General features: G+C 57.9%; 50 protein-coding genes and 2 pseudogenes (2 of these 52 running past the window's edge). 19 read left to right on the top strand and 33 right to left on the bottom strand.

Going from position 1 to position 57,671, the window contains the following annotated elements; all coding sequences use genetic code 11:
• The 9 genes from mltG to Q6A51_RS08165 form a co-directional block, all read right to left on the bottom strand.
• Window positions 1-36, bottom strand: the beginning of a protein-coding gene (mltG, locus tag Q6A51_RS08205; RefSeq protein WP_201019247.1) for an endolytic transglycosylase MltG. 1,092 nt of this gene lie to the left of the window's left edge; only the first 36 of its 1,128 coding nucleotides appear in the window; it begins with the start codon at window positions 34-36; the stop codon falls past the left edge of the window.
• Between the two features lie 3 nt (window positions 37-39).
• Window positions 40-855: an aminodeoxychorismate lyase gene (gene pabC, locus Q6A51_RS08200; RefSeq protein WP_304574514.1), complete on the bottom strand. Its 816-nt coding sequence runs from the start codon at window positions 853-855 to the stop codon at window positions 40-42.
• Window positions 855-2,099 (bottom strand): beta-ketoacyl-ACP synthase II, encoded by a 1,245-nt coding sequence (gene fabF, locus Q6A51_RS08195; protein ID WP_201019249.1) that lies wholly within the window; start codon window positions 2,097-2,099, stop codon window positions 855-857. The genes pabC and fabF overlap by 1 nt, the downstream gene beginning before the upstream one ends.
• A gap of 109 nt (window positions 2,100-2,208) precedes the next feature.
• On the bottom strand, window positions 2,209-2,445 hold the full coding sequence (gene acpP / locus Q6A51_RS08190; RefSeq protein WP_200999738.1) for an acyl carrier protein: 237 nt from the start codon (window positions 2,443-2,445) through the stop codon (window positions 2,209-2,211).
• Window positions 2,446-2,636: 191 nt separating this feature from the next.
• Entirely contained in the window at window positions 2,637-3,380 is a 744-nt protein-coding gene (fabG, locus tag Q6A51_RS08185; RefSeq protein ID WP_200999739.1) for a 3-oxoacyl-ACP reductase FabG, read from the bottom strand.
• 15 nt (window positions 3,381-3,395) lie between these two features.
• Window positions 3,396-4,334 (bottom strand): ACP S-malonyltransferase, encoded by a 939-nt coding sequence (fabD, locus tag Q6A51_RS08180; RefSeq protein ID WP_200999740.1) that lies wholly within the window; start codon window positions 4,332-4,334, stop codon window positions 3,396-3,398.
• A 117-nt stretch (window positions 4,335-4,451) separates the two neighbouring features.
• The gene (plsX, locus tag Q6A51_RS08175; RefSeq protein ID WP_304574513.1) at window positions 4,452-5,474 is read right to left on the bottom strand and encodes a phosphate acyltransferase PlsX; all 1,023 of its coding nucleotides are present in this window, start codon (window positions 5,472-5,474) and stop codon (window positions 4,452-4,454) included.
• 4 nt (window positions 5,475-5,478) lie between these two features.
• A complete protein-coding gene (rpmF, locus tag Q6A51_RS08170; protein WP_003179396.1) occupies window positions 5,479-5,661 on the bottom strand; it encodes a 50S ribosomal protein L32 in 183 nt (60 codons plus the stop codon).
• A gap of 12 nt (window positions 5,662-5,673) precedes the next feature.
• Window positions 5,674-6,201, bottom strand: coding sequence for a YceD family protein (locus Q6A51_RS08165; protein WP_095067405.1), 528 nt, complete (start codon window positions 6,199-6,201; stop codon window positions 5,674-5,676).
• Window positions 6,202-6,307: 106 nt separating this feature from the next.
• On the opposite strand from Q6A51_RS08165, the gene Q6A51_RS08160 reads away from it, so the two are divergent.
• Window positions 6,308-6,886: a Maf family protein gene (locus Q6A51_RS08160; protein ID WP_201019251.1), complete on the top strand. Its 579-nt coding sequence runs from the start codon at window positions 6,308-6,310 to the stop codon at window positions 6,884-6,886.
• A gap of 51 nt (window positions 6,887-6,937) precedes the next feature.
• Here Q6A51_RS08160 and sppA read toward each other — a convergent pair whose 3' ends face one another.
• From sppA to rluC, 3 genes are read right to left on the bottom strand one after another with little or no spacing between them, the layout of a single operon-like run.
• Entirely contained in the window at window positions 6,938-7,942 is a 1,005-nt protein-coding gene (sppA, locus tag Q6A51_RS08155) for a signal peptide peptidase SppA (protein WP_201019252.1), read from the bottom strand.
• 25 nt (window positions 7,943-7,967) lie between these two features.
• Window positions 7,968-8,630, bottom strand: coding sequence for an HAD-IA family hydrolase (locus tag Q6A51_RS08150; RefSeq protein ID WP_201019253.1), 663 nt, complete (start codon window positions 8,628-8,630; stop codon window positions 7,968-7,970).
• Window positions 8,620-9,576 carry a 23S rRNA pseudouridine(955/2504/2580) synthase RluC gene (gene rluC / locus Q6A51_RS08145; protein WP_200999746.1) on the bottom strand — a complete coding sequence of 319 codons (957 nt, stop codon included), beginning with the start codon at window positions 9,574-9,576 and terminating at the stop codon, window positions 8,620-8,622. The genes Q6A51_RS08150 and rluC overlap by 11 nt, the downstream gene beginning before the upstream one ends.
• A gap of 724 nt (window positions 9,577-10,300) precedes the next feature.
• Between rluC and rne the strand changes: the two genes are divergently transcribed.
• Complete coding sequence (gene rne / locus Q6A51_RS08140) at window positions 10,301-13,393, top strand: ribonuclease E (RefSeq protein WP_304574512.1); 3,093 nt, start codon at window positions 10,301-10,303, stop codon at window positions 13,391-13,393.
• A 96-nt stretch (window positions 13,394-13,489) separates the two neighbouring features.
• Here the strand turns inward: rne and murB are convergent, their stop codons facing one another.
• The 10 genes from murB to Q6A51_RS08090 form a co-directional block, all read right to left on the bottom strand.
• Window positions 13,490-14,509: a UDP-N-acetylmuramate dehydrogenase gene (gene murB, locus Q6A51_RS08135; protein ID WP_304574511.1), complete on the bottom strand. Its 1,020-nt coding sequence runs from the start codon at window positions 14,507-14,509 to the stop codon at window positions 13,490-13,492.
• 34 nt (window positions 14,510-14,543) lie between these two features.
• Complete coding sequence (gene kdsB / locus Q6A51_RS08130; protein ID WP_304574510.1) at window positions 14,544-15,308, bottom strand: 3-deoxy-manno-octulosonate cytidylyltransferase; 765 nt, start codon at window positions 15,306-15,308, stop codon at window positions 14,544-14,546.
• Window positions 15,305-15,490, bottom strand: coding sequence for a Trm112 family protein (locus tag Q6A51_RS08125; RefSeq protein WP_095067411.1), 186 nt, complete (start codon window positions 15,488-15,490; stop codon window positions 15,305-15,307). The genes kdsB and Q6A51_RS08125 overlap by 4 nt, the downstream gene beginning before the upstream one ends.
• 17 nt (window positions 15,491-15,507) lie before the next feature.
• Window positions 15,508-16,503, bottom strand: coding sequence for a tetraacyldisaccharide 4'-kinase (lpxK, locus tag Q6A51_RS08120; protein WP_201019257.1), 996 nt, complete (start codon window positions 16,501-16,503; stop codon window positions 15,508-15,510).
• Window positions 16,503-16,934 (bottom strand): ExbD/TolR family protein, encoded by a 432-nt coding sequence (locus tag Q6A51_RS08115; protein WP_025261022.1) that lies wholly within the window; start codon window positions 16,932-16,934, stop codon window positions 16,503-16,505. Before Q6A51_RS08115 ends, lpxK begins: the two co-directional genes overlap by 1 nt.
• Window positions 16,931-17,605 carry a MotA/TolQ/ExbB proton channel family protein gene (locus tag Q6A51_RS08110; protein WP_200999751.1) on the bottom strand — a complete coding sequence of 225 codons (675 nt, stop codon included), beginning with the start codon at window positions 17,603-17,605 and terminating at the stop codon, window positions 16,931-16,933. The genes Q6A51_RS08115 and Q6A51_RS08110 overlap by 4 nt, the downstream gene beginning before the upstream one ends.
• Window positions 17,606-17,686: 81 nt before the next feature.
• Window positions 17,687-19,903, bottom strand: coding sequence for a DNA internalization-related competence protein ComEC/Rec2 (locus tag Q6A51_RS08105; protein ID WP_304574509.1), 2,217 nt, complete (start codon window positions 19,901-19,903; stop codon window positions 17,687-17,689).
• 178 nt (window positions 19,904-20,081) lie between these two features.
• Window positions 20,082-20,870 (bottom strand): ABC transporter permease, encoded by a 789-nt coding sequence (locus Q6A51_RS08100; protein WP_117167378.1) that lies wholly within the window; start codon window positions 20,868-20,870, stop codon window positions 20,082-20,084.
• Window positions 20,867-21,799 (bottom strand): ABC transporter ATP-binding protein, encoded by a 933-nt coding sequence (locus tag Q6A51_RS08095; RefSeq protein ID WP_304574508.1) that lies wholly within the window; start codon window positions 21,797-21,799, stop codon window positions 20,867-20,869. Before Q6A51_RS08095 ends, Q6A51_RS08100 begins: the two co-directional genes overlap by 4 nt.
• A 153-nt stretch (window positions 21,800-21,952) precedes the next feature.
• Window positions 21,953-22,576, bottom strand: coding sequence for a glutathione S-transferase family protein (locus Q6A51_RS08090; protein WP_201019262.1), 624 nt, complete (start codon window positions 22,574-22,576; stop codon window positions 21,953-21,955).
• A 159-nt stretch (window positions 22,577-22,735) separates the two neighbouring features.
• On the opposite strand from Q6A51_RS08090, the gene Q6A51_RS08085 reads away from it, so the two are divergent.
• On the top strand, window positions 22,736-25,183 hold the full coding sequence (locus Q6A51_RS08085; protein WP_304574507.1) for an acyl-CoA dehydrogenase: 2,448 nt from the start codon (window positions 22,736-22,738) through the stop codon (window positions 25,181-25,183).
• 75 nt (window positions 25,184-25,258) lie between these two features.
• Window positions 25,259-25,669: a PA2817 family protein gene (locus Q6A51_RS08080; protein WP_025261029.1), complete on the top strand. Its 411-nt coding sequence runs from the start codon at window positions 25,259-25,261 to the stop codon at window positions 25,667-25,669.
• A 59-nt stretch (window positions 25,670-25,728) separates the two neighbouring features.
• Here the strand turns inward: Q6A51_RS08080 and Q6A51_RS08075 are convergent, their stop codons facing one another.
• The 3 genes from Q6A51_RS08075 to recQ all read right to left on the bottom strand — a co-directional run bounded on the left by Q6A51_RS08075 (window position 25,729) and on the right by recQ (window position 30,639).
• Window positions 25,729-27,897, bottom strand: coding sequence for a FimV/HubP family polar landmark protein (locus Q6A51_RS08075; protein ID WP_304574530.1), 2,169 nt, complete (start codon window positions 27,895-27,897; stop codon window positions 25,729-25,731).
• An 84-nt stretch (window positions 27,898-27,981) separates the two neighbouring features.
• Window positions 27,982-28,416, bottom strand: coding sequence for a MarR family transcriptional regulator (locus Q6A51_RS08070; protein ID WP_200999756.1), 435 nt, complete (start codon window positions 28,414-28,416; stop codon window positions 27,982-27,984).
• A 93-nt stretch (window positions 28,417-28,509) separates the two neighbouring features.
• Entirely contained in the window at window positions 28,510-30,639 is a 2,130-nt protein-coding gene (gene recQ / locus Q6A51_RS08065) for a DNA helicase RecQ (protein WP_201019264.1), read from the bottom strand.
• Between the two features lie 177 nt (window positions 30,640-30,816).
• On the opposite strand from recQ, the gene Q6A51_RS08060 reads away from it, so the two are divergent.
• A complete protein-coding gene (locus Q6A51_RS08060; protein ID WP_200999758.1) occupies window positions 30,817-31,404 on the top strand; it encodes a UPF0149 family protein in 588 nt (195 codons plus the stop codon).
• Window positions 31,405-31,414: 10 nt separating this feature from the next.
• Window positions 31,415-31,816 (top strand): YbaN family protein, encoded by a 402-nt coding sequence (locus Q6A51_RS08055; RefSeq protein WP_304574506.1) that lies wholly within the window; start codon window positions 31,415-31,417, stop codon window positions 31,814-31,816.
• 3 nt (window positions 31,817-31,819) lie between these two features.
• Here the strand turns inward: Q6A51_RS08055 and Q6A51_RS27475 are convergent.
• Window positions 31,820-32,467 (bottom strand): annotated as a pseudogene (locus Q6A51_RS27475) (type I secretion C-terminal target domain-containing protein); the annotation flags it as partial.
• 1,524 nt (window positions 32,468-33,991) lie between these two features.
• Window positions 33,992-34,405, bottom strand: a pseudogene (locus Q6A51_RS27470) (retention module-containing protein); the annotation flags it as partial.
• 420 nt (window positions 34,406-34,825) lie between these two features.
• Between Q6A51_RS27470 and Q6A51_RS08045 the strand changes: the two are divergent.
• The 3 genes from Q6A51_RS08045 to Q6A51_RS08035 all read left to right on the top strand — a co-directional run bounded on the left by Q6A51_RS08045 (window position 34,826) and on the right by Q6A51_RS08035 (window position 39,847).
• Complete coding sequence (locus tag Q6A51_RS08045) at window positions 34,826-36,181, top strand: TolC family outer membrane protein (protein WP_304574504.1); 1,356 nt, start codon at window positions 34,826-34,828, stop codon at window positions 36,179-36,181.
• 166 nt (window positions 36,182-36,347) lie between these two features.
• A complete protein-coding gene (locus Q6A51_RS08040) occupies window positions 36,348-38,495 on the top strand; it encodes a type I secretion system permease/ATPase (protein WP_304574529.1) in 2,148 nt (715 codons plus the stop codon).
• Between the two features lie 11 nt (window positions 38,496-38,506).
• The gene (locus Q6A51_RS08035; RefSeq protein ID WP_405046130.1) at window positions 38,507-39,847 is read left to right on the top strand and encodes an HlyD family type I secretion periplasmic adaptor subunit; all 1,341 of its coding nucleotides are present in this window, start codon (window positions 38,507-38,509) and stop codon (window positions 39,845-39,847) included.
• Window positions 39,848-40,478: 631 nt separating this feature from the next.
• On the opposite strand, the gene Q6A51_RS08025 is transcribed toward Q6A51_RS08035, so the two are convergent.
• Window positions 40,479-40,694, bottom strand: coding sequence for a hypothetical protein (locus tag Q6A51_RS08025; RefSeq protein WP_304574503.1), 216 nt, complete (start codon window positions 40,692-40,694; stop codon window positions 40,479-40,481).
• A 196-nt stretch (window positions 40,695-40,890) separates the two neighbouring features.
• On the opposite strand from Q6A51_RS08025, the gene Q6A51_RS08020 reads away from it, so the two are divergent.
• The 3 genes from Q6A51_RS08020 to Q6A51_RS08010 all read left to right on the top strand — a co-directional run bounded on the left by Q6A51_RS08020 (window position 40,891) and on the right by Q6A51_RS08010 (window position 44,058).
• Window positions 40,891-41,220 carry a helix-turn-helix domain-containing protein gene (locus tag Q6A51_RS08020; protein ID WP_322791243.1) on the top strand — a complete coding sequence of 110 codons (330 nt, stop codon included), beginning with the start codon at window positions 40,891-40,893 and terminating at the stop codon, window positions 41,218-41,220.
• 366 nt (window positions 41,221-41,586) lie between these two features.
• Complete coding sequence (locus Q6A51_RS08015; RefSeq protein WP_304574502.1) at window positions 41,587-43,572, top strand: AAA family ATPase; 1,986 nt, start codon at window positions 41,587-41,589, stop codon at window positions 43,570-43,572.
• A 273-nt stretch (window positions 43,573-43,845) separates the two neighbouring features.
• Window positions 43,846-44,058 carry a DUF4564 domain-containing protein gene (locus Q6A51_RS08010; protein ID WP_405046129.1) on the top strand — a complete coding sequence of 71 codons (213 nt, stop codon included), beginning with the start codon at window positions 43,846-43,848 and terminating at the stop codon, window positions 44,056-44,058.
• A 596-nt stretch (window positions 44,059-44,654) separates the two neighbouring features.
• Here the strand turns inward: Q6A51_RS08010 and Q6A51_RS08005 are convergent.
• The 4 genes from Q6A51_RS08005 to Q6A51_RS07990 form a co-directional block, all read right to left on the bottom strand.
• Window positions 44,655-45,083 carry a hypothetical protein gene (locus tag Q6A51_RS08005; RefSeq protein ID WP_304574501.1) on the bottom strand — a complete coding sequence of 143 codons (429 nt, stop codon included), beginning with the start codon at window positions 45,081-45,083 and terminating at the stop codon, window positions 44,655-44,657.
• Window positions 45,084-45,158: 75 nt separating this feature from the next.
• Entirely contained in the window at window positions 45,159-45,440 is a 282-nt protein-coding gene (locus Q6A51_RS08000) for a hypothetical protein (RefSeq protein WP_304574500.1), read from the bottom strand.
• Window positions 45,441-45,582: 142 nt separating this feature from the next.
• A complete protein-coding gene (pap, locus tag Q6A51_RS07995) occupies window positions 45,583-47,079 on the bottom strand; it encodes a polyphosphate:AMP phosphotransferase (RefSeq protein ID WP_304574499.1) in 1,497 nt (498 codons plus the stop codon).
• Between the two features lie 275 nt (window positions 47,080-47,354).
• Window positions 47,355-47,936, bottom strand: coding sequence for a YciE/YciF ferroxidase family protein (locus Q6A51_RS07990; protein ID WP_200999770.1), 582 nt, complete (start codon window positions 47,934-47,936; stop codon window positions 47,355-47,357).
• 247 nt (window positions 47,937-48,183) lie between these two features.
• Here Q6A51_RS07990 and Q6A51_RS07985 point away from each other — a divergent pair, with 247 nt between their 5' ends.
• From Q6A51_RS07985 to Q6A51_RS07970, 4 genes are all read left to right on the top strand, one after another.
• On the top strand, window positions 48,184-49,407 hold the full coding sequence (locus Q6A51_RS07985; RefSeq protein WP_201019273.1) for a zinc-dependent alcohol dehydrogenase: 1,224 nt from the start codon (window positions 48,184-48,186) through the stop codon (window positions 49,405-49,407).
• A gap of 19 nt (window positions 49,408-49,426) precedes the next feature.
• On the top strand, window positions 49,427-49,651 hold the full coding sequence (locus tag Q6A51_RS07980) for a PLDc_N domain-containing protein (protein ID WP_201019274.1): 225 nt from the start codon (window positions 49,427-49,429) through the stop codon (window positions 49,649-49,651).
• A 255-nt stretch (window positions 49,652-49,906) separates the two neighbouring features.
• Window positions 49,907-51,559, top strand: coding sequence for a J domain-containing protein (locus Q6A51_RS07975; protein ID WP_304574498.1), 1,653 nt, complete (start codon window positions 49,907-49,909; stop codon window positions 51,557-51,559).
• Window positions 51,556-52,494, top strand: coding sequence for a DUF3829 domain-containing protein (locus Q6A51_RS07970; protein ID WP_201019275.1), 939 nt, complete (start codon window positions 51,556-51,558; stop codon window positions 52,492-52,494). The genes Q6A51_RS07975 and Q6A51_RS07970 overlap by 4 nt, the downstream gene beginning before the upstream one ends.
• 10 nt (window positions 52,495-52,504) lie before the next feature.
• Here Q6A51_RS07970 and Q6A51_RS07965 read toward each other — a convergent pair whose 3' ends face one another.
• Window positions 52,505-53,236 carry an aspartate/glutamate racemase family protein gene (locus Q6A51_RS07965; protein WP_201019276.1) on the bottom strand — a complete coding sequence of 244 codons (732 nt, stop codon included), beginning with the start codon at window positions 53,234-53,236 and terminating at the stop codon, window positions 52,505-52,507.
• Between the two features lie 373 nt (window positions 53,237-53,609).
• On the opposite strand from Q6A51_RS07965, the gene Q6A51_RS07960 reads away from it, so the two are divergent.
• The 3 genes from Q6A51_RS07960 to Q6A51_RS07950 all read left to right on the top strand — a co-directional run.
• The gene (locus Q6A51_RS07960; protein ID WP_221529310.1) at window positions 53,610-55,061 is read left to right on the top strand and encodes an NCS1 family nucleobase:cation symporter-1; all 1,452 of its coding nucleotides are present in this window, start codon (window positions 53,610-53,612) and stop codon (window positions 55,059-55,061) included.
• Between the two features lie 107 nt (window positions 55,062-55,168).
• Complete coding sequence (gene mnmC / locus Q6A51_RS07955) at window positions 55,169-57,151, top strand: bifunctional tRNA (5-methylaminomethyl-2-thiouridine)(34)-methyltransferase MnmD/FAD-dependent 5-carboxymethylaminomethyl-2-thiouridine(34) oxidoreductase MnmC (RefSeq protein WP_304574497.1); 1,983 nt, start codon at window positions 55,169-55,171, stop codon at window positions 57,149-57,151.
• A gap of 230 nt (window positions 57,152-57,381) precedes the next feature.
• Window positions 57,382-57,671, top strand: the 5' end (the start) of a protein-coding gene (locus Q6A51_RS07950; protein ID WP_201019279.1) for an ABC transporter ATP-binding protein. Its footprint extends 379 nt past the window's final position; 290 of the gene's 669 nt are visible here — the first part of the coding sequence; its start codon is at window positions 57,382-57,384; the stop codon falls past the right edge of the window.

The following is a 57,671-nucleotide window of genomic DNA, read 5'->3' as shown; positions in this document are numbered from 1 at the left end:
AGCGATTTCCAGCAATACCAGTATTTTTCGGATCACGAATCAGTTATCCAGAAGTGCTCGAGCAATGTCTTGCAGTTTACGGGTGAGCGGACCAACCGGCCAGTTCAGCCTTGAAAAGCCACGCACCGGCCACACCCCATAAACGCTATTGCACAGAAACAGCTCATCCGCCTGTTCAAGGTCGGACAAGTGCAGGTCACGGATATCGACAGCAATACCCTGATTTCGTGCCTGATCCAGCAACTCGGCACGCATCACGCCCGCCACGCCACAGCGACTCAGGTCAGCGGTCAGCAAGCCACCCTCGCGAACCAGAAACAGATTGCTGTAGACCCCCTCGATCACGCGACCGGAGGTATCGCACATCAGGCCTTCGGCATGCTCGCTGTCTTGCCACTCGGAGCGGGCCAGCACTTGCTCCAGACGGTTCAGGTGCTTGATGCCAGCCAGCAACGGCTGCTCGGCCAGTCGGGTCTTGCAAGGAAAAAGACGTACACCCTGCTCGGCATGGGCTGGCGGATAAGCAGGCGCCGGAGCACCCTGAAGGATGCGGCGCGAACGGGTATCAGCGGCTGGAGCATAACCGCGCTGGCTATCGCCACGGGTCAGAATCAGCTTCATGACCCCGTCGCCCAGTTGCGCAGCGAAGCGGGTCATTTCAGTACGAAGCAGCGCCTGATCGGCCGGAATGGCCAAACGCTCACAGGACGTTCCAAGGCGCTGTATATGACGCTCGAAGAGCAACGGCTGCCCCTTCCTGACGGCGATGGTTTCAAATACACCATCGCCATAGGCAAGACCTCTGTCCTTGAGGGACAGAGAGTCTTCGGGACAGCCATCAACCCAGGCGAGCATCACTCGCTGAACCGACGGAACACCAGCGAGCCGTTGGTACCGCCAAATCCGAAGGAGTTGGAGACTGCAACATCGATCGGCATGCGACGCGCCTCATGAGGCACGAAGTCCAGATCACAACCTTCGTCCGGCTCATCCAGGTTGATGGTTGGAGGAGCGACCTGATCGGCAATCGCCAGCACACTGAAAATCGCCTCTACCGCGCCGGCGGCACCCAGCAGGTGACCGGTCATGGACTTGGTGGAGCTGACTGCCAGCTTGTAGGCATGATCGCCGAATACCGACTTGATCGCCGAGGCTTCAGCCAGGTCGCCAGCAGGTGTCGAAGTACCGTGAGCATTGATGTACTGGACCTGATCGGTATTGAGCTTCGCATCGCGCAGCGCATTGACGATACAACGTGCAGCACCGGCACCGTCATCGGGTGGCGAAGTCATGTGATAGGCATCACCGCTCATGCCGAAACCAACCAGCTCGGCATAGATGGTCGCGCCACGCGCCTTGGCGTGCTCAAGCTCTTCGAGCACCAGTGCGCCCGCACCATCGGAGAGGACGAAACCGTCGCGCCCCTTGTCCCACGGACGGCTGGCACGCGCCGGGTCGTCGTTGCGGGTAGACAATGCACGCGCCGCACCGAAACCGCCCATGCCCAGACCGCAGGCAGCCATTTCGGCGCCGCCGGCGATCATGACGTCAGCTTCGTCGTAAGCGATATTGCGCGCCGCCATGCCGATACAGTGCGTAGCCGTGGTACAGGCTGTGGCAATGGCGTAGTTAGGACCCTGTGCCCCCAAATGGATGGACAGGAATCCGGAAATCATATTGATGATCGAGCCCGGTACAAAAAACGGAGAAATCCGCCCCGGCCCCTGCTCATGCAGCAGACGACTGCTGTTTTCGATGTTGGTCAGACCACCGATACCCGACCCCATGGCAACGCCAATGCGTTCGCGGTTGGCATCCGTGACCTCAAGACCCGCATTGCGCACAGCCTGAAAGCTGGCGGCCAGGCCGTATTGAATAAAGAGATCGAGCCGACGCGCTTCCTTCGGCGCCAGGTATTCTTCGACATTGAAGCCTTTGACCGAACCACCGAAGCGGGTGGTGAAGGCCGAAAGGTCCGTGTGCTCGATAAGGCCAATGCCACTGCGGCCCGCCAGAATACCTTGCCAACTGCTGGGTACATCGTTACCCAATGGCGAAAGCATGCCCATCCCGGTGACCACGACGCGTCTACGCGACACAGGACTCTCCTTCTCTATTATTGACAAGACATCGCTTTTTCAAAGAAAAAACCGCACGCCGGTAAGAGCAGTGCGGTTTTCACATCACAGCAACAACGATTACAAAGTCTTAGCCCTGGTGGCTGTTGACGTAATCGATAGCAGCTTGAACGGTGGTGATCTTTTCCGCTTCTTCGTCAGGGATTTCGGTCTCGAATTCCTCTTCCAGAGCCATTACCAGCTCAACGGTGTCCAGGGAGTCAGCACCCAGGTCTTCAACAAAGGAAGCGTTGTTAACGACTTCTTCTTCCTTGACGCCAAGTTGCTCGGCAACGATTTTCTTGACGCGCTCTTCGATGGTGCTCATACCTAGTTTTAACTCCTAGTGGAAATGTTCAGGCATCTGGCCAGAGGGTAAGTGTATAGAAGAGGTTTTGCTGATTTCAAGCTTAACGCTCCTCCACCGAACCTCACCCGCCCTTTGCCTATTTGTAGATTGCAGTTTTACAACGGATTTTAGACAGCTCGTATGACACTTTTTGAAACGAACATCCACTTTTAGCTCATGTACATCCCGCCGTTAACCGGGATTGTAGCTCCGGTAACGTAACCTGCGCCTTCGGACGCAAGAAAAGCGACAACATGCGCAATCTCTTCGGCCTGACCCAGACGTCCCAACGGGATCTGGGTGATCAGGGATTGACGCTGAGCTTCAGGCAGCTCGCGCGTCATGTCTGTATCGATGAAACCTGGTGCCACTGAGTTGACGGTAACGGCACGCGAACCGACTTCACGAGCCAGCGCACGACTGAAACCTTCAAGCCCCGCCTTGGCGGATGCATAGTTTACTTGACCTGCGTTGCCCATGGCACCGACAACAGAGCCAATGCTGATGATACGACCCCAACGAGCCTTGGTCATGCCACGCAGAACGCCCTTGGACAGGCGGAACAGACTGTTCAGGTTGGTATTGACGACATCATGCCACTCGTCATCTTTCATGCGCATCATCAGGTTATCGCGGGTGATACCGGCATTATTGACCAGAATCAGCGGCGCACCGACACGCTCCTGAATCGTTGCCAGCACCGAATCCACGGACTCGGCATTGCAAACGTCCAGCGCCAGGCCGAAGCCTTCGATGCCGTTTTCCTTGAATGTCGCAGAGATGCGCTCGGCACCCGACTCAGAGGTCGCAGTACCCACGACGACTGCGCCATTGCGCCCCAATTCCAGGGCAATGGCTTGACCAATACCACGACTGGCGCCAGTCACCAGTGCAACTTTACCTTGCAGGCTCATGCAAGCTTCTCCTAATCAGGCCAGTGCCGCGCGTGCGGCGGCAAAGGCGTCCGGGGTATCCAGGTTGTAGGTAATCACGCCTTCGGCGCAACGCTTGTTCAGACCAGCCAACACCTTGCCCGGCCCACATTCCACCAACTGGGTCGCACCATGGCTCGCCAGGCTCTGGATGGATTCCACCCAGCGTACCGGCTTGTACAACTGCTCCAGCAGATCACGCTTGAGCGTGACCAGATCATTCACGGCAGCGGCACTGACATTCTGCACCAGAGGGATGACAGGTGCCTGCCACTCGATGGCTTCGATGGACTCGGCAAAACGCTCGGCTGCCGGACGCATCAGCTCACAATGGGACGGCACACTGACCGGCAATGGCAATGCACGTTTTGCGCCACGGGCCTTGCACAGCTCCATCGCACGCTTCACCGCCTCGGCGGCACCCGCAATAACCACCTGGCCCGGCGAGTTGAAGTTCACGGCGCTGACCACTTCACCCTGCGCGGCTTCGGCGCAGGCTGCGATGACATCGGCATCGTCCAGCCCCAGGATTGCAGCCATACCGCCCTGACCGGCCGGAACAGCTTCCTGCATCAACTGGCCACGGCGCTCGACCAGCTTGACCGCATCGGCAAGGCTGAGGCTCTGGGCAGCGACCAGCGCACTGTATTCGCCCAGGCTATGACCGGCGACGAACGCAGGAACGGCACCGCCCTCGGCCAGCCATACATGCCAAAGGGCAACGGAGGCTGTCAGGATTGCAGGCTGGGTCTTGTCGGTCTGGTTAAGCGACTCGACCGGACCTTGCTGGGTCAACGCCCAGAGGTCATAGCCCAGAGCATCGGATGCCTGCTCAAAAGTATCGAGGATCAACGGATGCTGTGCGCCCTGCTCGGCGAGCATGCCGAGCGATTGCGATCCTTGCCCCGGGAAGACGAATGCGAGGGATGCAGACATGTAACAGGCCCCTGAATTGTTGTCGTCGAAAATAGGCGTCCGGATATACCGAACGCAGGAATTCAAATTTGCATGACTGCACGTTTGGATGACTGGCCAGTCGATTGCGTCACATTTTCAGGAGTCACTGCTTTGCAGTAACACTTCCAGCCGCCCGCGCAGGCGTTGCGGCAGGTTTTCCCGAACCTCGATCAGCGCCCGCTGAATCGCACTCTCGAACCCCTGGGCACTGGCCGAACCATGACTTTTGACCACAATCCCCTGCAAGCCCAACAGACTCGCACCGTTATGCCTTGCAGGCGCAAGTTCAGCCTGCAGACGCTTCAACAGAGGCATTGCCAGAACCCCGACCGCCTTCGCCATCAGGTTGCGCCTGAACAGCTCATCCATTCGTGCAGCAATCATGGTCGCCAGCCCTTCGCTGGACTTGAGCAGCACATTGCCGACAAAGCCGTCACAGACCACTACATCCGCCTCGCCGCGGTACAAACCATCGCCCTCGACGAAACCGATGTAGTTGAGCCCTTTGGCCGCCTGCAACAACGCGGCCGCCTGCTTCACCTGCTGATTACCCTTGATGTCCTCGGTGCCGACATTGAGCAAGGCAACCCTCGGGCTCACAACCCCAAGCGCCTCGGCCGTGACCGCCCCCATGACCGCAAACTGGTAAAGAGCCTCGGCAGAGCAATCGACGTTGGCCCCCAGGTCCAGCAACTGGCAATAGCCGTTGCGGGTAGGAATGGCGGCAATCATCGCCGGCCTGTCGATACCCGGCAGGGTCTTGAGCACAAAGCGCGACAACGCCATCAACGCACCGGTATTGCCCGCACTGACACAGGCCTGAGCCTGACCATCAGCCACAAGCCCCAAGGCAACACGCATCGAAGAATCAGGCTTGCCGCGCAACGCCTGGGACGGACGCTCGTCCATGGTGACCACTTCGCTTGCATGGACAATATGCAGGCGCGAGCGATCCACACCAGAATGGCGGGTAATCAGTTCTTCAAGTAAGGGAGCTTGGCCGACAAGGGCCAGGTGAAGCGAGGGCGTAGCAGTCAGGCACGCGAGGCTTGCCTGAACAATGTTGCGGGGACCGAAGTCCCCGCCCATTGCGTCGATCGCAATGATCGGAGCGGACAAGAAATTACTCGTCAGCGCCCTTGTCGATCACTTTACGGCCACGGTATACGCCTTCTGGCGATACGTGGTGACGCAGGTGAACTTCACCAGTGGTCTTTTCTACGGACAGAGTGCTTGCCTCAAGAGCGTCGTGCGAACGACGCATGTCACGGGCAGAGCGGGATTTTTTGTTCTGCTGAACAGCCATAATGATTAACTCCTAAACGTTTGGGTCACGCTTTAACTGCGCCAATACACTGAACGGGTTGGACCGCGTTACCTCGTCCACGCTCGGTTCGGGCTCATCGAGACCCGCCGGTTGCTGGCATTCTTCCGGATGATGAGCAGGCACAATCGGCAAGGCGAGCAAAAGCTCCTCCTCGATCAATGCCAGCAGATCCAATGGATCTTCGCCCAGTTCCAGCACGTCATAACCTTTCGGTAACGACTGGGTATTCGCACCCTCCTTCACCACCGCGTAACTGCACTCGCTGTGGATCGGCAGGGTGACCAGCTCAAGACAACGCTGGCAAACCATCTTGACCGAGACGTCGATGGAACTGTGGATAACCACAGACCGGCGCTCGTCACGCTCGAAAACGAATTTAGCCTGCACCGTACCGACATTGTCGGAAAGCGGGTCGCAGAGTCTCTCCAAATCGGCCAGCAGCACTTCACCTTGAAGGGTAGTGCCACGATCAGCCAATTTGCGCGGGTCAACGTGAGGTGGAATCGGGTCATTCAACATAGGCGCAGCATTCTAGGGATGCCCCCTTGGCATGTCAAAGGAAATTCAGGCCTGTTCGCAACTACGACCTCTCATTAGAATCGGCGCTCAGCCCACGGAGAACCGTATGCCATCCCTGCTTCTCGCCTCCAGCTCACCTTATCGTCGCGAACTGCTTGCCCGTTTGCGCCTGCCATTTGCCTGCAAATCGCCCGATATCGACGAAAGCCGCCATGCCGACGAGAGCGCAATCGACCTTGTGCAGCGCCTTGCACGGGAAAAAGCCCAGGCACTTGCCCACGAATATCCGGACCACCTGATCATCGGCTCCGATCAGGTTGCCGTGCTTGGCGGACAGATTCTCGGCAAACCCCACACCTTCGAGCGCGCCCTGGAACAACTGTCAGCGGCCAGCGGCACAACCGTCACCTTCCTTACCGGCCTGGCGCTGCTAAACAGCAAGACCGGCCACTGCCAGGTCGACTACGTGCCATTCAGCGTCCACATGCGCAACCTGGACAAAGCCAGCATCGAGCGCTATCTGCATGCAGAGCAGCCTTTTGACTGCGCCGGCAGCTTCAAGGCCGAAGGACTTGGCGTAAGCCTGTTCCGCAGCACCGAAGGCAGCGACGCCACAAGCCTGATCGGCCTGCCACTGATTCGTCTGGTGGACATGCTTATAAATGAAGGGATCACTATTCCCTGAGCCAGAAACAAACAACCCGACCAATGGTCGGGTTGTTTGCTCAATCAAAGATCAGCGCAACACTGGCCCGCTAAAACCGGCCCACATCGCAATCCGCTCCGCGATACTGGCGCCCAGCTTTTTGGAGAACCGGTCAAAAGGCGACTCCTGAATGGTGTAATCGACGATCTCTTTCTCGCCGATCACTTCACGAGCCACATAACTCGCACTGCCCAGACCATCGACCAGACCCAGCGAAACAGCCTGCTCACCGGTCCAGACCAGCCCCGAGAACAGCTCGGGATGCTCTTTATCCTTCAAGCGATCACCGCGCCCCTGCTTGACGCTGGCAATGAACTGGCGATGCGTCGTGTCCAGCACGCTTTGCCAGAACTGCGTCTCGTCAGCCTTCTGCGGCTGGAACGGGTCAAGGAAAGCCTTGTGCTCGCCCGAGGTATAGGTCCGGCGATCCACACCCAGCTTCTCCATGATCCCGACAAAACCGAAACCGGCAGCCGTCACACCAATGGAGCCCACCAGACTGGCCTTGTCGGCGTAAATCTGGTCAGCAGCGCTGGCAATGTAATAGGCACCCGAAGCGCCAAGATCGGTGATGACCGCGTACACCTTGATATTCGGCTTCTCGGCACGCAGGCGACGGATTTCATCGTAGACATAGCCCGACTGGACAGGGCTGCCGCCAGGACTATTGATACGCAGGATCACACCCTTGGTCTTGGCATCCTCGAAAGCGGTGCGCAGGCTGCCGACAATATTGTCGGCACTGGCCGACTCCTTGTCCGCAATCATGCCCTGCACTTCGATCAACGCGGTGTGGCTTGCCCCGCGTGAAGCGCTCTTTTCCATATCCATGAGCGGCGTGAACAGCAGCAACATGGTGAACAGATAGGCGAAGGTCAGAAACTTGAAAAAGATGCCCCAGCGGCGCGCACGACGCTGCTCCTGAACACCGGCCAGCAGGGTTTTCTCCAACAGCTTCCAGCTTTTTGCATCTTCCTTGCCAGCAACGGTGTCATCCGTTTTTTGCGAGGCAGGCGCTTTCCATTCGTCAGACATATTTCACTCACTCCAACCGCGAAGACTAAACGCCACGCTCACCCAACCAGGTGCGCAATTCAGGAAAACTCTCAATGGACAGACGCGGCTGATACTCACGCAACGAATCCAGGGATTGCGCACCGTAGCCGACCGCAACCGAATCCATGCCAGCGTTACGCGCCATCAGCAGATCGAAGGATGAATCACCCACCATCAGCGAACGCTCGGGCGCAACACCACAATGGGCCATGATTTCATGCAACATCAACGGGTCCGGCTTGCTGGCGGTTTCGTCGGCAGCCCGGGTGATATCGAAATAGTCCTGCCAGTCATTGGACTTCAGAACACGGTCAAGACCACGACGCGCCTTGCCCGTGGCGACAGCGATGCGATAACCCTCATCGCGAAACGCCTGAATGGCTTCGCGCACACCTGCAAACAGAGGCGATGGCACCTTGTCCATTTCCATATAGCTGTCGGCATAGCGCTGCCGGAATTCAAGCAGGTCACTGGGCGTAATGTGTGGGTACAGCGTGCGAATCGCCTCTGGCAACCCGAGGCCGATAATGCCCTTGATCGCCAGATCGTCGCGGGCTTCCATCCCGCCTTTCAATGCCGCCGTACGCATGGCTTCGACGATACGACCGACCGAGTCGGCCAACGTACCGTCCCAATCGAAAATCAACAGATCATAGTCACGACGCACTCAAACGCTCCACAGTCTTGGCCCACATCTCATCGACCGGGGCCTGCAACTTCAACTCGCCCCCGTCAGGCAATGGCACGGTCAGCATATAGGCATGCAGGAACAGGCGCTTGCCACCCAACTCTCGAATCTCGCGACTGAAATCTTCATCGCCGTACTTGGTATCGCCGGCAATCGAGTGCCCGGCATGCAATGTGTGGACACGAATCTGATGGGTACGACCCGTTACAGGCTTGGCCTCGACCATGGTCGCGAAATCACCGAAGCGACGCAGGACCTTGAAAATCGTCAGGGCCTCCTTGCCTTCGTCATTGACCTCGACCATACGCTCGCCGGAGCGCAGGTTGCTCTTGAGCAGCGGCGCATTGACCTGCTTCTGAGCCGTCGCCCAGTGCCCGCGAACCAGCGCCATGTAGCGTTTGTCCACACCGTCGCCGCGCAAGGCAGCATGCAGGTGGCGCAACATGCTGCGCTTCTTGGCGATCATCAACAGACCGGAGGTATCCCGGTCCAGCCGGTGTACAAGCTCCAGCTCCTTGGCATCAGGTCGCAACTGGCGAAAGGCTTCGATGACACCGAAACTCAGACCGCTGCCGCCATGCACGGCGATTCCTGCCGGCTTGTTGAGCACGATCAAGGCCTTGTCCTCGTAGACAATGGCCGCCTCAAGGCGCTGCAACAAACCCTGTGCGACCGGCACAGGCTCATCGCGCTCAGGCACACGCACAGGTGGAACGCGCACGATGTCGCCCGCCTGCAACTTGTACTCGGGCTTGATCCGCCCCTTGTTCACACGCACTTCGCCTTTGCGCAAGATGCGGTAAATCAAGGTCTTGGGCACACCCTTGAGATAAGTGATCAGAAAGTTATCGATGCGTTGACCGGCAAGTTCCGGGGCAACCTCTACCAGCTGAACGCCGGGGGTTGGGGGGGCAATATTCGTCATGCGACAAATCATAACAATTTTTTATGGATTTGAAGCACTTAATGATTGCTGCTATAGTCGCGAACGCCGCCAAAAGCGGCCGGACAGCGGACAAACGGTTGACAACCGGCCCTGACCAGCGCAATTCACGAGGACGGGAGGCCGTCCTACGAGGTGTTCGGTGACAACGGAGCACGCTGGAAACGTAACGAGCGCAGGTGACATGAGGCCTGAAACACGCCGGATCGCAGAGTAACCACTCGCCTTCAGCGCGCACAATTCACGGCCAGTTCACAAAGTGCAGTCGCTTCCAGACGCTACGAGCGAATGTTTCGGGAACAACGCCTCAAGCAATGATGCGCGAACTTCCCATGGAAGCTCGCGGTAAATGCCAACCCGCTGCGGATTCTGCGCGCGGCAGCACCCGAATTATCAGGGATACGTGTAGGGTGGAGATGCACAACCATCGGACTGTGTAGCACAAGGCTTGTTCTAGACGCTTCATCTCGTCCGCTACCGATGGTCGATTCCTCCTCCTGACAAAGCTTTTGCTGTAAAGGGTGCCTTTTGTCACCACAGCAAACAGGAAACGTCGTCGCGACGCCTCGATCCTTCTGATCGAGAACATCGCTAGACAATGGAGTGTCCATACACTCTTGACGTGCCCTGACACCGACCGTGAGAAGTCGTGTGTGCCGAACGCCGTTTCCGGCAGCCCGGAAACCGACGGTACTACATGAAAAGAATGCTGATTAACGCAACTCAACCCGAAGAGTTGCGTGTTGCTCTGGTAGACGGCCAGCGCCTCTACGATCTGGACATCGAGTCCGGTGCTCGCGAGCAGAAGAAGGCCAACATCTACAAAGGCCGGATCACCCGCATCGAGCCAAGCCTGGAGGCTGCCTTTGTCGATTTCGGCTCTGAGCGCCATGGCTTCCTGCCCCTCAAGGAAATCTCCCGCGAATACTTCAAGAAGTCTCCTGAAGGCCGCGTGAACATCAAGGACGTCCTGAGCGAAGGCCAGGAAGTCATCGTTCAGGTCGAGAAAGAAGAACGTGGCAACAAGGGCGCAGCCCTGACCACCTTCATCAGCCTGGCTGGCCGCTATCTGGTCCTGATGCCCAACAACCCGCGCGCCGGTGGCATTTCGCGCCGCATCGAAGGCGAAGAGCGCAACGAACTGCGCGAAGCCCTGAACGGCCTGATCGCTCCTGCCGACATGGGCCTGATCGTTCGCACCGCCGGCCTTGGCCGCAGCAGCGAAGAAATGCAGTGGGACCTCGATTACCTGCTGCAACTCTGGACCGCCATCAAGGAAGCATCCCTGGATCGTGCCGCGCCATTCCTGATCTACCAGGAAAGCAACGTCATCATCCGCGCCATCCGCGATTACCTGCGCCAGGACATCGGTGAAGTCCTGATCGACAGCATCGAAGCCCAGGAAGAAGCCCTGACCTTCATTCGTCAGGTGATGCCGCAGTACGCCAGCAAGATCAAGCTGTACGAAGACAGCGTTCCGCTGTTCAACCGCTTCCAGATCGAAAGCCAGATCGAAACCGCCTTCCAGCGCGTCGTCGAACTGCCTTCCGGCGGCTCCATCGTCATCGATCCGACCGAAGCCCTGGTATCCATCGACATCAACTCGGCGCGCGCCACCAAAGGCAGCGACATCGAAGAAACCGCACTGCAGACCAACCTTGAAGCCGCCGAAGAAATCGCCCGTCAGTTGCGCCTGCGCGACATCGGCGGCCTGATCGTCATCGACTTCATCGACATGACCCCTGCCAAGAACCAGCGCGCCGTGGAAGAGAAAGTCCGCGAAAGCCTGGAAGCCGACCGCGCCCGCGTTCAGGTCGGTCGTATCTCGCGCTTCGGCCTGCTGGAAATGTCCCGCCAACGCCTGCGCCCTTCCCTGGGTGAAAGCAGCGGCATCGTCTGCCCGCGTTGCAACGGCACCGGCATCATCCGTGACGTCGAGTCCCTGTCGCTGGCCATCCTGCGCCTGATCGAAGAAGAAGCCCTGAAAGACCGTACTGCCGAAGTACGCGCTCAGGTGCCGATCCCGGTCGCCGCGTTCCTGCTGAACGAAAAACGCAACTCGATCACCAAGATCGAACTGCGCACCCGCGCCCGCATCATCATCCTGCCGAACGATCATCTGGAAACGCCGCACTTCGAAGTTCAGCGTTTGCGCGATGACAGCCCGGAAGCCCACAACAATCAGTCCAGCTACGAAATCGCTGCTGCCGCTGCCGAAGTGGAAGAAGTTGCGCCGCAAGCCGCAGCCACCCGCACCCTGGTTCGCCAGGAAGCCGCAGTCAAGACTGCACCGCCGCGTACCAACGCACCGGTTCCAGCCCAGGCCGCTGCTCCGGTTGCAGCTCCTGCTGCTCACGAGCCAAGCCTGTTCAAGGGTCTGGTGAAATCCCTGGTGAGCCTGTTCGCCACCAAGGAAGAGCCGGTTGCACCGGTGGTCGTGGAAAAACCAGCCAGCGAACGCCCTGCCCGCAACGAAGAGCGCCGCAACGGTCGTCAACAGAGCCGTGGCCGCAACAACCGTCGCGACGAAGAGCGCAAGCCGCGTGAAGAACGTGCGCCACGTGAAGAGCGTGCCGAACGCGCTCCACGCGAAGAACGTGCCCCTCGTGAAGAACGTGCTCCACGCGAACCTCGCGAAGTCCGTGACGATGCTGCGCCACGCGAAGAGCGTCCGGCTCGCGCACCACGTGAGCGCAAGCCACGCGAAGAGCGTCCTGTGCGCGAACTGCGCGAACCTCTGGATGCAGCGCCAGCCGCAGCCCGTGAAGAACGCCCTGAGCGCGCTCCACGCGAAGAACGCCAGCCACGCCCTCCTCGTGAAGAGCGTCAGCCACGTGCAGAGCAGGCCGCCGCCGCGACCAGCGAAGAAGAACTGCTGAACAATGAAGAGCTGACCAGCGAAGACAACCAGGAAGGCAGCGAAGGCGAACGCCCTCGTCGTCGCTCCCGTGGCCAGCGTCGTCGCAGCAACCGTCGCGAGCGTCAGCGTGACGCCAACGGCAATGTGATCGAAGGCTCCGAAGAGAACGAAGGCAGTGAAGACCAGGAAGCAGGTCAGGCTGTTACCGCAGCTGTCGCTGAAGCCGTAATCAGTGCCCCGGCCGAGGCGCAAGCCAACCGCCAGGCAGAAATTGCCAACGCATCGGCCGAAATACCTGCCGAAGCAGCGGCGCCTGTCGTCGAAGCTCCCGTTGCCGAAGCCCAGCCAGTCGAAGCACCGGCTGTAGAAGCCCCGGTTGTAGAGACACCAGCCATCGAAGCGCCAGTTGCCGAAACCGCTCCAGAAGCGCAAGCCGCACCTGAAGTCGAAGTGCAGCCAGCAGTAGTCGAAGCGCCAGTACGTGCAGCTCAGGCAGAACTGTTTGAAGCACCACAGGCTGAAAACGCGCCAAAGGCTGAAAACATCGTACCGTTCAAGCCAACGCCAGAGCCAACTCCGGAAGTTGCGGTCGAAGCTCCGGTTCAGGCTGACGTGCCGGCTACCGAATCCGCCGAGCTGCCAGTGCCTGCACCAGTCGCCGAGCCTGTACTCGTTCAGGAGGAGCCCGCTCCTTATGCAGCGCCACAAGCCGTCGAGCCTGAGCCGGCACCGCAAGCAGAGCCAGTTGTAGTGGCCGAAGCACCTGCGCCGGTCAGCACCAATGGTCGCGCCCCGAACGATCCACGCGAAGTTCGTCGCCGCAAGCGCGAAGAAGAAGAGCGTCGTCGCCAGGAAGCCGAGCAGGCTGCTGCCGCTGAAACTGAAGTAGTTGCTGCACCGCAAGCCCAGGAAGAGACCGAGCCTAAACCACTCGCCTGATCCCCGGCCCATGAAAAAGCCCTACCTGTGTGAGCAGGTAGGGCTTTTTTGTGTCTGGCGTTTCAGCTCGGCATCAGCCAGCCTGAAGGCGCAGCCTCAATACAGATTGGGCTCCATCTCCAGTTCCACGCCAAAACGTTCGGCAATGTCTGCCTGGATTCGACGGGCAAGGCTCAGCAGTTGCAGGCCTGTGGCCTGACCGTGATTGACCAGCACCAGCGACTGAAGCGCATGCACGCCTGCATCCCCCTCACGAAAGCCCTTCCAGCCAGCCTGCTCGATCAACCATCCGGCTGCCAGTTTCACGCGACCATCGGCCTGGGGATAACCCACTACGCCCGGATAGTTGCGCTTGATGGTTTCGCTCTGTTCAGCCGTCACCAATGGATTCTTGAAGAAGCTCCCGGCATTACCCAGCACGGCAGGGTCTGGCAGTTTCTCGCTGCGGATCGCGCAGATGACGCGACTGACATCAAAGGGGCTCGGCTCCTTGATCCCCATCTCATCAAGACGCTGGCGAACCGGGCCATACTCCAGGTGAAGAGAAGGCGTACGACGCAAGGTAAAACGCACACGCAGGATCAACCAGCGACCAGGTTGCTGCTTGAATACGCTGTCGCGGTAAGCGAACCGGCAATCTTCCAGGGAAAACTCACGCAACTCGCCGGTCTGGCGATCGAGCGCCGTCAGGCTGTGGAAAACATCCTTGATCTCGACGCCATAAGCACCGATGTTCTGCATCGGGGCAGCACCCACCGTTCCGGGGATCAGGCTCAGGTTTTCCAGCCCGGCAAAACCCAGCTCCAGGCAGGACTGCACGAACGGATGCCAGGGCTCGCCCGCCTCGGCTTCGACAATACCCTGAGCGCAATCCTCCTTGATGACACGAATCCCGCGACTGGCCATGCGCAGCACCAGTGCCCGGACGTCATCGGTCAGTAACAGATTGCTGCCACCACCGATCACCAGCAAGGGCACAGCATGTTCGGCGCTATACGCCAGAGCCTGACGCACTTCCTGATCATCACGAGCCTCAGCGAACAGTTGCGCCTGCACATCCACGCCAAAGGTATTGAAGGGTTTGAGTGAAACCCCGGACTGCACCTGCAAGGTCATGCGCTTACCTTCAGTTGAACAAGACAAACCGACATCAAATCTCCAGCAAGCGCCTTACACGCTCAAGGTCTTCAGGCGTATCGACACCGGCAGGCGGTGCCTCCAGAGCATCGGCCACATGAATGCGCACGCCATTCCAGAGCGCTCGCAATTGCTCCAGGCTTTCGGTGTTCTCCAGCCAGCAAGGTCCCCAACTGACGAAGTCATGCAGGAAACCGGCACGGTAGGCATAGATGCCGATATGACGACGATAAGGCACGCCCTCAGGCAACACGTCCCGACTTGCGGCCAGAGCATCCCGCGCCCACGGCAATGGCGCCCGGCTGAAAGTCAAAGCCAGGCCGTTTACGTCCGCCACCACCTTGACCACATTCGGATTGAACAGCGCAGTGACATCATCGATGGGCTCGGCCAGGGTCGAAATACCGGCTTCAGGATGCGCAGCGAGATTGGCTGCCACCTGATCGATCACCACAGGCGGGATCATCGGCTCGTCACCCTGGACATTGACCACAATGGCATCAGCCGCCAGCCCCAACTGTTCGGCCACTTCAGCCAGACGGTCAGTGCCCGAGTTGTGATCGTCACGTGTCATCAGTACCTGAGCACCGAATGCCTGACAGGCTTCGACAATCCGCGCATCGTCGGTGGCAACCACGACACGTTCGGCACCGCTTTTACAGGCCTGCTCCCAGACATGCTGGATCATCGGCTTGCCCGCGATGGTTTTCAGCGGCTTGCCGGGAAAGCGGCTGGAACCGAATCGTGCCGGAATGACAACCGTGAAAGCCGCTATCATTTATCCAGACGCTCTTCGGCAGTCAGGGTGCGCGCTTCGGTTTCCAGCATGACGGGGATGCCGTCGCGAATCGGGTAGGCAAGGCCTGCGCCTTTGCTGATCAGTTCGGTCTTGTCGGCACTGAGCTTCAGCGGCCCCTTGCTGATCGGGCAAGCGAGGATATCGAGTAGTTTGGTGTCCATGGGGACTCCTGAGGCAATCATGGAAAAAGACGTGTCAGCTGCTCATCGAACCAGTTGACGAAGGCAGCGCCAGGCACCGCATCCACTGCCAGATACCACCAGTCATCGGCCGCAAAGGAACGGCATTTCACAGCATCCTTCTCGGTCATGATCACTGGCAACGATGGTGTGAAGGTGAGCGTTTGAGCGCTGTAGACCGCATGGTCGGCAAAAGCGTGAGGCACAGGCCGCCAGTGTAATCCTTCGAGGGTATTGAAGAAACGTTGCGGATTGCCGATACCCGCCACGGCATGCAGCGCCTGGCCAGCCGGGAAATGATCCACCGGCTGACGCTCGCCACTGCGCAGATTGATCAGCGCCGCGGGCTTGAGCACAAAGGCATAGCCGTCGTCACGATCTTCAAGGGCACCGTTATAGAGCAAGGCATCGACACTGTTCAGCCGCTCGACCGGCTCGCGCAACGGGCCGGCCGGCAGACAGCGGCGGTTGCCCAGCCCACGTGCGGCATCGATCAGCACCAGTTCGAGATCACGGGCCAGCCGATAGTGCTGCAAACCGTCGTCGCTGAGGATCAGATCAAGCGGTTCGGCAGCCAGCAAGGCGCGCACGGCACGGCTGCGATCCGGGTCGATCATCAACGGCACGCCACAACGCTGCACGATCAGCAGCGGCTCGTCGCCCGCCTCGTCAGCACTCTGATCTGGCAGGACTCGCCACGGCAGGCTTGGCGGCTTTGCGCCATAACCGCGACTGACGACCCCCACGCGCAGCCCGCGACTGCGACAGTGTTCGATCATCCACAGAATCAGCGGCGTCTTGCCGGTGCCGCCCACCGTAATGTTACCCACCACCACGACCGGTACTGGCGCCCGGTAGATATCACCCTCACCCGCCAGAAAACGCTTACGCTTGCCATTCACGACGCGCCGGTAAAGGCTCTCAAGGGGACGCAGCAGTGCAAGCGCCGGATGGCCGTTGTACCAGGCATCAAGCAAGCGATCGGTAAGTGCCATCAGTTAGCCTGGTTGGCCTCGACAGTGGTCATGCGCAGATGGCTGAAACCCAGCTTGCCTGCAGCGTCCATGGCAGTAATGACCGATTGGTGGGGAGTCTTGCCATCGGCACTGATCGACAGCGGCAGGCTGGTATCGCCCGCCGACTCGCGTTGCAGTGCTTCGATCAGGGTCGCCAGATCGTTTTTCGGCAGCAACTGGTTGTTCAGGGAAAACAGACCGTCAGCATTGATGGCGATATCCAGATGCTTGAGGTTGGCCTCGGTATCCGGGGTGCCGGTCACCGCCTGCGGCAGATCCACGCGCAACTGAGTTTCACGGGTGAATGTCGTGGTGACGATGAAAAACAGCAGCAGGATAAACACCACGTCGATCAACGACACAAGGTTGATGTCGATGTTCTCCCGCGGCTTGCGGCGGCGAAATTTCACTTCTTCTTGCCCCCGGTGCGGGCCATGGATTTCAGATCGACCGGCGCATCCACCAGATCGACATCACGGTCGCCCTGCACCACTTCCACCAGACGAATCGCCTGTTGCTCCATGCCGACCACCAGTTCATCGACTCGGCTCTGCAGGAAACGATGGAAGAAAATCGCGGGGATCGCGACGATCAGGCCCGACGCGGTGCAGATCAGCGCCTTGGAAATACCGCCTGCCAGAGCACCGGCATTGGCCGTGGCTCCCGAACTGTTGAACGAGCCGAAGATATCGATCATGCCCAGCACCGTACCCAGCAAACCCAGCAGGGGTGCCATGGCGGCAATGGAGCCCAGGGCACTGAGATAGCGCTCCAGATCATGAATGACCCGTGCTGCGGCCTCTTCGATGCACTCTTTCATGATCTCGCGACCATGCTTGGAGTTGGCAAGGCCTGCAGCGAGGATCTCACCCAACGGCGAGTCGGCGCGCAGCAGCTTGAGCTTTTCGTTGTCCAGTTTCTTGTCCTGGATCCACTGCCAGACCTGTCCCAGCAGGTGCGGAGGCGTTATGCGGCTGGCACGCAACGTCCATAGACGCTCAATGATGATGCCGGCAGCGGCGATGGAACTCAAAATGATCGGCAACATCATCCAGCCGCCAGATTTGACCAGTTCCCACACAATGACCACTCCCTGAAAAATTGGCGCCACTCTAACATAGGCTCGGCGACTGTCCGAAGCCCGAGATAAACATCCGCGCATTCAATCACGCCAGAAGCGCTGTTCGCCCCGCTCTGCCCGGGGTTGGCCGAAGGTCCCCAGTTGCAGGCCGATGGCTCCCAGTACGGCACTGTCATAGCTGCGAATCCCCTGCCATCGATAACGCGCCATGACCAATGGATGAGGATGCCCGAACGCATTGTTGCGTCCACGGGAGATCAACACGCCAACCGGAGCAACTGCGCGCAGAAACAGTTTTGAGGAAGAGGTCCGACTGCCATGGTGCGGCGCCTGCAACCAATGGGCGCGCAGATCGAAATCGCTGTTCAGCGCAGCCTGCTCGGCCTGTGCATCGATATCCCCGGTCAGCAGCAATCGCTCACCATTGGCCTCGACACTCAGCATGCAGGAGGACTGATTGCCCTCCTCGGCCTGCTCCCAGCGCCAGGTCGCAAAACGTACACCATCCCATTCCCATGTTTCATCGTTGCGGCACCGTTGGGCATCCAATTGAGGATCGAGCCTGGTCAGCTCACCGCCCATTACCCGCAGAACCGGCAGCGCCCGATGGACGGCAAGCGCGCCTCCCGCATGATCGGTGTCGGCATGGCTGAGTATCATCAGGTCCAGGTTGCGCACACCAGCCTTGCGGATGGCAGGCACCACCACCCGCTGACCGATATCGAACTCGCCGAAGCGCGGCCCGGCGTCATACAGCAGCGTGTGATGGCGGGTACGCAAGAGAGTCGCCAAGCCCTGCCCGACATCCAGTTGCAGCACTTCGACCTGCCCATGAGGCACCGACTTGATCGGCGGGAAAACACACAGCAATAACAGCGGCCAACCCAGTAAACGCATGGGCATGCCATTCGGCAGCAATAGAAGCAGAGCGCCCAGCAGGCTCATCGCCCACGCCCAGGCCGGCACCGTGCCTGGCAGCCAGGCGGGCCGGATATCGGCAACCGCCCCCAGAAAAACGAACAACCCCTCCAGCGCGGCACCGGCCAGCCAGAGCAAACTTTCACCCATCACAGGCACGGGCAGCAAAAGCGTCCCCACCAATGCAGGAGGCAACACAATCAGACTGACCCAAGGCACAGCCAGCAGATTGGCGAGCGGACCACTGATACTGACCGGCAGGTTCAGGGCCAGCAGAATCGGTAGAAGACCAATGGCAATCAACCACTGGGCACGTGTCCAGCTCTGCCACCAGCCCCAGGCGCCGAGACGCCCGCCAAAGATCAGGATCAGAATTGCCACCGCCGAGAACGACAACCAGAAGCCCGGCTGCAAACTGACCAGAGGCTCGAAGATCAAAACCAGATTGAGGGACACCAGCAGCGGCCAGAGCAGGCCAAGATGCCGAAAGCGCAAACGCCAGAGCAGAACCATGCCAACCATCACACAGGCCCGACGCACCGGCACATCAAACCCGGCCAGCAAGCCATACCCCAGCGCCGCACCGAATGCCAGACCGCAGGCCGATGGCAACCAGGGCAGGAAGCGCGGCCATAATCCCCAGCGAGCCAGCCCCGCGACCAGCAGATAGACCACGCCCGCCAACAGCCCGATGTGCTGGCCGGAAATCACCAGCAGATGCACGGTGCCGGTGTCCTGCAACACTTGCCAGTCGGACGTCGACAGACCGGAGCCATCACCCAGCACCAGCGCCGCCAGCCCGCCTTCACGTCCAAAGGCATCGACAGCCAGCAACCGCTGGCGAATCCCGTCACGCCAGGCGGCGCGGGCTGGCACCAGTAACTCCCCGTCCACCACCGTGCCGGTGGCACCAATGCGCTGGGCCAGCAACCAGCCCTGATAATCGAAAGCATCGGGGTTGACCAGCCCGGCCGGCCGCTTGAGTTTGACTGCCAGTTTCCAGCGCTCGCCGCTACGCACTTCGGGGCCGCCATACCAGGCCACACGAATCAACTGCGGCAACTTCGCCCGTCGCGACCGGGCCTCCTCCAGTTCGAAACGCACCACACCTTCGGCAGAACCCGGCAAGCCGACCACCTGACCTTGCAGCCATAACGTCTGCCCGTCGAGCCGTGGCGACAGCCGATCATCCAGCGCCGACTGCGCCGACACACAGGCCCAGGTGAGTCCGAACAGAAAAAGTGCCAGTGGATAAGTGCGAAACGGCAGCAGCATCAACGCGACCACCGGCATCAGCAGCAATAGCCAGACCGGCGGCAACGCGGGCAAAAAACGCAGGGCCAACAGACCCAGAGCAAGCGCGATCATCCCTGTGCGCATGAACATCCCTCAAAGCGGTGAGGCTTCAAGGATGAGCGCTACAGAGAAAAATGGGCGGGATGGAGTGTTACCGGTTTTGTTCTTTAACTGCGCCACGCCTGCGTAGGAGCGAATTTATTCGCGAAGGCCTTCGCGGATGAATCCGCTCCCACAGAGGGAATACACATACGAGAAAAGGTTACTGCCGCATCCCGCGTCCGCTCACCAGCAGGCGGGCACAGCCGATATACAGCACCACGGTTGCCACGACCATGAAGGCAAGCGCGATGCTGATCCTGATATCGGAAACCCCCAGGATGCCGTAACGGAAGGCATTGACCATGTGCAGGACCGGGTTGGCCAGTGAGACGGTCTGCCAGAACGGCGGCAGCAGGCTGATGGAGTAGAACACCCCGCCCAGATAGGTCAAAGGCGTCAGCACGAAAGTCGGGATAATCGAGATATCGTCGAAGTTACGTGCAAAAACCGCGTTGATGAAGCCCAGCAGCGAGAAAATGGTCGCTGTCAGTACCACCACAACAATCGTCACGCCCAGGTGATGCACTTGCAGGTCGGTAAAGAACATCGACAGCAACGTCACGATCAGCCCGACCATCAGACCGCGCAATACACCGCCAAGGGTGTAACCCACCAGAATCGTATGCGGCGAAACAGGCGAGACCATCAGCTCTTCAATGGAATGCTGGAACTTGGCACCAAAGAAGCTCGATACCACGTTGCCATAAGAGTTGGTGATCACAGACATCATGATCAAACCCGGCACGATGTACTGCATGTACGTGAAACCGCCCATATCGCCGATTTGCCGGCCGATCAGGTTACCGAAGATCACGAAGTACAGAACCATGGTGATCGCTGGCGGCAGCAACGTCTGCGGCCAGATCCGCATGAAGCGCCGGACTTCGCGATAGACGATGGTGTTCAGTGCAACCATGTTGGGACGGAATTCACCGCTCTGGCCGGTCATAGAGCCACCTTCGCCAGATTTTTTTCCACCAGAGACACAAACAGCTCCTCAAGTCGGTTGGATTTGTTACGCAGGCTCAGCACGTCAATATTCTGCAGAGCCAATTGGCTGAACAAGGCGGTGATGCCAACGCTCTTGTCGACCTGGACTTCCAGGGTGTGGCTGTCCAGCAGCTTGCAGGGATAACCGATCAGTTTCGGCGCGCTCTGGTAGGCATTTTTCAGGTCCAGCACGAACGTCTCGACAGTCAGGGTGTTGAGCAATTGCTTCATGCCCATGTTCTGGACAATCACCCCATGGTCGATGATGCCGATGTTGCGGCACAGTTGCTCAGCCTCTTCCAGATAGTGAGTGGTGAGGATGATGGTGATGCCTTTCTGGTTCAGTTCAGTCAGAAAGCTCCACATCGAACGGCGCAGCTCGATATCCACACCAGCCGTCGGCTCGTCGAGGATCAACAGGCGCGGCTCGTGAATCAGCGCACGGGCAATCATCAGTCGGCGTTTCATGCCACCGGAGAGCGAGCGCGAAGGCACATCACGCTTGTCCCACAACCCCAACTGAGTCAGGTATTTCTCGGCACGTTCCTTGGCAACTTTCATCGGGATGCCGTAATAACCGGCCTGGGTCACGACGATATCGAAAGTCTTTTCAAACTGGTTGAAGTTGAATTCCTGAGGCACCACACCGATGGAGCGCTTGAGAGCGGCAGGCTCGCGGTCCAGATCATGACCGAAAATATTCACGGTGCCGCTGGTCTTGTTGACCAGGGTCGAGATGATCCCGATGGTTGTGGATTTGCCGGCACCGTTGGGGCCGAGCAAGGCGAAGAAATCACCTTCGGCGACGTCCAGATCAATACCACTCAGGGCCTGGAAACCGTTGCCGTAGGTTTTGGTTAGCTGCCGGATGGACAGAGCAGAACTCATATCGAAAAACACACCAATCTGGGGAAAAAAGAAAATGATTGTAGTTTGAAATAGCTGCTTACAAGTTAACGCAGCCCGGCCATGTTGCTTGGCTGCGTCACACAAGTACAGATACATCTATTGATAGTAAGTATTAATGGCGGGGCCAGATACTCAGGTCAAAGGCGTCATGACCGCCTTCTGATAAGCCGGGCGCGTCTTCAGGCGCTCATACCAGGCTTTGAGATGGGGCAACTCGGGACGTTCAATCGGCATTTCAAACCAGCCATAGGCAAAACAGCCCAACGGGATATCGCCCATGCCGAACACTTCGCCAGACAGATAAGGCTGGCGGGACAACGCTTCATCAGCCACTCGCAACAAGCCGTGCAGGGTCTGGATACCCTCGTTGATCTTGACCCAGTCCTGCTTTTCGGCAGGCGTGCGAACGACACCCCAGAACACCAGACTGAAAGGTGCTGCAATGGTCGACGTGGTCCAGTCCATCCATTTATCGGCCTGAGCGCGGGCTTTCGGGTCGGCAGGATACAAAGGGGTATCTGGCGCATGCAGTGCAGCCAGGTAGCGCACGATGACGTTGGACTCCCAGAGCACGAAGTCGCCGTCTTCGATCATGGGGATACGGCCGTTGGGGTTCTTGGCCCGATATTCAGCCCCGTCCACCAACCCGAACGCACCACCGGCATCCCGGGTTTCATAGGGCACACCCACTTCTTCGGCAATCCACAGTGCCTTGCGCACGTTGCTGGAATTCTTGCGGCCCCAGATCTTGAGCATTGCATTCCCTCGGCAATTGTTCTGAAAAATGTTCGCATGCCAGTCTAACCTGAGAACACCGCAACTTCCTTGACCATGAAGGGTCACTAACGATGTCGGCGCAGATCTGTCGGGCAAACAGTCCTTGTCAGAGGCCAATGTCACCACGGAGGAAAGTTTATGCTGTTGTTGTGGATTGTTGTTCTGGTGGTCGGCATTGCCTGGCTGGCCCATCGACGTACCGACCCGCTGCCTGCATTGGGCATTATTGCGGTCTACCTGCTGGCGATGGGCATTTTCAGCCACGCTCCGGGCTGGTTGCTGACAGTTTTCTGGGTACTCTGGCTGGCGGTTCTCCTGCCATTGGCTCTGCCGGACCTGCGTCGCAGGTTCTTCACGGCACCGATGTTCGCCTGGTTCCAGAAAGTATTGCCACCCATGTCCGATACCGAGCGCGATGCCATCGACGCCGGGACCGTCTGGTGGGACGGCGAACTGTTCAGCGGTCGCCCGGACTGGGACAAACTGCTGGCCTACCCGAAAGCCAGCCTGACCGAAGAAGAACAAGCCTTTCTCGACGGCCCTGCCGAAGAGCTGTGTGCAATGGTCAGCGACTGGGAAATCGGCCAGGCCATGGACCTGCCGCCAGAAGCCTGGGCGCATATAAAGGAACACGGTTTCTTCGCGCTGATTATCCCCAAGGAATACGGCGGCAAGGGCTTCTCGGCCTATGCCCACTCGCAAGTCGCAATGAAACTGGCCACCCGCAGCGGCGACCTGGCTTCCACGGTCATGGTGCCCAACTCACTCGGCCCGGCTGAATTGCTGCTGCACTACGGCACCGACGAACAGCGCAATCATTACCTGCCACGTCTGGCCCGTGGCGACGATATCCCCTGCTTCGCCCTGACCGGCCCGCTGGCGGGTTCCGATGCAGGCGCGATGCCCGACACCGGCATCATCTGCAAAGGCCAGTGGCAAGGTGAAGAAGTGATCGGCCTGCGCCTGAACTGGGAAAAGCGCTACATCACGCTCGGCCCGGTGGCGACCCTGCTGGGTCTGGCCTTCAAGGCCCATGACCCGGAACACCTGCTGGGTGAGGAAGAGGACCTGGGCATCAGCCTGGCGCTGATTCCGACCGACACGCCCGGCGTGGAAATCGGTCGTCGTCACTTGCCACTGGGCGCCGCCTTCATGAACGGCCCCAACTCCGGCAAGGATGTGTTCATTCCCCTGAGTTACCTGATCGGCGGCCAGGAAATGCTCGGCAAAGGCTGGATGATGCTGATGAACTGCCTGTCGGTGGGCCGCTCGATCTCGTTGCCCGCTGTCGGCACGGGTGCAGCCAAATACACCAGCCTGGTAACAGGCCAGTACGCGCAGGTTCGTGAACAGTTCAATGTTCCGTTGTCAGCCTTCGAGGGTATTCAGGAAGCGCTGGCGCGTATCGGCGGCAATGCATGGCTGATGGACAGCGCACGGATACTGACCGCCAATGCCGTGGATCTGGGGGAAAAACCTTCAGTACTCTCGGCGATCCTCAAGTACCACCTGACCGAACGCGGCCGCGAATGCATCAGCCACGCCATGGATGTCCATGGTGGCAAGGGCATCATCATGGGGCCGAACAACTACCTGGGACGCAACTGGCAAGGCGCGCCGATTTTCATCACCGTGGAAGGCGCCAACATTCTTTCCCGCAACCTGATGATCTTCGGCCAGGGCGCGATTCGCTGCCACCCGTTCGTCCTCAAGGAAATGGCTCTGGCCGGACGTGAAGACAAGGACAACGCCGTTGCCGAGTTCGACACCCTGCTGCTCAAGCACATTGGTTTTGCAGTGAGCAACGCGGCCAGCACCCTGGTGCTCAACCTTGGCCTGGGCCATTTCGAGCGGGCACCGGGCGACAGCTTGAGCCAGGGCTATTTCCGGGCATTGAATCGTCAGGCAGCAGCCTTCGCCCTGCTGGCCGACTTGAGCATGATGCTGCTGGGCGGCGAGCTGAAACGCCGCGAGCGCCTGTCGGCAAGGCTGGGAGATGTCCTGAGCCATCTGTATCTGGGCTCGGCAGCGCTCAAGCGCTATCACGACCTCAACTCCCCCGAGCATCTGCGACCGCTGCTGCGCTGGGCCATGGAAGAAAGTCTGGGGCAATCCGAGCGAGCGCTGGACGAGTTGCTGAGCAACTTCCCCAACCGTCTGCTGGGTGGTTTGTTGCGAGTGGTGGTCTTCCCGTTCGGCCGTCGCCATAAAGGCCCGTCGGACAAACTGGGTGCCGAAGTGGCGCAAGTGCTGGGCCGCGCCAAAGGTGACCCGACGCTGGAAGAACTCCTGGCCGGTTGCTACCGCCCGCAAGCGGAAGGAGATCCGGTCGCCGCACTGCAGAAGGCCTGCGACTTGCTGAGCGAAGCCCAGCCACTGCACAAGAAACTGCAACAGGTGCTCAAGAGCGGACAGATCCAGCCCACGCCGGGCGAACATGTCATCGATGCCGCTCTGCGTCTCGGGGTCCTGATGCCTACTGAAGCGCAAAACCTGAAAACGGCAGAAGCGGCACGTCGCAAGGTGATCGACGTGGATGATTTCGACAAGGAGCAATTGACCCTGACACCGGGCAAGACTCGATAACTGTCAGTGCATTACCACAGCGAGCGCGCAGAGCCTTATACTCTCGCGCTCGTTTTTGTCTTTGAGGATCACACCATGGCCGACGCCACTCTCGACCACCATCTCAGCCTGCTGACGCACCTGCGCAGCATTCTGGTCGCGCTGGGCGAGGCCGATCAGGTTCCCGAGGAAAGCCATGCGCTGTTCCTGGAGCGCTTCGACGAACTGATCACGCTTCTGCCGCAAGACCCTATCGAAAGCCAGTACCTGGGCCAGGACATCATCTGCCAGGTGATCCAGCGCTACCCGCAAATCGCCCACCTGGTACCTCGCGACCTGCTCTGGTTCTTTGCCGGTGACTGCCTGCATTTCATGCCGGACGACGAAATCGACATGTATCAGGCACTCGAAGAGCGCCGTTACGAAGCCGAACAGAATGACGAGCCTTTTGACTGGAACCAGGAAAAACAACTGCTGGCCATGTCGGAGCAAAGCAGCAAGCATTGAGTGCTTTTCGCGAATGAATTCGCTCCTACCGTAGGAGCGAATTCATTCGTGAATAACGATCAGCTGATCCCCGCCAACAACTCCCGCGCCATCTGTTTGTGCTGCTCGTCGGACTCTTCGATCACTTGCAGCAAGATTTCCCGCGCTGCTTCGATCTCGCCGTCATCAATCAGGACCTGAGCCTCGTTGATGCGGGTCAGAGGTGCTTCGTCCAGATCCAGCAGGTCGAATTCCGAATCGTCATCCATGAAGCTGTCGAGAAAGTCGTCGCTCAACGAGTCGCTATCGACCGGCTCAATGACTTCAACCGGCTCGATGACTTCAGGCTCGGAAAAGTCGCTGAGGAACTGATCGTCGGGCAGCTCGAATACTTCAGGCAACTGGGTAAGGTTCGAGGAGAACGCCGGGTCCACTTCCGGGGCGGCCGGTACTGCTGGAGCCGCCGGTTTGCTGCGGGTCGGCGGAGAGTCGAAAGGATCGACCAGATCCCAGTTGGCATCCATCGACAGGTCGTCCAGATTCAACTGGAACTCGTCGATATGCTCAGGGTTGAGCGCAGCGGCGGCCGTTTCGTCGAGCTGAGCAGCGGGTTCGGGCGGCGACGCTTTTTCAAGGCTCGGGGATGTCGCCACTGCTGCCACAACCGCGGCCGCGGCAGGTGCCTGCACGGAAACGTTCATCTGCGGATAACGTGCGCGGATCTCCTGGATTTTCCCGGCATCGACGCCATATTCCAGTGCAGCCTCTTCTTCCTTGGCAAAGCCGGCGACATCGCCCTGCTCGGCCAGCAGTTCAAGCATTCTGATACGAATATCTTCACGCTCCGGCTGTTTTTCCAGAGCACCGCGCAAGATCCCCAATGCCTCGCTGAACCGGCCATAGGCGATATAGATGCTTACGCCATCGAGTGCATCCGGGGCCGCGCCAGCCAGACGTTGCGCAACGGGCGCCCTGACCGGGGACGGGGCAACAGCGGCGACCGGTTGCGGCTCGGCCACGGCAGGCACCTCGAAAACCGGGAGGATTGTCGACTGGGCAGGTTTGATCAGCGGCTCTTCCGACGCAACGATAGGCTCCAGGTTTTTGCGCGGCTGATGACGACGTCTTGAATAAGCAAACGCCAGCAGGAGCAAGACGATCAGTACCGCGCCCAGCAAAACGGGCCAACTGATGAAAGAATCGCTCTGCACCGGTTGCGCTGCCACAGGGGCAGGTGCAGCAGGAGCAACAGCCGGGTTGACCGCAGGGTTGGCCTGGACCTGAGCCAGTTCGGTGCGCAAGGCAATAATCTGTTTGTCCTTGCCCGCCAACTGTTCCTGCAATTCCTGGGTCGTGACCTTGAGATCTTCCACTGCCCTGATCAACTGCTGGCTCTCAATGGCAGCAGCAGCCAGTTGATCGGCAGTCCGCTGCGCCTCAGCGGCCTGGGTCTCGGTCGCGGCGGTCTTTGCAGCAGGAGCAGGTGAGCCACTCGGCAATACCGCCGCATCAGGCAACAGCAATACCTGACCGACTTTCAGGGAGGAGTTGGCGCCACTGGCAAAAGCCTGTGGGTTGAGTGCGCGAATGCCCTCGGCCAACTGGCTGGCAGACGTTTTGCCTTGCCCTTGCAGACGCTGGGCAAGCGCGTTGAGCGTATCGCCCTCGACAACGGTGTAACGCTTGCCCTCCTGAGCCGCAGGCGGTGCAACCGGCATGCGCCTCTCGGCCGCTGGCTGGGCTGCACGTTCCTGTTTTCTGTTACGTATCGCAGCCTGCCCTTCCGGGGTGGTGGCCGGGTCGAGCAACAGGGTATAGGTGCGCAACTGGTCGCCGTTGGGCCGGGTCAGTTGCACCATGAAATTCAAGTAGGGCTCAGTGACAGGCTTGCTCGAAACCACGCGGATCACGCCGCGATTACCGTTAATGATCGGGGTAAAGCGCAGGTCATTGAGGAAGAACGAACGTTCGATATCCGCCCTGGCGAAAGCCTCGGGCGAGGCCAGCTTGGCGATGACATCCTCCGGGCCCAGACCGCCGGTTTCCAGCAGCGCGATCTCGGCGTCGAATGGCTGGTTCAAGGCCGAATGCAGGGTGATATCGCCCAGCCCCAGGGCTGACGCCAGTGTCGAATAAAACAGCGATGACAGCACGAAAGAGGCTGCCACCACACTCTTGTGAACACTGGTTACAACCTTGCGCTGCGTGCGACCGTCACTCTCGACAGCAGCCTGAGAACTCTTGAGCATGCGAACCCTTATGGAAATCTTGGCGTAATCAGTCATGGACTTCACTGTCCGTCAGCAGTATGAGCGAGAACCCGTGGCCTCGCCTCAGGATCTTTCCAGATTGGCCAGAATCCGTGCGTGTACATTCATGCACACTCGCAGATCTTCTTCGCTCAGCCCTTCGAACAGTTCGACGCGCAACGCATTGGCGATGGTCTCGATCTTCTCGATCAGGGGACGTGCCGCTTCACTGAGGACAATTTTCTTGGCGCGCCGGTCTTCGACAACAGCCTGACGCTGCACCAGTTCCTGAGCTTCAAGGCTGTCGAGCAGACGCGCCAGGGTCGGGCCTTCAACGCCGATGCTCTGGGCCAGTTCACGCTGGGTCGGCGGCTCTTCGTAGCGCGCCAGATGCAACAGGACCAGCCAGCGGGCCTGGGAAAGGCCCAGACCGGCCAGACGGCGGTCCAGCTCGGCTCGCCAGCCTCGGGTGAGATGCGCAAGTTGCAACCCGAAACGGTGTTCATCAGTCAATGGCATAGAAAACTCATGGTTGAAACTAATTATTAGCGAGCTAATCATGCCCACAGTATTCAGGCAAGCCTGACACCCTGATGTTTCGTCGCGTCCGGCTTACATCTCGAACTCGGACTGCAAGGCCGCCCGAACACAATAAAGGACACCTTCGGGGACTCGCCCGGTGAACATCCCGGCGATTTCCGCAACGGCGGGCAGTTCGCCTTCGCCATCGAGGAAGGCATCCTGAACTTCACCCAGCAAGTCTTCGGGCAGATCCAGAGCCTGCTCCAGTGACAACTGCTGCTTGCCGATGGCTTCGGCAAGCATGGTGTAAACGTTCTTTTCAGAGCACTGCAATTGCCCGGCGATCTGCGCGGGCGTCATGCCGGCGCGGGCCAGGCTGATCAGTTCGTGACGCACATCGGCCACCACGCGAGGCGCTTCTGCCGCCCCGCCCAGCACCTCAAGGAATGCCTCGCCATAACGCTCCAGCTTGCGCGCACCGACACCGCTGACCCGAGCCATCTGCGACATGGTTTCAGGCTTGCTGCGCAGCATTTCCAGCAAGGTCGAATCGGGGAAGATGACATAAGGCGGCACGCCATGTTCTTCGGCCAGCTTGCGACGCAAGGCACGCAAGGCTTCCCATTGCTCGCGCTCTTCGCCACGCACCAGTTGACTGGCCGGGCTGCCGGAACTGCCCTTGGAGGTGGTTTGCGGTTTCAGGTCACGACGCAGTTCCAGCGTGACCTCGCCTCGCAGCAGCGGGCGGCACGTGTCGCTCAGACGCAGGCCGCCGTAACCCTCCAGATCGATATCAGCCAGCCCGCGTGCCACCAGCTGCCGGAACAATGAGCGCCATTCGCCTTCGGAGCGCGCCTTGCCGACGCCGAACACCGAAAGATGCTGATGGCCGAAACTCTCGACCTTGTCGTTGGACTTGCCCAGCAGAACGTCCACCAGATGGCCCACGCCGTAACGCTGCCCAGTGCGATAGATCGCCGACAGGGCCTGACGTGCAGGCTCGGTGGCATCCCAGGTCTGCACACCATCGACACAGTTGTCGCAATGGCCGCACGGATTGGGCATGTCTTCGTCGAAATAGGCCAGCAGCGTCTGACGACGGCAGCGGGTTTCCTCACACAGCGCCAGCATCGCATCGAGCTTGTGATGCTCCAGACGCTTGTGGCGCTCATCGCCTTCGGAGTTCTGCAACATCTGCTTGAGCATCAGCACATCTTGCAGGCCGTAAGCCATCCAGGCATCGGCGGGCAGGCCGTCACGTCCGGCGCGACCGGTTTCCTGGTAATACGCCTCAAGAGACTTGGGCAGGTCCATGTGCGCGACAAAACGTACGTTGGGTTTGTCGATGCCCATGCCGAAGGCGATGGTGGCAACCATGATCAAGCCTTCCTCATTAAGGAAGCGCTTCTGGTTGTGGGCGCGAGTCTCGGCAGGCAGACCGGCATGGTAAGGCAACGCCGGGTAGCCGTTGTCACTGAGAAAGACCGCTACTTCGTCGACTTTCTTGCGCGACAGGCAGTAGACGATACCGGCATCGCTGCGCCGCTCGGACAGAAACGCCAGCAACTGCTTGCGTGGCTGCTCCTTGGGCACGATGCGGTAGAAAATGTTCGGACGGTCGAAGCTGGACAGGAAGCGCTCAGCGTTCTGCAGATGCAGGCGCGTGACTATTTCTTCCCGGGTCCGCTTGTCGGCGGTGGCGGTCAGGGCGATGCGCGGTACATCCGGGAACAGCTCGGCCAGTTGCCCCAGTTGCAGGTATTCAGGCCGGAAGTCGTGACCCCATTGCGAAACGCAGTGCGCCTCGTCGATGGCGAACAGGGCGATTTTCAGGTTTTGCAGAAAGGCCAGCATGCGCGGCTGAACAAGACGTTCAGGCGCGAGATAGAGCATCTTGACCTCGCCCTGGCGAATCCGGTTGGCCAGCTCGCGCTGCTGCTCGGGGCTCAGGGTCGAGTTCAGCGAGGCGGCCGAAACCCCCAGTTCGTCCAGCGTCGAGACCTGATCTTCCATCAGGGCAATCAGTGGCGAGACCACCACGCACAAACCATCGCGCAACAGGCCAGGGACCTGAAAACACAAGGACTTGCCACCACCGGTAGGCATCAGAACCAATGCATCGCCACCGCTGGCCACGCGCTCAATAATGGCACCCTGACGACCACGAAAACTGTCGTAGCCGAAGATGTCTTTAAGTACGTGTTGTGCCTGTTCGAGCATAAAAACCCCAGATTGTCCTGCTGCACTGCAAAGCGCGGCAGTATACCCGAGCGATCAAAGGCAAAGGATGACCGGGACATGAGTGGTCAAAATTAACTGTGATCGACCTCTGCGCTGGCGCCCCGGACGCGCAGGGCCTAGAATTCAGCATTGTTTTCTTTCCAAGGTAGTCCGTCCATGTCCTTCGCTGAGCAACTTACCCGCCTGCAAGTCTTCCTCGATGCAGATGAACTGCACGAAGAGGCGCTGGACTACGTGGCCGCTCATGGTTATCTGACCGCCATTTCCATCTGTTCCGAGCAGGTTCCGGAGCGTGAGTGGATCGACGCTCTGTTCTCCGAGCCACCGCACTACTCCAGCGAAGCCCAGCGCGCAGAAATCGAAACCACCCTGAGCCTGCTGCAGGCGCATATCGCCCGCCAGCTGGCTTCCGACGAAGAATTCGAGCTGCCATGCGACCTGGACCTGGGCGACGAACCGGACGACTCCGACCTGCGCGGCTGGTGCATCGGCTTCATGGAAGGCGTGTTCCTGCGTGAAAACGCCTGGTTCGAGAGCGCCGAGGAAGAAGTCAGCGAAATGCTGTTGCCGATCATGGTCGGTTCGGGCCTGTTCGACGAACAGCCGGAGTTCTCCGACATTGCCTCGGATGCCAACCTGATGGACGACATGATCGTCCAGATCCCCGAAGCCCTCACCGCCCTGTACCTGCTGTGCCAGGCCCCGGACGAAAAACCGGCGATCCTCAAGCCCCGTCACCACTGAGTCGGCGCCTATGGCGCAGGACTTGCCGCGCACCAGCCGTCACCGGCTAGTGCGCTATCTGCTGGTGGCTGTCGGCTGGGCAAGCGTAGGCCTGGGTGTCATCGGGATCTTCCTGCCGGTGTTGCCCACCACGCCTTTTCTGCTGCTGGCCGCCGCCTGCTTCGCACGCAGCTCACCACGCTTCTACAACTGGCTGGTCAATCACAAACGGCTCGGGCCGTGGATTCGTGATTATCTGGCCGGCAACGGCATTCCCCTGAAGGGCAAGGTCTACGCCATTGCCCTGATGTGGGCCAGCATCAGCCTGTCCTGCTATCTGGTAGCACAACCCTGGGCTCGCGGCTTCATGCTGGCCAGTGCAGTGCTGGTGACGATCTATATCCTTCGCCAGAAAACCCTGCACAAGACTTGAACATCACACCGTATCGACCTTCAGGGAATGATCGCCCAGCATGCCGTTGATGATCGAAGCCGTGTCCGCACCACTGGCGACCCAGCCGCCCGCGCCTGTCGTCACACCGTAATGCCCGGCCAGATCAACGCCCGCCAGATCGATGGTCTGGCTTGCCGCGCTGCCGCTGGCACCAACTTCAATGCTCGATACCAGGTTTGTGCCACTGCCCGAAACCTTGAAGTGCAGATAGTCATCCAGCGAATCACCCTGCACGCCTGCGCCCTGCAATAGCTGAGACAGGTCGAGTTTGTCGGCACCGAACGTGAAATCGACAACCCGGTCATGCCCGGTATCGCCGGCCAGCCACATGAAGGTGTCCTGACCTGCACCGCCGGTCAGCGTGTCATTGCCAGCCCCGCCAATCAGCAGATCGTTGCCATCGCCGCCATACAGACAGTCATTTCCTCCGCCTGCCAGCAACACATCATCGCCATCAGTACCGACCAGAGAATGCCCTTGCTGATAACTGATGCTGACCGGCGCGACATCACTGCCGCCACGGGCATCGCTGGCGGTGTAAGTGCCGTGATAAGTGGGCGTGGTATCGACGGCGCTGTAGTCGATGGTCAGGCCAATCTGGTAAGTGAGCCCTTTATTGATCACGCCCGGATCAGGCTGATGAATCAGGATCAGGCGATAGACATTGTCCTCAGTGGCGGTGATCGTTCCGCCCTCGCCCAGAGGCTGATACTCGCCGTTGTCCATTTTCCAGGCCAGCCCCACCTGATCGGACACATGGCGGGTGTCGACCGTCAGGGTTTCACCGGCCTTGAGCTCGATATTGAAGATGTCCTGATGGTTATAGGTATCGATCTGCCAGGCGCCCAGATAGCCGTTGAGCAACACCATCGCGGTCACGGCGCTGTTGGAATAAAAGTCGCTGCGGCCAAGGTCCCGCACCTGGTTCTCGACCTTGTCCCGAGCCCCCTTGAACTCGATAGTGCCTGGCATGCAGGCCGTGAAATCCGCGCCGGGCGCACGCCAGCCGGTATTGAAAACCGTTGGCGTCGCGCTCAGCGGGTCGCCATTGGGCGAACGATCATTGGCCAGCAACACTGCACCGGGCACCTCGATGCAAGGGGCCAGAATGTTGGTGATGATGTTGTCCGCCACGGCCTCAGGCCCTTGGGGCACCGGGACATGGATCAGCAGGTCGGCTCCGGCCAGATCGCCATCGTTGTCGCTGAGCACAAAACCGATCTGCTCGGTCATGGAGGTCCCGACAGCACCCGGCGTGTAACTGAAAGCGCCGCTCTCCATGTTCACCAGCAGTGTGCCGCCCGTGCTGCTGACCAGCGTGAGTTCGTGAGTAACGGGATCGAAACCGAGCAGAGTGGAACCGCCACAGCCTGTGTCATCCACGACGCTGATACCGCAGCGGTCATAGAGATAAGTCACGCCCTCAAGAGTGATGGATTTGACGAACCCGCCATCGGCGCCGAAGGTACCGCCCGCAAGCAGGCTGCCATTGGCCACTCGGGTATCCATGTCATCGCAGCCTGGCGGCAGGCACGGCACAGCCAGCTCGATATCGTCGGCCAGCGGCACATCGTCAATGATCGAAATATCCAGATGGGCCGAGCCCGAGTCACCGTCCAGATCGGTGGCGATCACTTCGATCTGCTCACCGATGCTATTGGTGCCCTCGCCTTCAGGGTGTCCCTGGGGATTGAGCAAGGTATAGCTATAGCTGACCTGCCCGCTCAGCGGGTCGTACCCCGTAATGCTCAAGCTATTGCCCAGCGCGGTGAGTGCCGACAAGGGAAAGCCCGCCACGACCCCGGCAACAATCACCTCGATACCGCCGACCGTCAGGGATTGCAGCCCGTCCGGCGCACTGACCGTGAAAGTGCCGTACTGGGTCAGCTTCCCGGCATCGGGCTGCGAACCGCCACACAGGTTGGCTTCATTGAGTGTCAGCGCACTGCACGACACCTTGACGCAGTGATCGACAGGAGGCTCGACTGGCGGATCAATCGGTGGCTCGACCGGTGGTTCTACGGGCGGAACGACGACGGGGGGCTCCACCAGCGGCGGTATCACCACCGTGACGGGTGGATCGCTCGTCACGCCGCGCAGGAACTCGGCCTGCCCCTCGGGAAACAGCGGCACCATGGTCAGGCCCTGAGTCGGGAAGCCGATGACAGGCGTCACCTCTGCTCCCGTTTCACTGAGGATCACGGCGGTATGCCCACCGCCTTCTGAGCCAACGGCTTCATCGCCGCTCTGCACGGGCTCCGCGTCCAGCCCTGTGGCCTGCTCGACACTCACCAACAGCCCGAGTGTCGGGGTCAGCGGGTCGAGGGTTTCCACATGGACAGGCTGGCCGTCCAGAATCGATGTATCCAGCAGCAAGCGGCTGTCGCGGCCCAGCGTCAGTTCACCACCGCCCTCAAGCTGCACGGCAACTCCACCGGTTGCGCCTGTCTGTAGCTGCTCGCCTGCAAATACCCGATCCCCCTCCAGCAACACACGCTGAGTTCCACCGCTCGACACTGCTACAACATCGCCTACCGCTTGTCGTACCGTACCGATCACCCTGGCCATATTCCCTCCATTTTTCGTAATGATCGAACCCGAAAACCTTCGGCTCCGTTCTTGAACCGACTCACCTGCGTAACAGATAAAGCCCTGACAACCTTTTAACGACAAAATATCGTCGCCTGACCAACAGGTTGTTTTTGCATGTAATTTCACGCCCTTCACATGTCGACATAATTCCGTCGAAAGCCAATAAACTCTAAAACTCTTCACTTAAGTGGCTGAATAAATGAGCCTGATAAAAACAACCATCGTCTGTATTCCGAAAATGGCATAAGTTTTTTTCGGCATAATGCATATGAAAAAAACGTCTGAGTTCTCCCAAAAGTTGTTCTTAGCTGTGTTGTTACAAGCCTGACACGGCTGACTGCACGAAAAAGTCATTTTATTGACCAGCAGAACACTATTACGAAGGGAGACGTATTCATGCGCGATTTGACACCGCTTTACAGCGCCGTCGTGCTTGCGGTGGCCTGTGCGCAAGCGCAAGCCATCACATTGACCGAAGCGATCCAGAACACCATCGACCATCACCCGGAAATCAAGGCCAGCAAGAACGAAAGGCTGTCTGCCGGTGAAGAACTGAAAGTTGCCAGGGGCGGCTATCTGCCGACAGTGGATCTGGTGGCCACCTACGGTCGGCAAAAGACCGACAGCCCCAGCACCCGTGCCCTCTACGGCCATGACTCGCAAATCCTGAACTACACCCAGTCCGAACTGCGCCTGCGCCAGTTACTGTTCGATGGTTTCAATACGCCCAACGAAGTGGGCCGCACCCAGGCCGTGGTCAACTCCCGCGCCTATTACGTGCAAGGCACTTCCCAGAGCCTGGCCCTGCGCGCCATCGAGGTTTACCTGGAAGTGCTCAAGTGCCGTGAGCTGCTGACCCTGGCCCGCAACAACCTGCAAGCTCACCTGCGCATCAATGACCAGATCACCCTGCGCAGCGAACGCGGCGTGGGCAGCACAGCGGATCGCGACCAGTCCCTGGCTCGTCGTGCGCTGGCGCAGAACAACTTCTATACCGCACAAGTGGAACTGGCGGACGCCGAAGCCAGCTTTGCCAGCGCAGTAGGTCGCCTGCCGGACGAGCTGGAGACGCCGCCATCGATCAAGGGCGAGGTTCCACTGAGCCTGTCCGATGCCCAGCAGAGCATGCTGCTCAACAATCCCTATCTGAAGTCGGCGCAGGCCGATGTGCAGGCCGCCGAGAAGCAATATGAAATTGCCAAGTCGCCCTTTTATCCACGCTTCGATGCCGAACTGGCCGTGGGCGCCAATGACAACCTGCAAGGCGAGGAAGGCCACGACAACGAATGGCGAGCCGCCGTGGTGATGAATTACAACCTGTTCAACGGCAACCGGGACAAGGCACGTCTGAGTTCCAACGCCTACAAGACTGGCCAGGCTCTGGATATCCGCAACAACGCCTTGCGCATGCTCAACGAAAACATGTCGCTGGCCTGGAACGCCATGAACAACGCCCGCCAGCAAACCCCGATTGCCCGTGACTACGTGACCTCAACCACCCGCGTGCGCGCCGCGTATCAGGACCAGTTCGGTCTGGGCCAACGCACCCTGCTCGACCTGCTGGACAGCGAAAACGAACTGTACAACGCCAGCCGCCGTTACACAGAAGTGCGTTACACCGAAGAACTGGCCATGTATCGCGTGCTGGCCAGCGAAGGAGAGTTGCTGCGCAAACAGCGCGTGGTGCTGCCTTCCGAAGCGGTGGCGCTGAACGAAGTTGAAAACCAGGCTCGCTTGCCCTCGCTGAAGTAAATAAAACCACCCCGGATTAAAACCGATCCGTTTTGTGGGAGGCAGCTTGCTGGCGACGTCAGATGTGCAGGCACTGCATATGTGCCGGTTTTACTGGCCCTTTCGCCAGCAAGCTGCCTCCCACACGTTGAATCATCTGTTCTATGGGAGTCCACCTGTGAATCGTATGGAACTGTCCGCCGCCCTCGACCCAGTGCCGAACGACGACGATCCCTTGCTCGATGGCCTGCTGATCCTCTGCAACCTGCACGGCTGCAACACCAGTCGCGCCAGCCTGAGTGCCGGTCTGCCGCTGGACCGACAGCGCTTGAGCAGTGCGCTGCTGCCACGGGCCGCCGCCAGTGCCGGATTGCAGGCCCGTTGGCTGCGCCGAGACCTGAACGCCATCGACAGCCTGAATCTGCCGGTCTTGCTGTTGCTCGACCAGCAGAGCTGTGCCGTCCTGAGTCGCTGGGGCAAAGACGGTCGGGCGCTGATCCTGCCCAGTGAAAACGAAGGTGGCGAGCAATGGATCAGCCGCGAGGAACTGGCCCGTCGCTACACCGGCCAGGCCTTGTTCGCCCGTCCGCAACATGAACTGGAACAGCTGCGCGCCCCTTTGCTGCCGAGGGTCAAGACATGGTTTCGTGACACGTTGAAACTGTCTCGCGGGCTCTACAGCGATGCCATCCTCGCCAGCCTGTTGATCAACCTGCTGGGCCTGATGGTGCCCTTGTTCGTCATGCAGACCTACGACCGCGTAGTGCCCAATCAGGCAACCGCGACCTTATGGGTGCTGGCTATCGGGCTGCTGATCGGCACCCTGTTCGAGTTGGGATTACGCCTGATTCGCGCCCGCTTGCTGGATCAGGCCGGCAGCAAGACCGACCTGATTCTCTCGGCCACTCTGTTTGAACGCATCATCGGCATGCACATGCAAAACCGCCCCGCCACGGTGGGTGGTTTTGCCCAGAGCATTCATGACTTCCAGGGGCTTCGGGAATTTCTGACCGCCGTCACCCTCACCAGCCTGATCGACCTGCCATTCGCCTTGCTGATGCTGGGCGTTATCGGTTTGCTGGGCGGCTGGCTGGTGTTGATCCCGATTATCGCCTTCCCCCTGACCGTTGCCTTTGCCTGGACGATTCAGGTGCTTTTGCGCGACACCGTACAAAAGAGCCTGAGCCTGGGCGCAGCACGACAAGCCTTGCTGGTCGAAACCCTCGGCGGTCTGGAAACCCTCAAGGCCTGCAATGCCGAAGGCGAGCGTCAGCACCAATGGGAAAACACCCACGGCGCCCTCACCCGCCTGGACAACCACGCCCGGCATCTGGCCGCACTGGCCAGCAACAGCACGTTATTCATCCAGCAGTTCTGCGGCATGGCAACCATCGTCGCCGGGGTCTACAGCATCATCGCGGGCAACCTGAGCGTCGGCGCGCTGGTGGCCACTTACATGCTGGGCAGCCGCGTGCTCGCACCATTGGGCCAGATCGCCGGGCTGATCACCCGCTATCAACAAGCGCAACTGACCATGAAAAGCACCGACACCCTGATGGCATTGCCTCAGGAGCGAGACACCCGCCAGCGTCCACTGCAATGCCCGCCACTCAAGGGCGCATTGAGCGCCAGCAATGTCAGCTTTGCATATGGCCAGCAAAGCGCACCCGCACTGAACAACATCAGCTTCAGCGTCGAACCGGGCGAACGGATCGGCATCATTGGTCGCAGCGGCTCCGGCAAAAGCACCCTGGCACGCCTGCTGATGGGCTTCTACACACCCGACGAAGGCCAGTTGCTGCTGGATAACCTCGACCTGCGGCAACTGGAAATCACCGCACTACGCCAACAGATCGGCTACGTCGCCCATGACTTGCCGCTGCTGGCCGGCAGCCTGCGCGACAACCTGACCCTCGGCGCTCGCCACACCAGCGATGCCCGCATGCTGGAAGTCGCCCGCATTACCGGCGTCGATGAGCTGGCCCTCAAGCATCCCCAAGGGTTCGACCGGCCTGTGGGCGAGCGCGGACAGTTGCTGTCCGGTGGTCAGCGTCAGGCCGTGTTGCTGGCACGGGCATTGTTGCGTGATCCGCCGATCATGCTGCTGGACGAACCCACCAGCCACATGGACAACGCCAGCGAAGACACTCTGCGCCAGCACCTGCATCAGTTGATACCCGGCAAAACCTTGCTGCTGGTCACCCACCGCATGTCGATGCTGAACCTGGTGGATCGCCTGCTGGTTCTGGACAACGGCAAGCTGGTGGCCGACGGCCCGAAGACTGCCGTGATCGACGCGCTGCGCAAGGGCCAGGTCGGCCCGCCACCTGTTTGAGGAGCATCACCATGTCAGTCACTTACGGGCTGCGCCGCCGCTTGAAACCCGAAGCCGGGTTCATGAACGAACGCAACAGCGCCATGCAGCAAGACTCGTCAGACTCGCAACGCCTCACGGTCTGGGTGGCCACGGCGCTGATCCTGACCGCGCTGATCTGGGCGAAATATGCCGTGCTCCAGGAAGTCACCACAGGGGAAGGCAAAGCCATTCCGTCCAGCAAGGTACAGGTGATCCAGAACCTGGAAGGCGGCATCGTCACCGAGATTTTCGTCCGCGAAGGCCAGGTCGTGAACAAAGGCGATACGCTGCTGCGCCTGGACGACACGCGCTTTCTGTCCAACCGTGGCGAAAGCGAAGTCGACCGCCTGACCCTCACTGCCCAGGTCGAACGCCTGGCCGCCGAAGCCGAAGGACGGCCCTTGCTCCTGCCACAAGAAGTGATCGACAAAGCCCCGCAAGTCGCCGCCGATGAGCGTGCGTTTTATGAGTCGCGACAGCGGCGTCTGAGCGGGGAACAACGCACCCTCAACGAACAACTCAGGCAAAAGACCCAGGAACTGGCCGAGTTTCGCTCCCGCCAGGAACAGTTCCGCAACAGCCTTGCGCTGGTGCAGCAGGAACTCGACATGTCAGTGCCACTGGTGGGCTCAGGCGCCGTTTCACCCGTGGAAATCCTGCGCCTCAAACGCAACGCCGTGGAAATGCGCGGCTCGATGAACGCCAACACCCTCGCCATCCCCCGCGCCGAAGCCGCCATCAACGAGATCAAAAGCAGAACCCAGGAATCGGAACTGACCTTCCGCAGCGAAGCCTCCCGCGAACTCAACGAAAAACGCTCCGACCTCGCCAAAATCAGCGCCAACCGCATCGCCATCGACGACCGCATGACCCGCACCACCGTCACCTCCCCGGTACGCGGCATCGTCAAGACCCTCAAGATCAACACCATCGGCGGCGTCGTCCAACCCGGCAGCGACCTGCTTGAAATCGTCCCCCTGGAAGACAACCTGCTCATCGAAGCCCGAGTGCGTCCGCAAGACGTCGCCTTCCTCCATCCGGGGCAGAAAGCGATGGTCAAATTCAGCGCCTATGACTACACGATTTATGGAGGGTTGCCGGCGCGGTTGGAGATGATCGGCGCGGATACGGTTACGGATGACAAGGGGAACAGTTTTTATCTGATACAGGTACGGACGGATAGAAATCATCTGGGCGGGGATGACAGGCCGCTGCTGATTATTCCGGGGATGGTGGCGACAGTGGATATTATTACCGGGGAGAAGAGCGTGATGGATTATTTGTTGAAGCCTGTGTTGAAGGGGGGGAGTGAGGCGTTGAGGGAGAGGTAAGGGAAATCACTGTGACCGCTTGATCTCATTCGCAAGCCGAAAAGCATCGCCTCTGAGTTCTTCAAGCTTTTCGTTCAACTCGAAATACCCGGCTTTCCAGCAGAAAACGCCATCTTTAGAACTCTGCCCAAGAATCAGATCAGCTCTTCGGTTTTTGGACCCATATTTAAATACCACATAGACTCTGTTTGAAAACGAGCAAGCCACTTCAGACTCTTTACCAGCCTCATCAAAAAACGCAACATCATGAATTAAATGAAGTTTCCGTAGGAGCGAATTTATTCGCGAGAGGCCCGTACATCCGAAGAAAATGTATCGCTTTTAATGACGTCTCGCGGATAAATCCGCTCCTACCTGCTCTTGCTCGGTCAATGGAGGGTGAGTTCTTTTCCCTGAGCCTTATTGGTGCTGTTACTGCTAAACCTAGCCATTGCATCGAGCGCGCGGGTGCATGGTTTTGCAGGCGGTGAGAGGCAATCCGGCCAAATCGTCGCCGGTCATTGATAGGCGGCATTGCGCTGCATGACATGACGTTTCAACACAACAGGCCGATGGCTGCCCTCGCCCGGGGCAGCTCCGGCCATAAACGCGCATCGACTTCAGCCATGCGCTTGAGTCTGCGCAGCATCACTCACTCAACAGCCCTGCTCGTCTCATCAATCCCAAGCCGCCTGCGCCGAGCAACCAACGCCCGACGAAATGAAAAATCGGCATAGTCCAGAAAAAGCCGCGCCAGATGATTGAGCGCCTTCTCCTCGCCTTCACTACCCGCTACAAAATCGAAACCCAGGGCACGCTTGTTCTCCTCGGGCAACTCCTCCCAGCTCGTCATCAGGTAGGCGTACATGGAACTGACGATTTGCAGTTGAGTCGACGGGGGCTTCGAGGTAGATCCTGCGCGGCTGGGGAAGCACGGTCGGGTATTGCGGGATGATTGCCTCGGGTTGCGGGGGTGGGTTCGTGTTTTCATGGGTTGTGTCCTTTCAGATAGGGCTTCCGGATTTCTTGGGGGCCGGGCAAAGCGGTGGCTTTGCTCGGGGGTCATGGCCAAGAATATCTATGCATATCAAATATCTGAAAATCAGTTATATCGTATGAGGCGGTTCAACGAGAGCGGCGTCATGGCAAGAGCACTTTATCGACGAGAACATCAGGTCCTGATCAAGCTATTGCGAAGGATCAGGGAGAATGCCAGCCTAACTCAATCGGAGTGCTCGCGGGCGCTTGGCAGACCACAATCGTTCATGAGCGATGTAGAAAAGGGCTTGCGGCGTCTGGATCTAGTGCAGTTGCGGGATTTGTGTGCAGTGCTGGGGTATGGGTTGCCACAATTCATCAGTGAATATGAAAAAGCGCTGGCATCTGACACGTGACAACTACCTACATACGAATGCATGTTGACGCCATAATGAGGTGTATCAAGCACACGCACTAGCAAGAAAATCTCGTCTAGCGGTGTTTGATAACTTTATACGGAGGTTAATGCAGACAGTCATAGCATCCAATGGCTCTGATACGCAAAAATATGGTGTGCTAATTTATCGACCAGATCAAAATCATACGAAAGTGGAGAGCGTAGCAGTTGCTTTTTGAAGCCAAGGTCCAAAAGTTTTGTAAAGGCCTATAGCCATCAAGCATGATATCGGGTATTTTAAGCCTCACGTAATACTCATGATTTTTCTTCCAGTACGTTTTTTTTGATTTAACTTATACTAGCGTACATCAAGGACGGTGTTGGTATGACTCACAGCTTAAAGTTCACAAGCATTCACAAATCAATAATCGGACTCGAGGACATAGACTTACCAAGCTTTGTTGTGCTCACGGGAGTGAATGGATCTGGTAAAACTCATCTACTTACAGCGATAAAAGGCGGCCAGGTATCCTCATCAATCGTCACCAATCACGAAACTGATGTACGCCTATTTGACTCAACAAGCATTATTCCAACTGATACAGGAATGTACGACCCTCTGCATGATCAATCACGTCGTTCACAGTGGTTTAACTCAGTTACCCATCATCGGGACCAACACTTTCCAAGTCTGCAAATTTTCGCAACCAACCTAGGCATACCTGCACACATGTGCACCACTCCACAAAAAATTGCCAGTTTAAGTGGAGCTGATTTAGCTAGTGTTTTTGAAGACGAAATCAAAACAAAAGAGATTATAGAGCGACTTCAAGCTCAGATTAAAATTCTTGGCACCAACATCGCCAACACTTCATTCAATAGTATTGGTGATGATTTTTGGCGAAAAAATGCTCCACGAGTTGCCCAAACTCATCCAGAGCTTTTCGTGCTATCCTCTCGCACTGAGTTTTTTAGAAACTCCAACTTCTTATGGGGAGATATTGATCCTTTTCAACAAGCGTTCGGCCAAGTCTTTGTAACCTATCGCGCATTGATTCATGAAAATGATCGCCTTGAAAAATACCCACCTCCTGAAGCCCTCCATACCAGACCACTTTCCGATGAAGAATTTATTAAAGAATATGGTTCCCCCCCTTGGGATTTTGTGAATCAGATACTTGAAGAGTCGAATCTAAATTTCAGAGTCGACAGCCCTCCACTGCATGATATCGGCACATATGAACCAAAGCTAAGAAAAATAACAAGCGACGTCGAAATGCGTTTTCAGGACTTGTCATCTGGCGAGAAAGTATTAATGTCTTTTGCTCTCTGCTTATATAACTCTCGTGAAATTAGGCAGACTAAAAGCTTCCCACGCCTTTTGCTTTTGGATGAAGTTGACGCCCCTCTCCATCCTTCGATGGCTGCATCCTTGCTAAGCACCATACAGAACGTATTGGTGAAGGATAAGAACGTATCAGTGATAATGACCACACATAGTCCCTCCACAGTTGCTCTAGCACCCGAAAATGCAATCTATGCAATGGATCCTAGTGGTCCTCGGCTCGTAAAAACCAGTAAAGGCGAAGCATTATCATTATTAACGACAGGTGTTCCTACACTATCCATTTCATTTTCAGGCAGAAGACAGATATTTGTTGAAAGTCGCACTGATGCGAGCATCTATGACTCTCTTTATCAAAAATACAAACCAAAACTAAAATCCGAACGCTCATTAGCATTTGTAGAAGTTGGTAAAAAAAATGACGCGGGTTTAGAACAGTCTGGGGGATGCGAACAAGTGACGCGACTGGTAACCACGCTAAGCGATAACGGAAATCAGAGCGTTCTAGGGTTGATCGACTGGGATGGAAAGCAAATCCCTTCACCTCGAGTTCATGTATTGTCCCCAGGAATACGCGATGGTATTGAATCACTTCTTTTTGATCCCGCCATCATGGTGGCATTAGTAGCACGTGAAAACGTAAGGCATGCCTATGAAATAGGGGTTTTGTATCAAAATGAGTCATATGTAAGTTTATCTGATTGGAATTCAGAGCGCTGGCAACTAGCAGTAAATAAACTTCAGGAAATAACTCACCCCGTTGAATTCAAGGCAAATGGTAATCGCACAATCATCGAATACTTATCAGGACATCGACTAGAAATCCTGACTGCCTATTTGAGAATGGACGACCACGCTCTTGAGGAACTTCTAAAAACAAAGTTCTCTTTCCTTAAAGCTCGTAGCCGACGCACAGGTGAACTGATGCGCCATGTAATAGATACTGTTCTTGTTGATTTTGAGCAACTGATTCCCTTTGACCTTCTATCAACATTCCAAAAATTATTGGCAGTGGAACTTGAATAATCTTAACTTTTTCAAATAGTCGATTTACGCCCCCCCTAAATATTCTTTCGCAAGCACTGGCATATGGGAACGAATTTATTTACTATTATGAATAATTGGTTGATTGCATTGGCTGTGGCGACTGCAAACGTCCAAAAGCAGATCGTCAGCAACTATGAAGCAGACTTCAAAACGACCACGAGCCGAACTGCACTTACAACAGGCTAGTCTTTTAACATCATCCCTAAACACACACAACCAAACCTCACTTCCATTCTCGATCAAGGAAAGTCGATGAGTAATAAAAAAAGAACCGAAGAAGATAACAGTAGAACAACAGGCTCAATTGTCGGAGGCGCCTTACTTGGAGCATCTCTAGGCGGACCTTTTGGCGCACTCATTGGGGGATTTGTAGGAGCAATTCTCGGGGAGTCCGTTAATGACAAAAGTAAAAAAGAAACTCCCCTAGAAAATCCAGACCAACCTGAAAACACAAAGGATAAGTGAAATGGATAAAATTGTACTTATCCCATCTCTAGCACTTGGTCTAATAATCATCTGTATCTATATTTTTAGATGCTGGAGAAACAATGCAGAATTCAACATTGGCGTAATGATAAACGCAACATTTCAAGCGAGCGGCATCGTATGCGGACTATTCCTCATACTGGGCGTATTTTACGAACATGTCCGCGCACTCATGACAGGAATTGACATATATATCTTCATCAGTGGACTGGCCGTACTGACAGTCTCCATACAAACATTATACAAGGACATAATCAGAGGAACCTCCACAAACGAACAGCGACCAATATCATCAAACAGCGAGGCAATTAGAGCTACCCAAACGCCAAATAAATAGTTAGCTTTACACACAGCAAATATTTGATGAAGCTATGCTTGAGGAAAACTAGTAGCTCCAGCTGAATTTCTGAACATGCGTAACAACGGCTGACACCGGACGTCGTTACGCTAAAAAATGAGTAATATCGTCAAAATTTTGTGACCCATACTTGATCTTTACTGATCATTACAGACTCTAAACAGCTCAAAGCTATTCTATCAACCCCTGTAACCAGCCACTATTTACATATCAAAAACTATCTAAGCAGCCAGCTAAAAAAGCCCTGCCTAAAGCGACTATTGATACGACTTGCAGACTCCTGCCTAACCACAGAGAAAAACTCATATTCGACATTATACTTCTCTTGCTCTGCCTTAGCCAGAGCCTCACTATATTTCTCAATCACAGGAAGCTTAGCACTAAAATCTGCAACCATTTCCTTCATAGCTTCTTCTGACATAACATCTGTATCTCCGATTTTTCTAAGCATTTTTATTAACTCATCCACATCCGCACCTTTAGTATTTTCTTTGAGCTCCCTCCTGAACCTCCCATCAATGGTATTTAGCAAATTTGCCCGCTTTAAAGATGCACCAACAAACTCGTCAAAGCTCCCCGTCACAATAGACAGAATTTCTAGCTTTAAAAAAACATCTTCCCGACATCCTGCTACTTCATGAGGCAAACTATCCTGAACCTTCACCACCCGAAACAACTGCTTAGCATACCCTTCCAAAATAACATTATATGCGATACTATGCTACAGCTCCGGATTTTCAAACAGACGATTGAGCTCTCCAAACAATAGAGAAAAAGAACCACCATATTCCGGGTAATGCAAAAAAAGCTCATTCTGTTTCTTTAGACAAGCGTTAGCAGCCTCTCTTGCTGGTTTGAAATAGGCTTCAAGCTGGCTGACCTTTATTGACTCATCACTTTTGTAGTTCTCTATAACCCCCACAAAAACAAATGATCCTAAAACCAGCGTTACAATACTAATCGAAAATTGCTTTAAATACGAAAGCGAGTTTTCTTGACTCATTCCCTGCCCTTCTATTGAAAAATTAAAACCAAACGACTTATCGATACTCTTATGAAACTTGGCCTTGGCCTCTAGTTAATTGGCCGTTACCTACCAACAAAAAAACTTTCTCATACCGCTCTCACAAAGTACCCTGTGAACTCTACCCTTTCCTCCCCCTCCCAAACGCCCCCTCCAACGCCTCATTAATCACCCTCAAAACCTTAACCCGCGCCCACCGCTTATCATTCGCCTCAACCAACGTCCAAGGCGCAATCTCGGTACTCGTGCGATCCACCATATCCCCCACAGCCTGGCGATACTGCGGCCATTTTTCGCGGTTGCGCCAGTCGTCTTCGGTGATTTTGTAGCGTTTGAAGGGGATTTTTTCTCGTTCCTGGAAGCGTTCGAGTTGGGTCTGTTCGTCGATGGCGAGCCAGAATTTCACGACGACGATGCCGGCGTCGGTGAGTTGTTCTTCGAAGTCGTTGATTTCGCCGTAGGCTCTGGCCCAGTCGGAGTCGCTGCAGAAGCCTTCGACCCGTTCCACCAGTACGCGGCCATACCAGGAGCGGTCGAAGATGGTGAATTTGCCGCGTGCGGGGATCTGTCGCCAAAAGCGCCAGAGGTAGGGTTGGGCGCGTTCGTCCTGGGTGGGGGCGGCGATGGGGACGATGCTGTATTGGCGTGGGTCGAGTGCTGCGGCGACTCGGCGGATGGCGCCGCCTTTGCCTGCGGCATCGTTGCCTTCAAACACGGCCACCAGGGCGTGTTTTTTCATGCGTTTGTCGCGCAGGTTGACGGACAGGCGTGCCTGTTCGGTAATCAGTGCTTCCTGGTATTCGTCCTTGCTCAGGCTGCGGCTCAGGTCGAGGCTGTCGAGCAGGGTCAGTTCGCCGTGGTTGGCGGGCAAGGGGCCAAAGGTCAATGGCTTGGGCTCGGCCTTGGGTGTGTTCAATGCGGCCTGCATGCCTTCCAGCAGCAGGCGGCCTACGGTGAGGCTGCGGTAGTTGGCATCCACGCCTTCGATCACATGCCAAGGCGCGTATTCGCGGCTGGTGCGGCGCAGTACTCGTTCGCCGAAGCGCACGAACTTGCCGTAGGTTTTCGATTGCTGCCAGTCCAGCGGGCTGATGCGCCAGCTGTGCAGCGGGTCGTCCTTGAGGGTCTTGAGGCGTGATTTCATCTGTTTTCGGGACAGGTGAAACCAGAATTTGAAGATGAGTGCGCCTTCGTCACAGAGCATTTTTTCCAGGCGCTCGGCCCCGCTGATTGCCTGATCGAGTACCGCATCCTTGAACAGGCCATGCACACGGCCTTGCAGCATCTGGCTGTACCAGTTGCCGAAGAAGATCCCCATGCGGCCCTTGGCAGGCAGTTGTCGCCAATAGCGCCAGGCGGTGGGATGGGCGAGTTCTTCGTCGGTCTGTCGGTCGAAGGTGCGGACTTCGATCAGGCGCGGGTCCATCCACTCGTTGAGCAGTTTGACGGTTTCGCCTTTGCCCGCCCCTTCGATGCCGTTGATCAATACGATGATCTGACGTCCGGCCTGCTCGTGTAAGTCGTACTGGGCTTCCAGCAAGGCCTCGCGCAGCGCAGGCACTTCAGCATCGTAGGTTTCATTGGAGATGGCATGACCTATTTCAGCGGACTCAAACATTAGCGGCATCCTTCAAATGATCTGCGGCTAATGTAGACCACTCATATCATTCAGCTATCCTCCAGGATCAATAAAAGGGGTGAGAAAACCTTGTGCGCTGGCGTCAGTCACAAAACCCGGCTTTCTCACATGGCAACACATCAGGCTAACGACATTACTCTGTCGGGTGTACTGGCTCTTCGCGAATGAATTCGCTCCTACGGAAACTCCATTTAATTCATGAGGTTGTGGTTTGAGAGGAGCCAAGCCCCCTCTCACGTGTATGCCTTAACCACTCAGGCCTGTCTTTTCTTGCGGGGTTGTTTTTCTTCCTCTTGATCGTCCTCTACCTCTTGTCCTTCCTCAAGATCCAGCGTAGCGGCCTGGGTACCGCCCTCTTCGGCAATCGCTGTGAGTTTCTCATCGGCGGATTTTTCCTCTGCCAGGGTTTCGCCCAGCACACTCGCGGCATTGTCCAGGCCCAGGTGTTTGGCCATGGCAATCAGCGTTCCGTAGCCGGATATTTCATAGTGCTCGATCTTCTGACAAGCAGCGATAAGGCCCGCATCGAGTACCGGACCTTTTTCGATTTCCTCCAGCAGCTCCTTGCTTTCTTCGATCAACCCTTCCATGGCGATGCACTTGACGCGCTTGAGTTTGATCTCGAACTGCTCGACCAATTGATCGATACGCTGGATCTGCCCTTGTGTTTCCTCCAGATGAGCATTGAATGCCTCGGCCAGCTTGGGGTTGGTCGAAGCCCGAGCCAGTTTTGGCAGTGCTTTGGAGATCTGTTTTTCAGCGCTGTAGATATCGGAAAGCTCGTGAATGAACAGATCCTCAATCGTTGTTCTGCTCTTGCTTGATGCTTTGTTCATCGGGAACCTCGTGGAGTGAGTCCTGATTCAGGTTGACTGCCTTGAAGGGTTCCGACTGCTTACCCGTCACTGGAGTCGACTGAGGGGGAATAACAGCCGTTCAGGCCGATGAGAAATAAGCCGACGAGCAGTCACGGTGGCTTATCAATGGCCAGCAACCGTTAGTCCATTGCCATGAACCAAACACGACAACCCTCGTTCATCTAAGGCAAGTCCAGACTCCTTCTGGCAAAGCCGAGGGCTGACCATGAGAGCACTGACCTATCACGGGGCGCACAATGTAAAAGTCGACACCGTGCCAGACCCGCAGATACAGGAAGCCGACGACATCATCCTGCGAGTCACGGCCACCGCCATCTGTGGCTCTGACCTGCACCTCTATCACGGCAAGATCCCGGCCACGGAGCATGGCGATATCCTGGGCCATGAGTTCATGGGGATCGTCGAGGAAGCCGGGCCTGCGGTGACCGCTGTACAGCGGGGCGACAGGGTTGTCATTCCATTCGTGATTGCCTGCGGGGAATGTTTTTTCTGCCAGCTGGATCTGTTTTCCGCCTGTGAAACGACCAATACCGGACGCGGCGCGATCCTCAACAAGAAATCCATTCCGCCCGGCGCCGCGCTGTTCGGCTACAGCCATTTGTATGGCGGCATTCCCGGCGGGCAGGCCGAGTATGTGCGGGTGCCGAAAGCCAATGTCGGCCCGTTCAAGGTGCCGGGCACTCTGGCGGACGAGAAGGTTCTGTTTCTCTCCGACATCCTGCCCACCGCCTGGCAGGCGGTGCTCAATGCAGGCATCGGCAAGGGTTCAAGCATCGCCATTTACGGCGCTGGCCCGGTCGGCCTGCTCTGCGCCGCGTGCGCGCGAATGCTGGGGGCCGAACGGATTTTCATCGTCGATCATTACCCTTATCGGCTGGCCTATGCACAAAAGACCTACGGCGCCATCCCGATCAATTTCGATGAAGACGATGACCCGGCCGACACCATCATTCGCCAGACACCCGGCATGCGCGGTGTCGATGCCGTGGTGGATGCGGTCGGTTTCGAGGCCAAGGGCAGCACCACGGAAACCGTGCTAGCGACTCTCAAGCTGGAAGGCAGCAGCGGCAAAGCCTTGCGCCAGTGCATCGCCACTGTGCGGCGCGGCGGCGTGGTGAGTGTGCCGGGGGTTTATTCCGGTTTTATTCACGGTTTCATGTTTGGCGATGCGTTCGACAAGGGCCTGACGTTCAAGATGGGCCAGACCCACGCCCAACGCTTCATGCCCGAACTGCTGGAGCATATCGAAACCGGTCGACTGGCCCCTGAAGCGATCATTACCCACCGGATGTCACTGGAAGATGCCGCCACGGGTTACAAGATTTTCGACAAGGGCCAGGAGGATTGTCGCAAGGTGATCCTGACGCCAGGCAACAACTCCATCAGCGTGCCGGAACCCGATTCCACGATCGTGCTTCCTGCAACATGACAGGTACGGAGGTGCCGGAATGGAAATGTCTACCGTGTTCTGGATCGCCGTGGCGGTCATGGTCATGCTGCTCGACGCCTGGGTCATCAACAGCGTCTGGCGCTCACGCAAAAGCCTGGCGACCAAGGCAGGCTGGAGTGCTCTGGTGGTGGTCCTGCCGGTGATCGGTGCCGGTATCTGGGGAGTCGCCGGCCCACGCGGCGTGGTTGAAGGGCCTACGTCGTCGGAGCATAGCAAGGGGTAAAGCCGCCGGCAGTAGGAGCGAATTCATTCGCGAGAGGTCAGTACATCCGACAGAGATAGGTCGTTTGAAATACCTTCGCGAATGAATTCGCTCCTACGGAATGCATTGATGCGCACCACCTGAGTACACGCAAGTTTGTGCAATACCTGCCGATACAGCGAGTCACCTTCAAGATTCGTACTGTGTCCCAGGAGTCCCACACCCCATGACTGTCGGCATACCCCTCAGCCTACTGCTTGTGCTGGATGTGCAGGAATGAATTGCTGGTCTGTGCTGGGGCTGGAACCCGATGCCGATACCCGCAGTATCAAGCGTCAATACGCAGCCCTGCTCAAACAACACCGACCAGACGAGGATCCTGAGGGGTTTCAACGTCTGCGCGATGCCTATGAACAGGCTCTGAACTGGTCTGCCGAATGGCAAGAGGTGCAGGCCTTCGATCCGGCCCCGACATTTGCCCCGCTTGATGTCCTGCCGCTGAACGACGGTTCGACCCCAGCCTGGAAGCTGGCGGAGCAACTGCTTGAAGGCATCACGGCAGATAACCTGGTCGAGCGTATGGAACAGGCTCGCACGAGTTATTGCGAAGCGGAGTTCGAAGGGCGCTTGCTGCTCCTCTGTCTATCGAGCCCTGAAGTCATGAAGGAGATGGCAGAGCCTGTCGTGCAGCACCTTTACTGGCTGACCCCATGGCAACGCCAGGATATTTCTTATGCGGCCACCGAACCCGTATTGAACTATCTGCTGAACCATACCGAACACCAGCTGCATAGCGCGCTGGACACAGGAAACATCCAGCGCTTGCTGGATCTGTGCCGCAACCTTGAACAAAAAGCCTGGCTACAGACACTCGACCGTCGCCAGTGGCTCAATGAGTGTCTGGCCCGGCTGCTGCTCAACGCCACGTTCTGGTCCAACCCGTTGTTCGACGCGCTATGCGCAAGCCAAGGCTGGAAACAGACAGGAAACCTTACGCCTTGGCGCTATTGGAGCGAGCTGCTGCAGCGCAGCCACAGCACCGCTTTTCTTGAGGAGCAACAGCGTCTCGCAGCCCAGAAAAGCGAAAGTCCTGATTCCAGAGCAGCCCGCCTGTTGTTTCAGCCCATGCAAGAGGATGCCCGAGTGCAGCTCACGGCGGCATTCAACAAGGCCGACTGGCAGATGTGCGAACACCTGGCCAATACCGTACAGCACCGCTATCCACAACTGGCAAGCGAAATGCCGGGCATGGACCCTTATTTCTGGCGTCCGCTGCAGCGCAGCCCGGCGGTATGGGCACTGCCCCTTGCAATCCTCGGTTCAACTGGGGAAATAGCCTTCAACGATTATTTTCGTCTGGGCAGCAGCCTGCTTGAAACACTGAGCACAATGCTGGAGATGGCCGCACTGTTCGGCTTGTTGGCGTGGTGCGTGAGCTGGGTGTGTCGAGCCGTTGCCCTGAATGCCTGGCGCACGGACAAGGCTCTGAGAGAACGCTGCGGCCACTGGCTAAGCCTGCGACGTCCCACGCCATTGCCGCTACGTGAAAGTCTGCCGGGGTGGTTGCTTGCGATACCGGCCTTTCTGGCAGGTGGCATTGGCGCACTGCTGGTCTACACGGCAGTCCTGCTGGGCCTGGCCCTGCTGAGCCGCACGTCCAGGCCAGACCGTCGTAAGCAGGCATTTACAGAGTCACCGCCCGGCTCATGGCTACGGGAAATGAGAGTCGGCATAGCCTTCGGACTGCTGGCGTCTTCGCTCTGGGTAGCCGTCGCCATCATCAACTATCGCCCGCTGGGCGAAGATCAGGGCATGCACCCCTGGCCACTGCGCCTGTGCGCAACCCTGGACGACACTTCGCCGCCCTGTCAGGTACAGGTGACACGCCAGCAATGGTACGCACCTTCCACGCAAGGAGGCCGACCATGATCAGTAGTCGCGCCTTTGTTGTCGCCGTATGCGTGTTTCTGGGGATTGCCTGGCTGCACCAGATACTCGTGCCGTCTCGCGAAAAACCAGAGTCTGTATCAACCCAGTTGCTGAAGATGAACAAATGCCTGGCTTACAGCGATACGTTGCTGCGCATTCGTTATCACTTTTACCAGACCCGTTTTGACGATGTGATCGCTCGCAATCCCTCTCCAAGCCGGACGTTCAGCGGCTTCGGCATGGGCTCTGCCGAGAAGGACTCTACAAGTCCCTGCTCCTTTCATGTGAGCGGCGGGCACAAATGGAACAGCCTTCTGGACATTGCCGCTTATGATTACATCCAGGCCTATGACAATCTGCGCCCTGAAGCCCGTAAGGTCGAACAACTGTACGTTGAGCGATACCCCGAGATACCGGTTGCGCGCCAGCTCAATGAGTTGCTCACCCAAAGAATGGACGAGTTGTACGAACGTGCGCCCGCCTTCAATCAGGCGCTCGAACAGCCAATGCTGCAATTGCGCAGCAAACAACTCAAGCAAATCGAACAACGCCTCGGACGCGATCAGCACTGGCACACGCTCAATTTCATGCTGATGGCGCGCCTGGCAATCAATCAACTGGATGAGCAGGCGGGCAGTCAGCGCCTGACTCCCGAGCAGGTTCAGGCCTTGCACCGCTCATTGCTGGCAGCCTGGACCGATGCTGAAGACTACTTCAAGACCTTGCCACGTCTGACCTCAGCCGGAGGCGGCAAACCTGTGTGGCGCGAGATCAGCGAGCCGGCCAAGACCTGGATCGACGCCTTGGCTACCCTGCAACAACACTGGACCGCTCGGGCAGAACCCGAGCAATTGAGTAACGATTTCATCGCCGTAGACAACGGCTATGACCGGATGTGGACGCTGTATAACCTGGCTGCATTTGGCAAGTATTGAGCGCTGCCTTTCAGCGACTCAAATACGCAAAACGCCCCTTGAACGGTTTGCCGATCGGGTCGGCCAGATCACCATGCTTGCTGGTGGTCAGGCCCAGGTCCACCAGCGATTCGGCCAGTTTCACGGCGGCGCTGACGCCTTCCACTACGGGCAGGCCGATGGCTTCGCTCAGCTGTCGAGGCAGGTCAGCCATGCCGCCGCAACCCAGCACGATGGCACCGGCGCCCTCCTCGTCACGGGCGCGGCGGGCCTGTTCGACCATGCGTTCGATCAGTTCCGGGCCGCCTTCTTCCAGGGCCAGGACTGGCAAATCTATACAACGCACCGAAGTGCAGAGTTCGCTGAAGCCATAACGTTGCAGCAGGTGCTCGGCAATGATCCGGGTGCGGCTCAGGGTGGTGACAACGGCAAAGCGTGTGGCAATCAGGCCTGCCATGTGAAAGGCGGCTTCGGCGATACCGATGACCGGTGCAGTGGCGTACTCGCGGGCGGCCAGCAGGCCTGGGTCGCCAAAGCAGGCGATGATGTGGGCGTCGACCTGTTGATCTCGTCCTTTGCGTATTTCCTCCAGCACGCCCAGCGTGGCAATGGCTTCGTCAAAATGCCCTTCGATGGACACCGGCCCGTCCTCGGGGCTGCACGCGATGATTTGCGTGCCCGGTCGCGCTATCGCCTGGGCGGCCAGCCCGATCTTGTGGGTCATGGCATCGCTGGTGTTGGGGTTGATCACTTGAATACGCACAGGGCCTCCTTCAGCGCCGCTTGAAAATGCCATGAAAGTTATTGGCACTCACGATTGTATACAGAAATAGTGCCATGTTGGGTTATCGCTCAGATAGCCCGCACCCCATCCCATTTGCGCAGGCAAGCAGCTTCCTCAGGGCATGAATGCACTTCTATCGAGCAAAACCGCCCTGTTTTCGCGCACTGAAAGCACCATTTGTGGATGATCCCACGCACCGGTGTTTCCTCCTTGAACTCCCGCCCGGCAATACTCTGGAGGCTTTTTCCCTGAGAATCCGGGCAATGGCATACGTCTTGCGTACAGGATCGTATACAAAAACCTCATCGCGGGTACCCAGCCGTAGCGATGGCCCAACAAGGGAGGGAATGCCATGACAGACCAACGCCCGGCCGGTTACAGCCCGCGCCTGCACAATGAGGATCTGGGACCGATTCCACAGAAGTGGACCTGGTACAACATCTTTGCCTTCTGGATGAGCGACGTGCACAGCGTCGGCGGTTATGTGTTCGCCGCCAGTCTGTTCGCCCTCGGGCTGGCAAGCTGGCAGGTGCTGATCGCGCTGCTGGTGGGTATCTGCATCATTCAGGTGATCGCCAATCTGGTGGCCAAACCCAGCCAGCAGGCTGCGGTGCCCTACCCGGTCATCTGCCGCCTCGCCTTTGGTGTTTTCGGGGCCAATATCCCGGCCATCATTCGTGGCCTGATCGCGGTGGCCTGGTATGGCATTCAGACTTATCTGGCGTCCAGCGCCCTGGTGATTGTGGTGCTGCGCTTCTTCCCGGAACTGGCCGCGTATCAAGACGTGAGTTTCCTGGGGCTTTCCTACCTGGGCTGGTTCGGTTTCCTGACACTCTGGGTCGTACAGGCGATTGTGTTCTGGTCGGGCATGGAGTCGATCCGCCGTTTCATCGACTGGGCTGGCCCTGCGGTCTACGCCGTGATGTTCGTGCTGGCAGGCTGGATCGTCTGGCGTGCGGGCTGGGACAACATCAGTTTCACCCTGGCGGAAAAAGAGCTGTCCGGCTGGGCGGCTTTTGGTCAGGTGATCATGGCGATTGCGCTGGTGGTGTCGTATTTCTCCGGCCCGACCCTGAACTTCGGCGACTTCAGCCGCTACTGCCGGAGCATGGAAGACGTGCGTCGCGGCAACTTCTGGGGCCTGCCCGTTAATTTCCTGGCGTTCTCCCTGGTGACGGTGGTGATCGTGTCCGGCACCTTGCCGATTTTCGGTGAGATGATCCACGACCCGATTGCGACCGTGGCCCGCATCGATAACACCACTGCCGTGCTGCTCGGCGCATTCACCTTTGTCACTGCCACCATCGGCATCAACATTGTCGCCAACTTCGTCTCGCCAGCCTTCGACTTCGCCAACGTGGCGCCCAGCCGTATCAGCTGGCGTGCAGGCGGGATGATCGCGGCAGTCGCGTCCATCTTCATCACCCCATGGAACCTGTTCAATAACCCGGAAGTGATTCACTACACCCTGGATATTCTGGCGGCCTGTATCGGCCCGCTGTTCGGCATCCTGCTGGTGGACTACTACCTGGTGAAGAAACAACAGATCGATGTCGATGCCCTGTTCGACGACACCCCGAGCGGCCGTTACTGGTACACCAATGGCGTGAACCGGGTGGCGGTTACGGCGCTGCTGCTGAGCGCACTGGTGGGCCTGTGCTTTACCTTCATTCCCTGGTTCAAGCCGATTGCCAACTTCGCCTGGTTTACCGGTTGCTTCCTGGGTGGCGTGTTGTATTACGGCCTGACCCTGTGGCCACGCAAGCAGCCTGAAAATGCAGGCAGCCCGGTCGTCCAGAACTGAAAAACCTGCCGGACAGGTCCCCTGCAGGGCTTGTCCGGCTATCAATCTGCACCGCTTTTGTCTGCATACACGGGTAAAATGCCGCCTCTGCCACCGCCGAGCCGAACATGACCATTACCCGCCACGCCCAGATCGACTGGGACGAACAAGGCAACCCGCATTCCCGCGCCTTTTCCGATGTTTATTTCTCCACCGAGTCCGGCCTGGAAGAAACACGCCATGTGTTTCTGGTGCAGAACGACCTGCGCGCGCGTTTCACGGCCCTGCCTGCGGGTGATCGGCTGGTCATCGGGGAAACAGGTTTCGGCACCGGGCTGAATTTCCTCTGCGCCTGGCAGTTGTTTCAGGAGTGCGCTCATCCCGAGGCGCGGCTGCACTTCGTCAGTGTCGAGAAATTCCCCCTCAGCCGCGCCGACCTTCAACGCGCCCTGGCCTTGTGGCCGGAGCTGAAAGCTTTTGCCGAACCCTTGCTCGATCAATACATCGCCGTGCATGAAGGCTTTCAGCGGCTGATCTTCGACGAGGGGCGTGTGACCCTGACGCTGTTGATTGGCGATGCCTTGCACATGCTGCCGCAACTGGACGGCCAGATCGATGCCTGGTTTCTCGACGGTTTCGCCCCGGCCAAGAACCCGGAAATGTGGACGCCGGAGCTGTTCGCCGAACTGGCGCGGCTGTCGGCGCCCGAGGCGAGTATTGGCACTTTTACCAGCACCGGCTGGGTTCGCCGCGCCCTGAACGCGGCAGGTTTCAAGATGAAGCGTGTGCCGGGCATCGGTCATAAATGGGAAGTGCTGCGCGGCAGGTTCATTGCCTGGCCTGAAGAGGCGCCACTGCCCTCGCCCATCAAGCCATGGTTCGCCCGCCCCGCTGCATTTGAGGGTGAACGCAAGGCGCTGGTGATCGGTGCCGGGCTGGCCGGTTGCGCCACGGCAGAGAGCCTGGCCAGACGCGGCTGGCAGGTGAGTCTGCTGGAGCGTCATGCCCAACCGGCCCAAGAGGCCTCGGGCAATCCGCAGGGCGTGCTTTATTTGAAGCTGTCGGCACACGGTACAGCCTTGTCGCAGTTGATCCTCAGTGGTTTTGGCCACACGCGACGGCTGCTTGAGCGTCTGCAAAGAGGTGTCGACTGGGACAATTGCGGCGTGCTGCAACTGGCCTTCGACGACAAGGAAGCCCAGCGCCAGCAACAACTGGCCGACGCCTTCCCCGAAGAGCTGCTGCATCGGCTGGATCAGCCTTCTGCCGAGGCGCGCAGCGGTGTAAACCTGCGTTGGGGCGGGCTGTTCTTTCCCGAAGGCGGCTGGGTTCATCCGCCAGCGCTGTGTCATTCGCAGGTTGCGCACCCGAATATCAAACTGATTGCGCATCACGAAGCACTGGAATTGCGTCGCGTCGATGGGCAATGGCAGGCCTGGAATCAGGAGCAACTGATCGACAGCGCGCCGGTGGTGGTGCTCGCAGGTGCCGCGGATATCAAACACTTTGCGCAAAGCGCCGACCTGCCGCTCAAGCGCATTCGCGGGCAGATCACCCGCCTGCCGCAGACCGACAACAGCCAGGTGTTGCGCACTGTGGTCTGCGCAGAAGGTTATGTCGCGCCGACGCGACTGGGTGAGCACACCTTGGGTGCCAGCTTCGATTTCAACAGTGATGACCTGAATACCAATACCGCCGATCACCTGAGCAATCTGCAATTGTTGCAGGAAATATCCGAAGACCTGACCGAGCGTCTCGGCGCGTCGGAGTTGTTGCCGGAGCAGTTACAGGGACGTGCCGCCTTCCGTTGCACCAGCCCGGATTACCTGCCAATCGTCGGGCCGCTGGCAGACAGGGAATCGTTTATTCAGGCTTATGCGGCGCTTGGCAAAGATGCCCGACAGGTGCCGGACATTGCCTGCCCTTGGCTGGACGGGCTGTACGTCAACAGTGGCCATGGTTCACGCGGCCTGATTACTGCACCCTTGTCCGCCGAGCTGATCGCCGCCTGGCTGGATAACGAACCGCTGCCGCTGCCCCGCAGCGTGGCAGAGGCCTGCCATCCCAACCGGTTTGCCTTGCGGGGGTTGATTCGCAGACAGGGGAAATGACCTGGTTTTTCACTTTTTGGGAGGCAGCTTGCTGGCGACTTCTCGTACAGACGCAGAATATCTGCCAGTTTTCAGAGCCTTTTCGCCAGCAAGCTGCCTCACACAAGTTTCTGCTACACCCAATAGAAATGCATCGTATGAAACGCCGCCTTCACGAATGAATTCATTCACACACCCATAGGCGATAGCCGTTATCCTCAAGGTATGACCACTTCCAACCGGGCACCCCGATGTTGAATGTGCAAAACGTGTTCAAGAGCTATCCCTCGGCCCAAGGCCCGGTAGAGGTCTTGCGTGGCGTCGATTTGCATCTGGAACGTGGTAGCAGTCTGGCGCTGATGGGCGAGTCGGGCAGTGGCAAAAGCACCTTGCTGCATCTGGTGGCGGGGCTGGATCAGATCGACAGCGGCACCATCACCGTCGCCAATCAGCAACTGAACAGCATGAGCGAAGCCCGGCTGGCCAACTGGCGGCGAACCGAAATCGGTCTGGTGTTCCAGCAGTTCAACCTGATCGAAAG

The organism is Pseudomonas serbiensis, assembly GCF_030580745.1.
GTDB classification, from domain to species: domain Bacteria; phylum Pseudomonadota; class Gammaproteobacteria; order Pseudomonadales; family Pseudomonadaceae; genus Aquipseudomonas; species Aquipseudomonas serbiensis.
Note: the sequence above shows the minus strand (reverse complement) of the source record. Positions and strands in the feature narration are given on the sequence as shown.

Bases quoted from the DNA above. Each gene is read 5' to 3' on its own strand.
- rpmF (WP_003179396.1), bottom strand. From the start codon at position 5,661: ATGGCTGTTCAGCAGAACAAAAAATCCCGCTCTGCCCGTGACATGCGT.
- Q6A51_RS08075 (WP_304574530.1), bottom strand. From the start codon at position 27,897: ATGCTCAAGAGTTCTCAGGCTGCTGTCGAGAGTGACGGTCGCACGCAG.
- Q6A51_RS08025 (WP_304574503.1), bottom strand. From the start codon at position 40,694: ATGTACGCCTACCTGATGACGAGCTGGGAGGAGTTGCCCGAGGAGAAC.
- fabG (WP_200999739.1), bottom strand. From the start codon at position 3,380: ATGAGCCTGCAAGGTAAAGTTGCACTGGTGACTGGCGCCAGTCGTGGT.
- Q6A51_RS07970 (WP_201019275.1), top strand. From the start codon at position 51,556: ATGATCAGTAGTCGCGCCTTTGTTGTCGCCGTATGCGTGTTTCTGGGG.
- Q6A51_RS08060 (WP_200999758.1), top strand. From the start codon at position 30,817: ATGTCCTTCGCTGAGCAACTTACCCGCCTGCAAGTCTTCCTCGATGCA.
- acpP (WP_200999738.1), bottom strand. From the start codon at position 2,445: ATGAGCACCATCGAAGAGCGCGTCAAGAAAATCGTTGCCGAGCAACTT.
- Q6A51_RS08055 (WP_304574506.1), top strand. From the start codon at position 31,415: ATGGCGCAGGACTTGCCGCGCACCAGCCGTCACCGGCTAGTGCGCTAT.
- Q6A51_RS08010 (WP_405046129.1), top strand. From the start codon at position 43,846: ATGAGTAATAAAAAAAGAACCGAAGAAGATAACAGTAGAACAACAGGC.
- Q6A51_RS07960 (WP_221529310.1), top strand. From the start codon at position 53,610: ATGACAGACCAACGCCCGGCCGGTTACAGCCCGCGCCTGCACAATGAG.
- Q6A51_RS07985 (WP_201019273.1), top strand. From the start codon at position 48,184: ATGAGAGCACTGACCTATCACGGGGCGCACAATGTAAAAGTCGACACC.
- Q6A51_RS08040 (WP_304574529.1), top strand. From the start codon at position 36,348: ATGGAACTGTCCGCCGCCCTCGACCCAGTGCCGAACGACGACGATCCC.
- Q6A51_RS07975 (WP_304574498.1), top strand. From the start codon at position 49,907: ATGAATTGCTGGTCTGTGCTGGGGCTGGAACCCGATGCCGATACCCGC.
- Q6A51_RS08160 (WP_201019251.1), top strand. From the start codon at position 6,308: ATGCCATCCCTGCTTCTCGCCTCCAGCTCACCTTATCGTCGCGAACTG.
- Q6A51_RS08070 (WP_200999756.1), bottom strand. From the start codon at position 28,416: ATGCCATTGACTGATGAACACCGTTTCGGGTTGCAACTTGCGCATCTC.
- Q6A51_RS08100 (WP_117167378.1), bottom strand. From the start codon at position 20,870: ATGACCGGCCAGAGCGGTGAATTCCGTCCCAACATGGTTGCACTGAAC.
- Q6A51_RS08015 (WP_304574502.1), top strand. From the start codon at position 41,587: ATGACTCACAGCTTAAAGTTCACAAGCATTCACAAATCAATAATCGGA.
- Q6A51_RS08165 (WP_095067405.1), bottom strand. From the start codon at position 6,201: ATGTTGAATGACCCGATTCCACCTCACGTTGACCCGCGCAAATTGGCT.
- recQ (WP_201019264.1), bottom strand. From the start codon at position 30,639: ATGCTCGAACAGGCACAACACGTACTTAAAGACATCTTCGGCTACGAC.
- pabC (WP_304574514.1), bottom strand. From the start codon at position 855: ATGCTCGCCTGGGTTGATGGCTGTCCCGAAGACTCTCTGTCCCTCAAG.
- rne (WP_304574512.1), top strand. From the start codon at position 10,301: ATGCTGATTAACGCAACTCAACCCGAAGAGTTGCGTGTTGCTCTGGTA.
- sppA (WP_201019252.1), bottom strand. From the start codon at position 7,942: ATGTCTGACGAATGGAAAGCGCCTGCCTCGCAAAAAACGGATGACACC.
- Q6A51_RS08095 (WP_304574508.1), bottom strand. From the start codon at position 21,799: ATGAGTTCTGCTCTGTCCATCCGGCAGCTAACCAAAACCTACGGCAAC.
- murB (WP_304574511.1), bottom strand. From the start codon at position 14,509: ATGACCTTGCAGGTGCAGTCCGGGGTTTCACTCAAACCCTTCAATACC.
- Q6A51_RS08125 (WP_095067411.1), bottom strand. From the start codon at position 15,490: ATGGACACCAAACTACTCGATATCCTCGCTTGCCCGATCAGCAAGGGG.
- Q6A51_RS08090 (WP_201019262.1), bottom strand. From the start codon at position 22,576: ATGCTCAAGATCTGGGGCCGCAAGAATTCCAGCAACGTGCGCAAGGCA.
- lpxK (WP_201019257.1), bottom strand. From the start codon at position 16,503: ATGGCACTTACCGATCGCTTGCTTGATGCCTGGTACAACGGCCATCCG.
- Q6A51_RS07980 (WP_201019274.1), top strand. From the start codon at position 49,427: ATGGAAATGTCTACCGTGTTCTGGATCGCCGTGGCGGTCATGGTCATG.
- mnmC (WP_304574497.1), top strand. From the start codon at position 55,169: ATGACCATTACCCGCCACGCCCAGATCGACTGGGACGAACAAGGCAAC.
- kdsB (WP_304574510.1), bottom strand. From the start codon at position 15,308: ATGATAGCGGCTTTCACGGTTGTCATTCCGGCACGATTCGGTTCCAGC.
- Q6A51_RS08045 (WP_304574504.1), top strand. From the start codon at position 34,826: ATGCGCGATTTGACACCGCTTTACAGCGCCGTCGTGCTTGCGGTGGCC.
- Q6A51_RS08000 (WP_304574500.1), bottom strand. From the start codon at position 45,440: ATGAGTCAAGAAAACTCGCTTTCGTATTTAAAGCAATTTTCGATTAGT.
- Q6A51_RS08020 (WP_322791243.1), top strand. From the start codon at position 40,891: ATGGCCAAGAATATCTATGCATATCAAATATCTGAAAATCAGTTATAT.
- Q6A51_RS08085 (WP_304574507.1), top strand. From the start codon at position 22,736: ATGCTGTTGTTGTGGATTGTTGTTCTGGTGGTCGGCATTGCCTGGCTG.
- Q6A51_RS08080 (WP_025261029.1), top strand. From the start codon at position 25,259: ATGGCCGACGCCACTCTCGACCACCATCTCAGCCTGCTGACGCACCTG.
- Q6A51_RS07990 (WP_200999770.1), bottom strand. From the start codon at position 47,936: ATGAACAAAGCATCAAGCAAGAGCAGAACAACGATTGAGGATCTGTTC.
- Q6A51_RS08105 (WP_304574509.1), bottom strand. From the start codon at position 19,903: ATGCGCACAGGGATGATCGCGCTTGCTCTGGGTCTGTTGGCCCTGCGT.
- pap (WP_304574499.1), bottom strand. From the start codon at position 47,079: ATGTTTGAGTCCGCTGAAATAGGTCATGCCATCTCCAATGAAACCTAC.
- Q6A51_RS08035 (WP_405046130.1), top strand. From the start codon at position 38,507: ATGTCAGTCACTTACGGGCTGCGCCGCCGCTTGAAACCCGAAGCCGGG.
- rluC (WP_200999746.1), bottom strand. From the start codon at position 9,576: ATGACGAATATTGCCCCCCCAACCCCCGGCGTTCAGCTGGTAGAGGTT.
- fabD (WP_200999740.1), bottom strand. From the start codon at position 4,334: ATGTCTGCATCCCTCGCATTCGTCTTCCCGGGGCAAGGATCGCAATCG.